Origin of the sequence: Streptomyces sp. NPDC057010, from assembly GCF_042673805.1 — a bacterium.
GTDB lineage: Bacteria > Actinomycetota > Actinomycetes > Streptomycetales > Streptomycetaceae > Streptomyces.
This window is the reverse complement of the sequence record NZ_JBHUSC010000007.1, coordinates 73,485-130,135: the sequence shown is the minus strand read 5'-3', so window position 1 is coordinate 130,135 and position 56,651 is coordinate 73,485. Positions and strand designations below refer to the sequence as shown.

Sequence of the window (56,651 nt, the reverse complement as noted above, 5' to 3'; positions counted from 1 at the left end):
CCGGGCGATCTCCGGCAGCAGCTGCGCGGCGCGGGCGTGCACCTCGTCGGCCGTGAGGTGGGTGTGGTCGCCGTCGAGGACCTCCGTCACGACCCGCCGCTGGGCCGTCATCCGCCAGCCCCGCCCTCGCAGTCGCTCCAGCAGGTCACTCATATCGGCTCACCTGTTCGGGCTCGTCGGGATATCAGAAGTTTTTGTCTGCTTGATATGCGGGAGTGCTCTGCGTGTTCTCACAACGGTGCGGCCCGTAGTGCGCGACCATACGGACGCCGACACACGCTCGATCACCGGCGTCGTTCGTGAGGATAGCTTCTCGTCGGGCGCGGGTCGCAGTGCTCGACTCAGAAATGCAGACAGCGTCAAGAGCAGACAGCCAGCAGGTGGAAACACCGCGACAGGAAGAAGGACGGACGTGTCCGGCAGCGACAGCGAGAACCCGGTAATCCCCGCCCCGACCCCCGCCCCGACTCGCCCGAGGACGAATCAGGACTGGTGGCCGAATCAGCTGGACCTTCAGGTTCTCCACCAGCATTCACCCCGGTCCAATCCGATGGGCGAGGACTTCAACTACGCCGAAGAGTTCTCGACCTTGGACGTCGAAGCGCTGAAGCGGGACGTCTTCGAGGTGATGACGGACTCGCAGGAATGGTGGCCTGCCGACTACGGCCACTACGGGCCGCTCTTCATCCGGATGAGCTGGCACGCCGCGGGGACCTACCGCATCGCCGACGGCCGGGGCGGTGGCGGCTCCGGCGCCCAGCGCTTCGCGCCGCTCAACAGCTGGCCGGACAACGCGAGCCTGGACAAGGCGCGCCGTTTGCTCTGGCCGGTCAAGCAGAAGTACGGCCGGAAAATCTCATGGGCCGATCTTCTGGTATTCGCCGGCAACTGCGCCATGGAATCGATGGGATTCAAGACGTTCGGGTTCGGCTTCGGACGTGAGGACATCTGGGAACCCGAGGAAATCTTCTGGGGCCCCGAGGACACCTGGCTCGGAGACGAGCGCTACAGCGGCGACAGGGAACTCGCGGGTCCTTTCGGTGCCGTGCAGATGGGGCTGATCTACGTCAATCCGGAAGGGCCCAACGGCACCCCGGATCCGATGGCTGCCGCCAGGGACATTCGCGAGACGTTCGCGCGCATGGCGATGAACGACGAGGAGACGGTCGCGCTCATCGTCGGCGGCCACACGTTCGGCAAGTGCCACGGCGCGGTCGATCCCGAATACATCGGTCCGGAGCCCGAGGCCTGCCCCATCGAGCAGCAGGCCCTCGGCTGGAAGAACGCGTACGGCAGCGGCAAGGGCGTCGACACGCTCACCAGCGGGCTCGAGGGGGCGTGGACCAACGAGCCGACGAAGTGGGACAACGGGTACCTGGACAACCTGTTCGCGTACGACTGGGAGCTGACGACGAGTCCCGCCGGGGCGAACCAGTGGACCCCGAAGGATCCCGCGGCCCAGGGCACCGTCCCCGACGCCCACGATCCGTCCAAGCGGCACGCGCCGATGATGCTGACGACGGACCTCTCGCTGAAGCTCGATCCGATCTACGGGCCGATCTCGAAGAGCTTCCACGAGAACCCGGCCAAGCTCGCGGAGGCGTTCGCCAAGGCGTGGTACAAGCTCCTGCACCGCGACATGGGGCCCGTCGCGCGCTACCTCGGCCCGTGGATCCCCGAGCCGCAGCTGTGGCAGGACCCCGTCCCCCCGGCCGATCACCAGCTGATCACCGACCAGGACATCGCCGCCCTCAAGGAGAAGATCCTCGACTCGGGGCTGTCCGTCTCCCAACTGGTCACCACCGCCTGGGCGTCGGCGGCAAGCTTCCGCGGCACCGACAAGCGCGGCGGGGCCAACGGGGCACGCATCCGGCTCGCGCCGCAGAAGGACTGGGAGATCAACGACCTGCCCGAGGTGGCCGCGGTCGTGCAGGGACTCGACCGGATCCGGCAGGACTTCAACGGCTCGCAGGCCGGCGGGACGAAGGTCTCGCTCGCGGACCTGATCGTCCTGGGCGGGTGCGCGGCCGTCGAGCGGGCCGCGAAGAACGCGGGGCACGAGATCACGGTCCCGTTCGCACCGGGGCGTACGGACGCCTCGCAGGAGCAGACCGACGTGGAGGCGTTCGCCGTACTCGAACCGCGGGCGGACGGGTTCCGCAACTACGTCCGGCGGGGCGAGAAGCTGCCGCCGGAGACCCTCCTCCTGGACCGCGCCAACCTGCTGACGCTGACCGCACCCGAGATGACGGTCCTCGTCGGCGGGATGCGGGCCCTGAACGCCGGCTTCGCGCAGGCGGCGCACGGCGTCTTCACCCACCGGCCGGAGACGTTGACCAACGAATTCTTCGTCAACCTGCTGGACATGGGGACGGAGTGGAAGGCGTCGACCTCCGAGGAGAACGTCTTCGAGGGCCGGGACCGCGCCACCGGCAAGGTCAAGTGGACCGCGACCTCCGTCGACCTCATCTTCGGTTCGCACTCCCAGCTCCGGGCCCTCTCGGAGGTCTACGCCTCCGCGGACGCCGGAGAGAAGTTCGTACGGGACTTCGTGACGGCGTGGGACAAGGTGATGAACCTCGACAGGTTCGACCTCGCCTGAGCCCGATGGCCCGGTCGGCGGCCCACTGACTGACCACCGGCCGACCACCGGCCGACCACTTGTAGACCACCGGCTGCTCACCGGTCGCCCATGGGCCCTCCATCGACTGCCCACCAGGGAGCCATGGGGTGTCCATCGGCCGACCGGGCCATCGGCGAGGAGCCGGCCCTCAGCCGGCGAGGGCGACGAGCCTGCGGTACTCCAGCTGGCCCGTCCGCCGTGCGGTGAGGTGGACGTGGACGTCCGGGAGGTACTCCTTCAGCACGGTGTAGGCCTCCGTGTAGACCTCTTCCTGCCCGCCGGCGTCCGCCGGCATCCAGAGGACCAGCAGGTGTTCGTGCCTGCGGGCTCCTTCCCGGGTGGCGAAGAACAGCTCGTGGACGACCAGGCGCGCCTCCTCCGCGGGCAGGGCCTGCACCAGCTCCTCGTGGCTGAGATTGCCCTCCACCTCGGGCACCAGCGCCCCGGGGGGATCCTCGTAGCGGAGGATCACGGTGTTGATCTCCCGCGTCTCCTTCAGGTGGTGGAGGGCCTCAAGGGTGCCTTCCGAAAGGCCGACAGGGCTGCTCACGAAAAGACCTCACTTCGGCTCAGCCCTCCACGCCCGTGGAGGTGTGCGGGGCGCCGACGGGCTTGGATTCCGGGGATCCGCGCTGGCGCAGGTATACGGAGAGGATGGCCATGGCGGCGACGGCCAGCAGTTCGGACTGCCAGTTCTGCAGGGACCGGTTCCAGAAGTCGGCGGACGCCAGGTAGCCGCCCCAGGAAACCGGGGGCTGGAGCCGGCGCAGCTGCTGCTCGTTGTAGGCGGCCGCGCCGGCGATGGACTGGGCGAGCCAGGACAGGACGAACAGCAGGGCCATCACGGCCCCCAGGGAGCGCGAGTACAGCTTCTGCCGCCAGTCCTTCGTGCCGGCCCAGCGGGGTGAGTCGGCCCGGGCGTGGTCGCCGATGCGCTGCTCCTGGTCGCTTTCCGGTCCCGCTTTGTGGAGTTCCTTGGATTCGGGTGATCCTCGCTGGAGGAGCCAGACGGTGCCGAAGATGTAGAGGAAGAACTGCAGGAACTCCGACTGCCAGTTCTCCGTGACGTCGACGGCGAAGTCCGATGACATCAGGTACTCGCCGAGCGTCAGCTGCTGCAGCCCGTCGACGGCGAGGTCTTCGTTGAAGCCGGCGTGCCCGGCGAACGCCTGGCCGGCGAGGACGAGCAGGAAAGCGCCTCCGAAGGCGAGGGTGAGGCTGTTGTTCCGCCAGAACCCGCCGCGGCGGTCGTCCCGTTGCCCGCGGCTCACCGGTCCATCGCCCCGATCGTGATGAAGTAGGCCAGCCCGCCCAGGATCGTCACCAGGCAGGCGAAGAACAGGACGCGCACGTCAGCCGCCTTTCAGCGAGCACTGGTAGGGCTGGTCGCCCTGTGGTGTGCAGCCCGCGGCGACCACCTTCCAGCCGTCGTCGAACTGCGACAGGAACAGCGTGTCGTCCGCCAGGCGCAGCAGTGCCTGGCGCCCGTACACCTGCGTGCCGCGCACCGGGCCGGCCGCCGGCAGTTCCTCGCCGTGCAGGGCGGGACCGCAGGGCTTGTCCCGGTCCTCCTGCAGCTGCTGCCGGGTCTGGGGTGCCAGCAGCGCGCACGCCTGTGTGTAGTCCGCGTCGGCGAGGGCCTGCTCGAAGGCCTCTGCGGCCTGCCGGGCGCCGTCCAGCCGGGGCGCGGGCGCCCCGCAGCCGCACAGCACCGCCGCCATCGCCCCTGCGGCTGCCACCGCCAGGGCACGGCGTTGCGTGCCGCGGGGCCCGTAGCGGCCTTTCACTCGTCAGATGTCCTCGTCGCGCAGGTCCCCCTCGGCACGGCGCCGGTCCTCTTCCTCGCGGCGCTGCTTCAGCTCCTCGGGGGTCTTGCCGCGGGCGGGGGTGCCCGGCTCGGGGTGGACCGGGTCCTGGCCCGGCCGCACCGGGCGCTTCTGCTCCTCGCGGCCCTTGCCCGGCTCCTGGCGCTTGTCCTGCATACCGCCCATGACGGCTTCTCCCTCGTGGGTTGGGGGTACGGCCTGCTCCTGCTCACGCTGGCACAACACGTAGCAGACCGCACCATTTCCACTACCGCGCGTGGCAGGAGCCCGAGGCCGCGAGCCGGCGGCTCCCTCCCCTGACGTTTGCCCGGTGGGGACGAGGGCACGCGCCGACGGGGGGCACACCGTCCTGCGTTTTGGAGGCGCGATTGCCATGACGTCATTCGGCTACTTCCTGGCCTGCGAGGAATTCACCCCCGGCCAGCTCCTGGACCAGGCGCGCCGAGCCGCCGACGCGGGCTTCAGCCGCCTGGCGATCTCCGACCACTTCCACCCCTGGAACGACGCACAGGGCAACAGCCCACTGGTCTGGTCGATGATCGGCGCCCTGTCGCAGATCGTGGAGCTGCCGGTGACCACCCTGGTCACCTGCCCCACCATGCGCATGCACCCAGCGGTGACGGCCCAGGCCGCGGCCACGTCGAGCCGGCTGCTCGACGGCAGGTTCGCGCTGGGCGTGGGCACCGGTGAGGCGCTCAACGAACACGTCCTCGGGGATCGTTGGCCACCGTTCGCGGAGCGGGCGGAGATGCTGGAGGAGGCGGTCGAGGTGATGCGGGAGCTGTTCACCGGCCGTCAGATCAGCCACCGCGGACGGCACTACACCGTCGAGAACGCCCGCCTGTACACCGCTCCCCACGCCCGCGTGCCCATCCACGTGTCCGGCTTCGGGCCGAAGGCCGCGGAGCTGGCGGGGCGCATCGGCGACGGGTTCGTGTGCATGGGCCCCGACGAGGAGGCGATAGCGCGCTTCCGGGATGCGGGAGGCGGCTCGAAGCCGGTGATCGGGGGGCTCAAGGTGTGCTGGGGCGAGGACCGGGAGCAGGCCGTGGACACCGCGTACCGGGTGTGGCCCACGGAGCACCTGCCGGGTGAGCTCAATCAGATCCTGCCGACCCCGGCCCACTTCGAACAGGCGAGTGAGCTCGTCACCCGCCGGCAGGTGTCCGAGAACGTTCCCTGCGGCGCCGACGTGGAGGAACACGTGGCGGCGGTCCGCGCCTACGTGGACGCGGGCTTCGAAGAGGTGTACGTCGGCCAGATGGGGCCCGACAGCCAGGCGTTCTTCGCGGGATACCGGGACAAGGTGCTGCCGGCCCTCGCGGCCTGAGCGTGGGCGGGGCCGCGCGGCGCCGCTTGCCGGCGCCGTGTCAGTGGTAGCTGTGCAGGTCGGCTCCGGCCGCCGCCCCGTCAGGGGTGAAGACCTCTGCCGCACGCTCGACGCGGAGCGTCTCCAGGATCCGGATCTGCCGCTCGGCACGCCGCAGCAGATCCCGGACCCGCTCGACGTCGATGCGCGGCTCGGTGGCGGCCAGGGACTCGAGCGTGCGCCAGGCGCACGCCTTGCCCTCGACACCCAGGCGCATGGCTTCCAGCTCGAGGACGTCGCTGAGCGGTGATCGGGAGAGGAGCCGGCCGTTGAGCTTGAGCCGGCCGGCCTTCTCGGCGAGCCATCCGAGGGCCTCGCGGTGCCGCATCACGGGGACGCCGAGGTCGGCCATGATGCGCCGCAGGCTCTCGCGGTCCTGGGCCACCTCCGCGGCGAGCGACGCCAGCGGGGGCTCCAGCGTGGTGCCCCGATGGGCGCGGGCCGCCCGGCGGAGGAGTTCCACGCCGGACGCCGCGCCGGTCAGGTGGTCGTTGAGGTAGAGATCGAGGAGACGCGGACGGCTGTTCATGACGCTGCCTCCGTGAGGGTGGATGGCGGCTGGGAGGTCCCGGGGCTTCGGTTCAGGTCTTCAGCAGGCGGTTGAAGAACGAGCGGTAGTGCTGGAGGGCCAGCCGCAGGTCCTCCGTCGCCACGTGCTCACCGCTCTGCCACTGGCCCTCCAGTTCCTGCTTGTGCGATGCGAAGGTCCCGGCGAGGTTCTGCATGACCTCGGCCACCAGGGCGTCCGCCGACGTGACCGCTTCCCGGGGGTCGTCGACGAAGCGGACCTGGATCTCGCTCCAGGCGGTGCGGTAGCGCTCCGCCTCCCCGGTGGCGAGCAGTGGCTGCTCCTCGCCCCCCTCGTCCTGCTGGACCGGGGCGCGGGCCTCGGACTCCTCGCCGTTGCCGGTGGCGTCCTCGTCGCCGGGCATGGCGGCGCCGGTCGCCTCACCGGGGTAGACCGGTACGTTCGCCTCCGTTCCCTCTTCCCTCTCCCCTGCCGTCTCCCCTGCCGTCTCCCGCGCCGTCTCCCCGTCGCCCGCCCGATCCGGGTGCGCGAGGTCTTCCGTGGTCAGGGCGGGTCCCGTCCCCTCTGTGTCGTCGTCGTGGGTCCGCATGTCACCGGCTCCTCTGATCAGTGAGCAGTTCCTCGAACAGGGCGCGGTAGTGCACCATCGCCCCGCGGAGTTCTTCCGTCGTCGCCCGTCCCTCCTCGCTGCGCATCCTGACGTCGTGGGCGGCCCGGTAGTGCTCCAGCGTCCGGCCGTGTTCGACCGACAGGTCACGGACGGCTCCCCGGTACCCCTCGGTCGGGTAGCCGCGCTCCCTCATCAGCCGCGTCACCAGGTCGTCGGCCTCGTCCACGGAGCCGGCCGGGCGGTCCACGAAGTGCTCCTGGACACTGCTCCACTCCTGCGTGTACTCGCGCCTCCGCTCGGTGGGGAGTTCCTGGATGTCGAGCCGGTCGTGCCGCTGCTCGCGGTCGCGCAGTTCCCGCTCGGCGGCGAGCGCGCCGCCCTTCTCCGCGACCGTGCGCTCGTACTCCGGGCCGAATTGCCTGCGGAGGTGCCGCCGCCGCGCGAGGAGCAACAGGAGCATGGTGAGAGCGATCACCACGACCACCGCGGCCGCCACGACCGCTATGAGTGTGCTTGTCGACATGGTGGGGCCTCCGTCCTGGGGCCTTTGCGGCCTTGCCCTGTATGGGCGCGACAGCCCGCCCTCCCGGCGGACAAACCAGGAGCGGGGGCCGTCGATCGACGGGCGGGCCCGGGCGCCCGGTGCCACGCTGAGGTCGTAACCGATCCACGAAGGGGCAATCACCATGATCACCACTGACTTCGTCCCCGGCTCCCCCTGCTGGCTCGACCTCGGCGCCCCGGACGTCCCCGCCGCCGCCGCTTTCTACGGGGCCGTGTTCGGGTGGGAGTACGAGTCCATGGGCGAGGCCGAGGACATGGAAGGCGGCATGTTCCGGAAGGACGGGAAGGTCGTCGCCGGACTCGGCAAGCTCACCGAGGAGGGCGCGCGCCCGGCCTGGATGATCTACTACAGCGTCGCGGACGCGGCGGCCACCACCCGGGCCGTCGAGAAGGCCGGCGGGACGGTGCGGGTGGCGCCGAGGGATCTCGACGGGTGGGGCTGGATGGCGCAGTACAGCGACCCGCTGGGGGGCCAGTTCGCCGTCTGGCAGCCGGGGACGAACAAGGGCGTCGAGCTGGTGGACGAGCCGGGCTCGCTGTCCTGGACGGAGCTGTACACGAGCGACGCGGCAGCCGCCAAGGAGTTCTACGGGGGTGTCCTCGGCTGGCGGTTCAGCGACATGGAGCTGCCGGGCGGCGGGGGCACGTACTCCCTGATCACCCCGGCCGGACTCCCCGAAGCGCGGATGCACGGCGGTCTGATGGAGGTTCCCGGGGAGGACCTCGCCCTCGCGAACGGCCGGCCCTACTGGCACCCGGTCTTCAACGTGACCGACTGCGATGCCGCGGTCGCCAAGGTCACCGAGAACGGCGGCAGCGTGCAGATGGGGCCGGCGGACGCCGAGGGGGTCGGCCGGCTGGCCGTCTGCCTCGACCCGTCGAACGCCGACTTCGTGGTGCTGACCCCGAGCGCGCAGCCGTAGCGCCCCCTGCCGCTAAACGGCACGTTCCCGGGCGGGGTCCCGGGGATCCGGGTGATCTGCAGCATCGGCGGGGGCGGCGGCACGCAGCGCCGCCTCGACCCGGCGGTTGCCGGTCATGGTCGCCGTGACGACGGTCATGGTGAGGAGGAGGCCGGCGGCGGCGTAGAGCGGGGTGCGTACGCCCTGGGTGGTGGCCAGCCAGCCGCCGAGGAAGGCGCCGAACGGGGCGGCGCACATGGCGAGCATGCGGGAGGTGGAGGCCACCCGGCCCATGAGGTGCGCGGGGACGATCGCCTGTCGCAGGGAGGGGCCGAGCACCATCGTGGCGCCCATGCCCGCGCCGCAGACGGCGAGCGCGAGGCCGGCGACGTACGGGTTCGGGGCGGCGGCGAGGCCCAGGATGGCGAGTCCCTCGACTGCGGCCGTGCAGGTCAGCGCGGTACCGGTGCCGAGTCGCCGGCCGAGGAAGGAGGCGATGCCCGCGCCGAGCAGACCGCCGGTGGCCTCCGCCGTGAGGAGCAGGCCGAAGCCGAAGGTGTCGATGCCGAGACGGTCGTGCGCGAAGAGGGCCAGTACGGTCTCCACGGCGAGGAAGGCGATGTTCCCGACCGCCGGACGCAGCGCGAGCCCGAGCAGTAGCTGATCCCGGAACACGTACGAGGCGCCGGCCCGCGCCTGCCGCAGCAGCGACTCACGGGCCTGCGGTACGGGCCGGGGTGCGACGGGCAGCGACCGTACGAGCAGGGCGGAGAGCGCGAACGAGACCGCGTCGGCGAGCAGCGGGACCATCCGCCCGAGCGCGAGCAGCGCACTGCCCGCGGGCGGCCCGGCGAAGCCGGACGCGGCCGTCTGGGTGCCGCGCAGGCGGGAGTTGGCGCGCTCCAGGAGCGCGGGGTCGCGGCCGAGCAGGTCCGGCAGGTAGGCGGTGGCGGCCGTGTCGAAGAAGAGTCCGCCGAGGCCGAGGAGGAAGGCGACGGCCGCGAGCAGGGGAATGCTCAGCACGTCGAGTGCGGCCGCTGCCGCCGGTATCGCGAGCAGCACCGCACGCGCCGCGTCCGTGACCCACATCGTGCGCCGGCGGTCCCAGCGGTCCACCAGCGCACCGCCGAGCACCCCGAAGAGCAGCCACGGCAGGGTTCCGGCGGCCGTGACGACGGCGAGCGCCATCGGATCCCGCGTCAACGTCAACGCGATCAGCGGCAGCGCGGCATGCGTCACCCCGTCACCGAGCGAGGACACCGTCTGCGCGGTCCACAGCCGCCCGAACCCGGCCGGCAACTTCCGGACGCCTGAGCTCACTTGGCTTCCCCTTCTGTCTGCTTGCCCGATGCCGGGTGGAACAGCGCGAAGACGAGCGACGCGTCCGGCAGCGACGGATCGGACAGCTCCCGGTACTCGTCCGCCAGTGCCTCAAGCCGCGCGCCCAGCTCCGCGAACTGCTCCTCGGTGAGTCGCAGATGCGCCATGCGCACGTGCCGCTCGCCGTCCACCGGCGCTGCCTCCAGGTCCGCCACCGCATGCCGCATGAGCACGTCCGGGCCTCCCTCGCCCGGATCCGGCAGCACGATCGACCGCGCGGCCATGGCGTAGTACCGCTCGGTGACCCCCCGGACCTTCCGCGTGCGCACCACCTTCACCAGGCCGGCCCGTTCGAGCGTCCGTACGTGGTAGCTGGAACTCCCCTTCGCGAGGCCCACTCGCTCGGCGATCTGCGTGATCGTCGCGGGCTCGAAGCGGAGCACGGCCATGATCCGGTGACGCGTGAGGTTGGAAACGGCGCGTAGCTGCTCGTCGGTGGTGACGTGGAGTGCCTCGGGAAGATCATCGGTCGACATGCCTCAATGGTCAACACTTCTTGACCATTGCGCAAGGCCTTTCCCGCCGGACTTCCGTGCAGCCGTGCTTGGCGGGGTCTTCCGGTGTCCACGAGGTTGGCGATCAGCGCGGCGAGGGCACCGGCCCGGTGCCGGTACTCGCGCTGATCGCGCAGGGCCGCGTCGACGGCCCGCAGCCGGGCCAGGGCCGCCGGACCCTGGTCCTCCACGGCGTAGATCAGCGGATCGGTGACGCGGTCCAGGCATTCGGTGAGCAGCCAGCGGGGTGGCAGGTGGCGGCGGGCCGGGGTCCGGGCCGGTGTAGCGGGTGGTCAGGTACTGCGCCGGACCCGTCAGGCTCCAGCCGACGACGGCGCCGTGCTGGACCGGGAGCGCCACGTCGGGGGCGATCCCGATGCTCGCTCCCATCGGCTCGTCCAGGACGTCGAGGTCACGCAGACAGGTCAGCACGTGCCCCCGGGAACACGACACAGAACCAGGCACATCTCGTGCCGGAAGTCCTGGACCTCGCCCGCGCGGAGCCCGCCGGGACGGAGCGCAGGCAAGTGGAAACGCGGGCGGTGCTCGCGCGCATGCAGGACGTGCACGGCACCTGGAATTCAGCCCCCACCAGCCGCCGGCTGTTCTTGTCGAAACCGGAAGACGTCAGGGAAGTCCCACAAGAACTCCTGACTGCCGAAGGTATCCAGGACGAACCGCTCCCGCTCCTTCCGGTCCGCGTACTGGCACGAGGCACAGCGAGTCACCCGTGACGCGGGGGGTGATGAGCAGCGGTTCGTCCGTCACGGTTGCGCGCCAACCGCCGTCGAATGCCAGGTTCATGCTCACCCGTAGTCTTCGACGAGTTCCGCGAAGAGGCCGAGCAGGGCGTCGGCCCGATGTTCGGTCACGGCTACCGCGTTCCGGTCTCTCACCACCTCGAGCCACAACGAGGTGACCAGGTCCAGGCACGGGTAAACAGGAGACGAGTGCCCGGGGCGGGCGGAGCCGGGTCAAGAGTAGCGAAGCCGCTGGTCAGTTAGCGCACAGGACCCGTGAGGCTCCAGCCCACGACGATACCGACGATGCGCAGGCAGGTCACCACGGTGCCCCCGGAGCACGGCACAGCTCCATGGCCACGGCTCGCCGGATCGAAGCGGAACTCGACGGGCGTCTCCCACAACCAGTCCTGACTGCCGAAGGTGTCGAGCTGGAACCACTCGCGCCCCTTCACGCCCGCGTACGGCGCGATGCACACACGGAAGTCGCGGAAACACGAAGCCGGGTGCGATTGGACAGGGGTTCGTCCGACGTCACGGTCCAGCTGCCATCGACGGTGAGTACTGCGGTGACTGATGGCTCATCCATCCTGTAGACCTGGAGCCGGGTGGCCGCGCTGCGGGGAATCCCGCCCGCATAACGTCGATCACCAGTTCCCATAGATATCAACGATGTTGGCGGTCAACTCGCGCAGAGCGTCAACGCGGTGACGGTCCTCGCGCTGATCACGCAGGGCCTCGTCGGCGGACTGGAGCCGGGCCAGAGCTACCGGATCGCCGTCCTCCACCTCTTCGAGCAAGGGCTCGGTGGTCAGGTCCAGGCATTCGGTGAGCAGGCGACGGACCGTCGGGGACGGCGGGTGGGGGTCAGGGTCGGCGAACGTGATCGTCAGGTACCGGACCGGGTCGGTGAGGCTCCATCCGACGATAGTGCCGTGCTGGACAAGAAGCGCCAGGTCGGGGGCGATGCCGATGCGGGCATCCAGCGGCTCGTCGAGGACGTCAAGGTCACGCAGGCAGGTGAGCACGGTGTCCCCGGGAGCGCGGCACAGGACGGTGGTGATCTCGTGCCGGAAGTCCCGGACTTCGTCAGCCCGGAGTCCGCCCGGACGTACCGCGGGCGTCACGGGGACTCGGGCGGCGTCCTCGGCGGAAGCAGTCTCTCCTGGCAGCTGCAACTCGGCCCCGACCAGATTTCGCTGGGCCGGATCGAATCGGAAGACGTCAGGGGTGTCCCACAGCCAGTCCTGGCTGCCGAACGTGTCCAGGAGCCACTGCTCACGCTCCTTCACGTCCGCGTACTGCACGACGCGCACGGAGTCGCCTGTGAAGCGGGGGGTGAGGGGCAGCGGATCGTCCGTCACCACTGCCTGCCACTCACCATCGAATGAAAGCCTCATGTCCACCTTTGCCTCATCTGATCTGCACTCCTGGCGCCATATTCCCCTGTTTGCCGGGAATCCTGCCCTCCACGATGTCCTCGTGGGTCACCGGTTTGCCGGGGTCTGACGGACTGCCGCCGAGCGCCCTCGCACCAGAGTCGCCCTTGATACCCGACTCTCCGTACGCCGTGACGGCCTGCCCCTGCTTGGCACCGGGACCGTAGACCACGGCAATGTCATTGTCCTTCCGGAAGATGAAATTCTTTGACTGGCCCGTCGACTGGTAAACGGCGTCCCGGGTCCTTCAGGATCTCCACGACTCGTTCGTCGCTGAAGCCGTGCCCGGTGTCCCCGTGGTAGGTGGCATGCTTGTTGATCTCGCCGTTCTTCGCCTTCTGGATGACGTCGTCCACGATCTTGTCCGCCTTCTGCCTGGCCTTCTCCTCCTTCGTGTACTTGGGCATGAGGCCCAGCGGGTCGCTCCCGCTGTGCGGGTTGGACACGTACGCGACAGGGTTCGAGGCGGGGGCCAGGCCGAGGGGGTCCGGGGAGGTGTAGCTTTCCGGGTCGTAGTGGCGGAAGAGGTTGTAGTGGAGGCCGGTTTCGGGGTCGTAGTACTGGCCCGGAAAGCGGAGCGGGGTGTAGGTGGTGCTGTCGCGGGCCCAGGCGGTCGTGCCCCACAGGGTGGCCCGGGAGCGCCAGGCGATGTCGCCGGATTCGTCGATCAGCTCGGTGGGAGTGCCTATGAGGTCCGTGGCGATGGCGAAGAACCGGCGGTCGATCTCATCCTGGCGTTCGTCGGCCGTGAGGATGCGCTCGGTCTGGGCCAGGGGGACGTCGCCGCGGTAGTCCCAGGTGAGGGCGACCGTGTGGGGCTGGTCCGGCTGATGGCTGGTCTGTTCGCACAGGGTCAGACCGTCCCAGGTGAACCGGATCTCCTCGACCACGCTCTCGCTGCCGGCCGCCAGCCGCTGCTTGGCGACGCGGCGGCCCAGCGGGTCGTAGCGGTACCTCCAGCGGGTTCCGTCGGGCGTGGTCACATGGGTGAGGCGATTCTCTGTGTCTTACGTATAGCGCCAGGTGTCCGGCTTGCGGGAGAGGCGGGTCTTCTGGCGCAGGGTGACGCGGCCGAGAGCGTCGTACTCGAAGCGGACGCCTCCGGCGCGGGTGAGGCTGGTGCCGGTGTACGCGCGCGGCCCGGTGGCCTCGCCGCCGGGGTGGCCGGAGGGCCAGGACGCCGAGGTCTGGTTGCCCGCTTCGTCGTAGGCGTACTGCTCCGTCCAGCCCTCGGCGTGGACGGCGGTCACCCGGCCCGCCCGGTCAAGGTCGAAGGTGCGGGTGCCAGACAGCCGGTCCACGACGGACGTCAGATGACCGTCGGCGCGGTAGCTGTAGGCGCGGCTGTTGACGGCGCGCCCTGCGGCGGTGATGTTCTGCTCGGAGAGCCGTCCGGCCTCGTCCCAGGCCGAGGTCAGAGCGACCGCGTCGCCGAAGACGCGGGCCAGCTCGCGGCCGGCGGCGTCGTGGGTGAAGTCGACGCGCTGCCCGCCGGTGGTGAGGCGCCGGGCCTGCCCGTCGGCGCCGTAGGCGTAAGACGTGACGTGCCCGGTGGGTGTGGTGCGGCGCGTGCGGCGGCCCACGGCGTCGTAGGCGTAGGTGATGGGGCGGCCGTCGACCAGCTCGGTCTTGGTGCGTCCGCGACGGTCGTACTGGTAGCGCAGCTCCCCGTCCGGTCCGGCCGCCTCCAGTAGGCGTCCGGCCCTGTCGTAGGCGTAGGTCGTCACCCGCCCGTCGACGTCCTTGCGGACCGCCTGGCCGAGCTGGTCGCGTTCGAACGCGATGGTCCCGCCGAGCGCGTCGACGCGGGCGGCCAGTCGGCCCGCGGCGTCCAGCCGGTAGGTGAGGGTGCGGCCGTCGAAGTCCGTCTCGGACACGATGTTGTCGGCCGCGTCGTACGTGTACGTCCAGGCCAGTCCATGCGGATTGGTGACGCTGGTGAGGCGCAGCGCAGAGTCGTGCTCGAATTCGTAGCGTGCGCCATCAGGTCCGGTGCGGGAGACCGGCAGGTCGCAGTGGGTGTACTCGAAGCGGGTGACCCCACCGGCCGCATCGGTACGGGAGAGCAGGTTGCCCTCGCCGTCGTACGTCCACGACTCCATGGCTCCGTCGGGGTCGGTACGGCGGGCGAGCTGCCCGTCGGCGTCCCATTCCAGGCGGGTGACGCCGCCCGCCGGATCGGTGATGCGGACCGGCCTGCCGAGGGCGTCCCGCTCCGTGCGGGTCACGGCGCCGGACGGATCGGTCACCGCCACGGGCAGCCCCGCCGCGTCGCACACCACGTGGGTCGTGGCCCCGGCGGCGTCGGTGAGCGAGGTGAGGCGGGCCGCGTGGTCGTATGTGTAACGGGTGGTGGCGCCAGCCGGGTCGGTGACCGCCGTACGGTTGCCGCGCTCGTCGTACTCGTGGAGCATGCGTGCGCCGTCGGGCGCGAAGACCTCCACGGGCAGCCCGAACGGGCCGCGTACGGTGTGCAGTTCGCTGCCGTCGGGGCGGACGGCGCGTACGACGCGACCCTCCTCGTCGTACGAGAAGACGGTCATAAGGCCCAGGGGGTCGGTACGCGAGAGCAGGTTGCCGCGCGGGTCGTAGGTGAAGCGGGTGGTGTGGCCGAGCGGGTCGGTGATCGCCAGAAGCCTGCAGCCAGGTCCGAACAGGTGGTGGGTCGCGTGCCCGTCGGGGGTGGTCAGAGTGGTGGTGTGGTGGCCCGTCCGCGGGTCCGGCTCGGTGTACGACAGGGTGATCTGGATGTGGCCCGCCTCGCCGCCCTCCGCCACGACGCGGTCACGGTCGTCGTAGACGTAGTCGTAGCGGCTTCCGTTGGAGTCGATCCAGGCGATGACACGGCGGCGGTCATCGTAGACGAAGCGGGTGGTGGCGCCCGACGGCTTGGTGACCGCCGTGAGGTTGCCGTCCTCGTAGCCGTAGCCCATCAGGGGCAGGTCCTGGCCGCCCTCGCCCGCGCCGGCCAGGGACAGCCCGGCGACCAGGCCGTCCACGACGGTGACGTTCACCCGCTGGCCCGCCGAGTGCACCAGGGCCAGCGGCAGGCCGTCCTCGTCGCGGTCGATGGTGATGGCGTGGCCGTTGCGTTCGGTGATGGCGGACAGCCAGGCTTCGCCGTCACATCCCGGTTCGCTGCCGGAGGGGCCGGTGAAGTGGAAGATCAGGCCGCTATCGGGCTCGGTGACCGTGTAGTCGCCGTCGGCGCCGCGGGCCAGCAAGGTGCGGGCTCTGCCCTTGTCCGGCCGGGTGGGCACGCCGGGGGCCGGGTGCGGGTACGCGATCAACAGGCCTTCGGCGGTCACGTGGATGACGCCGGCTTCGTCTATCTCCAGACGCTCGTCGACCGTGGACGTCCAGGCCGGCCCAAGGAAGCGCCCGACAGGGCAGCCGGATTCGGTGCGGCGGGTGAAGACCAGCGGCAGGATGCCGGGGAGCTCGAAGTCGGTCTGGGGCAGGAACATGCGGCCCGTCGCGAGGTCCACCGGGTCGCCGGCCTTGTTGCGCTCGCCGTCAGGGGTGTTGTGGGTACCGTGTGGGGCGTCGTCCACCCGCTGGCGTGTTCGTGCGGCACCGGCGGCATCATCCACGTGCTTGGCAGCGGAGCTGACCTTCTTGAAGGCGCCGGCGCCCTTGGAGCCGATGAGTTCGGGGATCAGCTTGCCGATGCCTTCGGAGGGGTCCTTCATGAACTCGCTGAGCATCTGCTTGCCCGCGCCCCAGGGGTCGTTGGCCATGGTAAGCAGACCCGCGGCTGTCGAGTTCAGGTTCGTCGCGTACTCGGCGGGGTGCGTCATGTTGTACAGGCCGAACGGATTCAGGGCGCTCGCAAAGTTGACGACGCCGGCCGTGCCCTTGACGACACCGCCCAGGAGGTGGGTTCCGGCGAGTTCGAAGTAGATCCGTCCGTCGTTGAGCTGCTCGGTGTAGGAGGGCTTGGGTGGGGCGGCGGCAAGGGCCTCGCGGACGGCCGTGGTGGTGGCCTCGGCGACCTCGTTGCGCTGCTTGCGGGCGTTGTCGAGCTTGTCCTGCGCGGCTGTGGCCATCGCCTTGCCCGGGTCGGGGTAGTCGTCTCCCGGGCGGGGCGGCAGGGTCTCCTTTTTCGCCTCGTACGCGTCGTTGTATTCCTTGACCAGCTTGTTGTGGGCCGTGCGGGCGTCCTCGGAGGCCTTCTTGGCCTTGTTGTAGTCGTCGAGGGCCTCCTTGGCCTTGCCCTGGGCCCATTCGACGGTCTCGGCAAAACGGCCCATGGCGTGCCGCCTTGCGGAACGCGTCGGCGGCCTTGAACCAGCGCGGCGGCTCCTTCGCGACGGAATCACGGACCGCGTCGGCGGTGTCGCCTTTGAGCCCGTCGGGCCGGGTGAGACTCTTCAGGCCGTTGCCGACGGATTCGAAGGCCTTCCTGACGTCGTTCAGGTGGGCGACCTGCTCACGGATCTTCGAAGGGCTGCCGTAGACGAGCTTCTTCGGGTCCTCGGTCTGGCCGAGTTCGAGTTCCTCCACATCCGCGCCGAGCCGGTTGGCGGCCGAGCGGCTCTTCTCCCGGATCCAGTCGCCCGCATCGTCGAGGCCGACTTCCTTCGCCAGGTCGGCCGTCTTGTTACCGGCCCACTCGATGGCGTCGCCGACCCCCTCGACGGCGTCCTCGGCAACGTCTTCGACCGAGTCGGGTATGTAGTCGCGCCAGCCCATCAGTTACCGCCCCCGTCGCCCTTCGCCTGGTCCAGCAGGTCCTTCAGCGAACCGATCTTGCCGGTGTTGGTCACCGTGTCCTTGGTGTCCGACCAGGTCTGTTTGATGTCCTGCGCGCCCTTCTCGAACAACTCGGCGCTGTAGTCCGGCTTGTACACGTCCGCGCTGAAGATGTCGCCCCAGGACTTCTGCTCGATCTCGTCCTCGGTGGCGTGCGGATTGCCGTACGCGGCGTTCGCAGCCACCTTGAACGTGCCCTGGATGTACTGGTCCTCCTCCCACATCAACCCCGCGGCGATGCCCAGGTTCCCCGCCAAGGTGGAGGCGTCCTGGATCAGGGCGCGTACGCCCCACTCCCAGCGCTCGCAGAAGTCCTCGAAGACCGTGGCCAGTCCCGTGTGCCCTGTCTCCATCCCCGTCATCGACAGGTTCTCGAAGCCCGCACCCTGCGAGGCGCCGGCCGCATCGCCGGACTCCCGCAACTCCGCTATCGCCGCCCGCAGGCCGATCTGGATCGAAGCGACCGCGGCCGGCGAGACCTCCAGGTCCCCTTCGCCCGCCATCAGACAGCCGCCCCGTCGGTGGCCCGGCCGTCGACGACGTCGACTGCACAGGCTTCGGGGACGATCCCCGCGACCGGCGGGAAGAGCATCGAGCCGTCGGCGTCGGCCACGTTCACCGCCACCCCTGCCGGCCCGTCGACCTGCGGAACGACCACATCGACCAGGCGGGCGCCGAGGACCGCCAGGTACGGCCACTCCCGGCCGCCCTGCCCACGGGCCTGGGCGAACCGGAACAACGCCTCCTCGTCGGTGAAGGCGTAGAACCAACGAATCCCGCCCGACACGGCCGACATCAGACCACCGGCAGCGTCGGTGACGGGAACGAGCAGGACAGCTCGACGGAACTCACCCACCAGTCGCCCCGGATCCCCCTGGCCTTCCCGGCAATCGGCGATCTTGATCACTAAATGACCTACCGCAGCGAGGCGTCACACACACCCGGCGCCCGCGGGCACGCGCCGGTCCAACGGTCCTCGTTTCCAATGCGGGCGGCGTCGCGGTGGGCCTGGTACGGGCGCCGCGAGACTGTCCCGATACCCCATGCGCAGAGACGGGGCTGGCCATCGACTTCGACCGCGCCTGCCCAACCTGCAAGCAAGGAGGACCGCGGCCTTCTAAGCATCCGGCCGCATCTGCGTGCTCGTCGCCTGCAAGTCACCGCGCGCCGCAGCTGAAATGACCGTAGGGGGTCAGGGTTAATCTCAGCATCGCCCGCTGCTGGACCGCCATCGGTCCGAGGAAGCAGACCGGGACCGTACCGCCCTTGCGGAGGTGATCGGCCGGATGGCTCCTAAGGGACGAGGACGATCTTGCCGAGGTTACGGCGCTGCTCGATGAGGGCGTGGGCGCGGGCGGCGTCGGCGAGGGGGATCTCCGCGTGTACGGCGGTGCGCAGGGTGCCCGCGCCGCGCAGCTGCCAGAGCTCGCGCAGCCAGCGGGCGTAGAGTTCGGGCTTGCCGACGGCGATGGCCCGCATCTGGAAGCCGATCATCGAGGCGCCGCGGACCAGGAGTTCGTACGCCTCCACCGTGCCGCCGCCGGAGCTGAAGGCCACCAGTCGGCCGCCCGTCGCCAGGGCCCGTACGGCGGGGCCGAGGAGGTCGCCGCCGACGCCGTCGAGGATCACGTCGTACGGGGCTCCCCAGTCGGCGTCCTCGTAGAGGACGACCTCGTCGGCACCCAGCCCTCGGACGAAGTCGGCCTTGTCGGCGCGGCTGACGGCGGCGACGACGCGTGCCGCCCCACCGGCCTTGGCGTACTGGAGGGCGAGCGTGCCCACTGCGCTGGCCGCCGCCGTGACCAGGACCGACTCGCCGGGCTCCATTCGCGCAGCCTCATACGCGCCGCGCGCCACCAGCCCGCTGCGGACCAGCGCGACCGCCTCCACGGCGCTCGCGCCATCCGGGATCGGGGACGTCATGGCGGCGTTCAGGACCGCGAACTCGGCGTAGGCGTGGGCGAAGCACAGCCCGGTGACGCGGTCTCCGACGCCGAAGGCGGTGACTCCCGCACCCAGGGCGACGATCTCCCCGGCGACCTCGCCGCCGAACGGCACCGGCTCGCTGCCCTCCCGCACCTTGCGCACGGTGGGCAGGGTCACCCCGACCGCCTCGACCCGGATCAACACCTCCCCGGCCCCCGCCTCCGGCCGGTCGGCCTCCTCGGCGAACAGCACTTCGGGTCCACCGTTGACCTCATGGCGAATGCGCAGCACAGGACCTCCCCGATCCGAACTCATTGGATGCCCCAACGATAGGACGGATACCGTTGGGAAGTCCAATGACTTTTGGATAGGCTGAGCACATGACCTCGGACCCCTCGGACCTCCAGCGCATCCAGTCCCTGCCGACGTGGCTCGTCGGCCGTGTTGCGGCGCGCGGCCGGGGCATGGTCGCCGACGCGATCGCCGCGGAGGGGTTGAAGCTCATGCACCACGCGGTACTGGCCGCGGCGGCCGAGTACGGGCCCGTCACCCAGGCCGACCTGGGGCGCCGGCTGGCCGTCGACCCCAAGGACATGGTCGGCATCCTCAACCACCTCCAGCAGGAGGGCCTCGTCCTGCGCACCCCCCACCCCTCCGACCGCCGCAAGAACGCCGTCACCGTCACCCCGGAGGGCAAGGCCGTCCTCGCCCGCTGCGGAGCACTGGCCGAAGCCGCCAACGCCGAACTGCTGGCGCCACTCACCCCGGATGAGCAAGCGCAGCTGATGGCACTGCTGACCCGACTCCACGAAGCGGCGGAGATCCCGGCCTGAGCCGACCCGCCCCGACGCGGTCACCGGGGCTGCACCCTTGTCATTGCGATTCGACGGACGGACGCGGTGTTCGGGCGGCTGTCCGCGCGGCAGGAGCCCGCAGGAGGTCTCGCCAGTCGGCAGGCCAATTGGCCAGGGCGAGGACGCCCATGACGAGGAGGTGGGCCGGCGCGGCCCAACTCTCCCCCGCCGGATCGTGATTGACGATGTGGGTGGTGACCGCGCCGGTGAGCACGAACATCAGCGTCGCGGCACCCAGGAAGCGCGTCCGCTTGTTCGGGATCACCAGCAGGACGGCGGCCGCACCTTCCAGGGCACCCACCACGAAGCGCATCCATGACGGGTAACCCCAATCGACGAACTTCACGGAGTACGCCGAGCTGAACACCGTGTCGCCCGGCCAGTACTTGGTCACCGCGCCCAGCGCGAACTCAAAGGCCAGGAACCAGTACAGACCGGTCATGAGTCGCTTCGACACACTTGTCCCTTCAGAAGGAATTGGGCAGGGTCAGGCCTCCGCACGGCGATTGCAGTGCCGGCGGAGTCTTTGCTTTCGGATGTCAGCCGCGCAGAGTGGCGATGGCCTTCTCGATGCGCCGCAGTCGAGTCTCGGGCTTCTTCGCACTCTCGACGGCGCGCACATGCTCGCGCTTGCGGCTATGGGCGAGGTTGTCGTACGCGGCGCGCGCGACCGGGTCCTCGTCCAGGGCCCGGGCGAAGTCCGGGGGCTCGACGACGACGCGCGGCTCGGTGTCGAGCTCCAGCTCGACCTCGACCTCCTCGCCGATCGCGACGCCCGCGGCCTGCCGGTTGGCGTTGCTGAGGCCGAGCAGGTGACGGCCTCGCATGATGGCGACGCGGCTCTTCCAGGAATGTCCGTTGACCGTGATCGTCACCGGCGGCCGCGCACCCCCGCCGAGCGCTGCCACCACATCGGGCGGAACCTCCAGGCCCCGCATGGGCTCGGGTGGCTCGACGTGGGCCCGAAACTTCATGATCCGTCTCCTCTGGTTCTGCCGGCTCACCGCGGAATCCGGCCGCCCGGTGGAAGCGGTGGTTCCCATGACCATCACGCTAGGAGCTGCGCGGCCGCCGGTGCTTCTCGATTCCTGACCGGCCCTGAGACCTGCTTCGCCACGCACGCCGGCATCCCCTCCACCTTGATCGCCGACGCCGCACCACGGGCACGGGCAGTACCCGGAGCACCGGCATGGCCGGCCGCCGCCTGGCGCCGGAAGACCCCGGGCGACATGCCGACCAGCTCGGTGAAGCGGGTGGTGAACGTCCCCAGCGACGCGCAGCCGACCGCGAAGCAGACCTCGGTGACGCTGAGGTCGCCCCGCGGCAGCAGCGCCGCCGCCCGCTCGATGCGGCGCGTCATCAGGTACGCGTACGGCGACTCACCGTAGGCAGCCCGGAACTGCCGACTCAGGTGCCCGGCGGACATGTTCACATCACGGGCGAGCGCCTCCACGTTCAGCGGCTGCGCGTGTTCCCTGTCGATCCGGTCGCGGACGCGACGCAACCGCGCGAAATCAGCCAGGCGCTGCGCCTGGACGCGCGCACGCCGCCATTCGGGCTTGCACATGAGCACCCTCCCCCTTCGTCTTCCACTTTCACTTCAGCGCACCTCCTGGATGCGGACCAGGTTGCCGGCGGGGTCGCGGAACGCGCAGTCGCGGACACCGTACGGCTGCTCGGTCGGCTCCTGGACGACCTCGGTGTCCCCGGCCTGCACCTTCTCGAACGTGGCGTCGAGGTCCGGGGTGGCCAGCAGGATCCAGCCGTAGGTGCCCTTGGCCATCATCTCGGTGATCGTGCGGCGCTCGTCCTCGGTGATCCCGGGATCGACGGCGGGCGGCGCCAGGAGGATCGACGTGCCCGGCTGACCGACCGGGCCGACCGTGATCCAGCGCATCTTGCCCTGCCCGACATCGCTGCGGACCTCGAAGCCGAGGACGTCGCGGTAGAAGGCGAGCGACGCGTCCGGGTCGTCGTGCGGAAGCGAGGTGGTGTGAATGGTGATGTCCATAGCGAGCAGGCTAGAGCGGCTCCGCGCACCGCGCTTCTCGATTCCTGATCGATGCGGACACGTACGAAGGACTGCGCGCCGCCGGTGCCAAGGGCAGCGAGCGCCGGTTCAGCCTCCGAGGCGGTGTGCGAGGTGGAACAGATCCTCCAGGTGCAGCACCCGTCCGTCGAATCCCGGGAGCGGGACATGGAGCGGCTCGGTCCAGCGGGCGGGGATCGCATCCAGCCCGTAGTAGGCCCCCGCCAGGCCTCCGGTCACCGCGGCGACCGTGTCCGTGTCACCGCCGAGGTCGATCGCCGCGCGTATCGCGTCTTCGAAGCCGGCAGTGGTGCGCAGGGCCCAGACGGCGGAGCCCAGGCACGGCCAGACGGCACCGTTGAACTCGGTCGCCTGATCGGGGTGCCAGTCGGGCGCAAGGACCGTGGCGTAGCGGCCGCGGTGGTCGGGGTGCACAAGGGGCAGGATGTGCGGGAGCGCGGCGAGGGGGTCGGTGTCTTCGAAGGTGACACGAACGAGTTCGTGGAAGATCGCGGTGCCTTCCCAGGCCGCGCGGTCGCCGTGGGTGAGGGCAGCGATGCGGCGGGCCGCGTCCATGGTGGCTTCCTGTCCGGCGGACGCGAAGTAGACCGCGGATGTCGCTGCCCGCATCAGGGAGCCGTTTCCCGCCGCTCGCCGGTTGGTCTGGAAGTGGATCGCGGCGGCGAGGTCCCAGGGCATGCCGTTGGTCAGGACGTCTTCGGTCTGCAAACCGATGTCTTTGGGCTCCGACGCCGCCCACCGCTGGAAGCGGGCGAAGACGTCCGGCAGGTCCAGTCCGCCCCGCTCCAGCAGGGACTCCGCGACCAGGACGGCCATCTGCGTGTCGTCAGTGGCCTCGCCCGGATCCCAGCCGCCCCCTCCGCCCATCTCGCCGGCGGCACCGGGCACGGGAAACCGCGCGGAGAACGCTCCCGGGGAGCCGAACTCGAACGGGCCACCCAGGGCGTCCCCCACCGCTGAGCCGACGACCGCACCGGCGACCCGCTGAATCCGCTCCATCCACGCAGGCTACCTGCGCCATCGCGGCGGCGGCACCGGCGCCGAGCGCGTCCCGCCCTACGGAGGTGACCGCGGTGATGGTGAAGGGCGTCATGGGCGAGTGACGTCACCGCCACAACAGCAGCAACAGCAACAACAGGACGGCCGGACAGGACCGGCACTCTCACAAATGACCGTATCGGGTAAGGGCTTCATTCAGCTGCGCCCGCTGGCGATCCGTCATCGGCCCGAGGACGCAGACCGGAACCATCCCGTCCTTGCGGTCGATCAGGGTCTCCCCCGGGTACGACGGAGACCAGCCGGCCGGGCGATGCCTCTTGGCGGAGCGCCGGGCGCCCTTGTCGTACTCGACATGGAGTCCGGTGTACCGATACCAGGGCCTGCCCGCAGCGACCTCTTCGATGGTGAACCTCTGCAGGTGACTCCACCGGTATTCGCGCCTGCTGTAGTCGGCGGCGCTGGTGGTCGTGATGCCCTCCTGGTCGACCTGCAAGGACCAGGAGGCCTTGCGGTGCGTTCCCTTGAATGCGGCGAGCATGAGAAGGAATGCGAGCACCCACACTCCGACGCCGCCGAAGCAGAGCAATGTGATTGCCCACCCGTTGGGGCGCTGTCCGAACTCGAATGACGCGTCCGGGAGCGCGACGAGGACACCCCCCAACGCCACGGCCAGCGCAGTCACCAGCCGACTGACCGGGACGCGTATCGGCCGGGTGTCGGTGTAGGTGGCCATGGCCTCTTTCCCTGTCCACGAAATCGTGAACGGAGCGCCCGGCCCGGTTGATCGCGGGGTGTCGGGCATCGTAGCCATGTGCACCGGTGGCGGCTGCACCACCGTGCTCCGCACCGCCAACGCGTCCTCGGTACCGGCGTCAAGGGCCGCCTGCAGCTGCTGAAGCCGTTCCTGCACCAGCCCTGCCGACTGGGGGCGCCGGCCGGGATCCCGCTGGAGTAGCTCGGCTACGAGCACGGTTACGGCCGGCGGCAGGTCGGGGCGGAGCGAATCGAGGCGTGGCGCTTCCTCGTCGAGCTTGCGCCGCATGACCGCGAGGCCGTTGTAACCGGTGAAGGGCGGCCGACCGCCCAGCAGGGCGAACAGCACGCCGCCGAGTGCGTACAGGTCGGAGCGTTCGTCCCCGCGCTCGCTGACGAACTGTTCCGGCGCGCCGTACTCCGGGGTGCCCGCCGGAGTCAGCTGAGAGGAGCGAGCCACGGTGAACGTGGTTTGGATGAATCCCGCGATCCCGAAGTCGACGACCTTGACCTGCCCGTGCCTGCTGATCATCACGTTGTGAGGCTTGATGTCGTAGTGGATGACGTGGGCCTGGTGCGCGGCGATCAGCGCCGTACAGATCCCGCCGGCGATCTCCAGGGCGCGCGCCAGGGGCATGGGACTCTCGGCATGGATGTGTTCGGTGAGCGTCGCGCCCGTCACCCTCTCCATGACCAGGAAGAGCATGTCCTCGTGGACGCCTCGGTCATAGAGGGCGACCACGTTCGGGTGGTTGATCTGGGCGGCGGCAACTGCCTCACGCTCGAACCGTTGGGGCAGCTCCGGGTGGACGACCCCGTCAAGATCGAGCAGTTTGAGTGCGACGTCACGGTGGAGATTGCGGTCCCGTGCGGCCCACACTTCGCCCATGCCGCCCCGCCCGAGCCGCTTGACCAGCTCATACCGGCCTGCGATCAGCTCCCCGCGCTCCACCGCCCACCCCCGTCGGCTCCGGCGTACCCCCGCACCACAACGCTCACCCTTGAAGGTAGCCGTGAGGGGCAGACTTCGGGATACCGCGGCTCGGGCATTGGGTCGAGGGCAGGGCTACGCAGCACAATCATCCGCAACGCGCGGTCGACAGGTAAGCCCATTAGACCTGCGGGGTAGACAGATCGAGACCCCCAAAGATTTCTGGGATGCGGTCGCGGAGCCGTGCGGGCTGCCGAGTGGTTTGGCAGGAATCTGGATGCCGGGTCGGACACGATCGACGCCCGCGGCATATCGGAAGTGATCGACAGCCATGATGTCCTGGTCGTACACGTCGATCAGCGCGGACTCTTCGAGGGCGGCCGGGCTGGAACTCCCTTGTCACAGCAGCCGCCTCCGACGGCGGCAAGGACACCGCCGCCGCCATCGGCGGCCCCCACCGGCCGCGACGAAGACGGCTGGAGCACGTTCCTCACCATCGGCTAGCAGTACCTGCTACGCCACAGCGGCCCGGCTTCATTCGAAGCCGGGCCGCTGTGGTTCGCGCTCCGAAACTCTGAGCGGGCGGATGCCGTGTGTTCTACGTTGATCGGCGTGAGCGCGTCGGGACGGGTCTACCGGTTTGTCGGGCCTCGGGATGTGATCGCCGCCGTCCAGGCAGCTGACGGGGGTGCCACCATCCGGTCAGCCGCCGACTTCGCGGACTGGGTGGCAGGCCGGGCGGCCGAGGAACTGGAGGAGCCCTTCACCTTCGTTGTCGGCACGGACGGTGTCCTGCGGCTGGCCCCACGCCGCAGCGAACACGTCGCCTGCGCGAGCGGCGGTCGAGTGCTGAGCGCCGGCGAAATCGGCTTCCGCAGCGAGGACGGCCATTGGGCGGTGAACGAGGTCAGTAACCAGTCGACCGGCTACTGCCCGGACGTTTCCTCATGGCCGGCCGTCGCACGGGCACTGGATCGAGCCGAGTTCGACCGCCCCGGCTGCTTCACACACGCAGTGGTCTTCCGTCGGTGTCTCACCTGCCAGGAGCACAACATCGTGCGAGAAGGCCACTACGTCTGCGTCTTCTGCGACGCAGACCTCCCCCGGCGTTGGAACGTCGATCCGAGCGTGGATGACTACGACGGCCTCTGAACCCGTCCACCAGGCTGCTGCCCCAGCTGGGCCAGGGGTGCGGGAGGGACCCGGTGTAGCCCACCCCCTCGCGGAGCGCGGTCTCCCGGTGCTCGACGTCGGCGACGGCAACCTTGTGGATTCGGAGGTGTGCGGCAACCCGGACGGGAGGCCAGCGCTCGTCGTTCACGGTGGTCCGGGGTCCGGGTGCGGGGTCGGGGCGTGCCGGTACTTCGACCGTCGGAGATCGTCATCGCCGCCGTCACCACCACCCGACGCTCCGAGATCGACTGGCTCCACCGGGAGGTCGGCCGGCATTTCCCCGGGCAGTGGGAACGTTGCCTTGCCTGGGCCCCTGGCCGGCATCCCGGAGGTGCTGGTCCACGGGAGGCTCGGCGTGGGCGGGCCGCTCGGCACCGCGTGGGGAGTCGTCGGCGCATGGCCTGGCGCCGAGCTGGGCGTCGTCGGTGGTGCCGGTCGCCTGGGCGGTGGTACGACACGCGCCCATGTGGTCAAGGCCCTCGACAGGTGAGGCCAGGTCCGCGCCGCCGTCGGGTATCTGTCGGCGGCTGCCGGTTCGGTGTCGGTGGCTTGTCGGCGAGGGGCGTCAACGTTTCGGAGACGGCCAGTCCCAACCCACCGGGCGGCCCCCATCTTCAGGAGTCACCATGCACATGTCCGTCACGATCATCGGCGCCGGACTCGGCGGGCTCACTCTGGCTCGCGTCCTGCACGTCCACGGAATCCCGGTCGCGGTCTACGAGGCCGAGCCCTCCCCGACGGCGCGCACCCAGGGCGGGTTGCTCGACATCCACGACCACAACGGGCAGCTCGCCCTCGAGGAGGCCGGCCTGATGGACGAGTTCCGGGCCATCGTCCTGGAGGGCCACCAGGCGATGCGGGTCCTCGACCCGGACGGGACCGTCATGCTCGACGAGGCCGACGACGGCACGGGCGGTCGCCCCGAGGTGCAGCGCGGCGCGTTACGGCAGATCCTGCTCGACTCGCTCCCGGCCGGCACCGTCCGGTGGGGGCACAAGGTCAGCACCACCCGTGCCCTCGGCCCGGGCCGCCACGAGGTGACCTTCGCCGACGGCGGCTCCGTCGTCACCAGCCTGCTGGTCGGCGCGGACGGCGCCTGGTCGCGGGTGCGGCCGCTGCTCTCCAGCGCCACACCCGAGTACGCCGGCACGTCGTTCGTCGAGACGTACCTGTTCGACGCCGACACCCGGCACCCGGCCGCCGCGAAGGCGGTCGGCGGCGGGATGCTGATCGCGCCCGCGCCGGGCAGGGAGATCTTCGCGCACCGGGAAACCGACGGCACCCTGCACGCCTACGTGGCGCTGACCAGGCCTCAGGACTGGTTCGCGGCCATTGACTTCACCGATGCCGCCGCGGCCACCGCGCGGATCGCGCGCGAGTTCGACGGCTGGGCGCCGGAACTCACCGCGCTGATCACCGACAGCGATACGGCGCCGGTCCTGCGCCCCCACTACGCCCTGCCGACCGGGCACCGGTGGGACCGGGTGGCGGGGGTCACCCTGCTCGGCGACGCCGCCCACCTCGCGCCCCCGAACGGCGAAGGCGCCAACCTGGCCATGTACGACGGCGCCGAACTCGGCAACGCCCTCGCCGCGCACCCCGACGAGGTCGAGACCGCGCTCGCCGAGTACGAGCAGGCCATGTTCCTGCGCAGCGCGGAACCCGCCACTTTCGAAGGCGGCGAGGTTCCGGGCATCGACTCCGAGCACAACACGGCCCAGGGGCTGATCGACATGATCACCGCGCAGCGCTGACCTCCTGATCAGCGCTCGTCATCGGCCTCGGCCCGTCCGGAACCGGACCGGGGCCGGGGCTGAGGCCCTGAGCCCATCCAGGCTCCGTACAGGCCGCCCATGGCGACGACGACGATCGCCAGCGACTCCGGCGGTACGCCGATGAGGAGCAGGACGACGACGGTCAGCAGCACGGCGATGAAGGCCAGCAGGTCGGTCTGCCGCTGGGGGCGGTTCATGGATCCTCCACGGGATGGTCGTGCAGACGGCCCGTCCGTCCGCACCACCAGCCTTGGCTGCCGGAACCTTGTCCTCACCCCTCGATCCCGAACGGGCTGACCAAGGGCGACGCCCTCGTGAACAATGGCCGTTGTCCACGGACAACGGGCTGCGGGGGAACATTGGGCACGCGGGATGCAGGCGGTACGGGCGCGAAGTCGCCAGGGCGGACCGGCCGCAAGTTCGGTCCGTTACGGGACCGTTCGCAGGAGTTCAACGCCCTGGCCCGCTTCCTGCGCACGAGAGTGGAGGAGGCCGGCCTCACCGTGGCCGACCTGGTGGAGCCGACCGGGTTGAAGAAGTCGGCCATCAGCGAACGGCTGGCCGGGGCCAAGCTCGACGACGCGGAGTTCGTGGATGCCGTGGTCGTGGCCTGTACCGAGGCGCGTGAACTGCTCCCCAGGCGGGCGCGGCTGCGCGCGGACGCCGCCAGGCTGCTGCAGGCGACGCAGGAGCGGAGCACGCCGGTACCCGACCTCACGCGGCAGCCGCCCGCCGTCCGCAACACGGTGATGGCCGCGATGGAGACCGCGCAGAAGGGCATGGAAGAACTGCTGGACGTGCACCGGGACCTTCGGCGCAAGAGCGACGAGCTCGAGGCCCTCACCCGGGTCCAGTACGAGTCCCAGCTGGCGCTGCGCGAGGCCACCGAGCTCACCTCGGCCCTGTCCACGTGGGTGATCGTGCTGGCCGGCGAGGTGGAACAGCTCACTGTGGAGCGGGAGCTGACGATGACGGCCCAGCCGCCGGACCTGGCCCGCCTCGTGGCCGTGGACGCCGAGCTGGCGAGCGTGACCTCGCGGCACGGGCGTACGGCGGCGACCCTCGTACGGACCGAACAGGAGCGGCAGCTCGCCACCGAGCTGCTGGCGGAGGCGCTGACCCGCAGCCGACGCGTACGGCGGGAGATGCGGCACCTGCGGGCCGCGGTGGCGCTGCCCGCAGCAGACGGCACACCCGCCGAACCGGCGGCGGAGCCGGACGGGTTCGCGTCCCGGCGCCCCATCGGGGACGACATCGACACGGCCCTCGAACGGGCCGAGGCGGTCAGCCGGCGGATCGCCGACCGCCTGAGCGGAGCGCTGACCGCGCTGGACCCGGACGCCGAGGCGCAGCCACTGTCTGCCGCCCTGCCGGTTGCGGACAACGCGGACAATGCCCTGACCGGCGCGGATACCGCGGACAACCCGGTGTGGTGGGCCATGGTGGCAGACGTGCCCACGCCCACCTTTCTGTGGGCCGAACGCACGGCCACCGAACTCCTGCAGGACCGCAATCCCCACGACCCTCGCTTCGGGCACATCACGCGGAACCGTCCGCCACGGGAGGTCCTCCTGCTGGCGGACCGCCTCCAACAGCACCGGTGGCTGGAGGGCGGGACCCGATTGCGCAACGCCCTGGCCCTGTCGCTGGAGCCGGAGGCACTCGCCCCGCTGATCCTCGCCCTGCTGGACGCGGGGCAGCCGGGCATGGGGCGCCGGCAGCAGGGGGCGCAGATGCTGCACGAGGTGCTGTGGACGCGGCCCCCGTCGGAAGTCGCCACCCTGTACCAGCTCATGCCGTACCACCGGGACGAGGCGCCCGATGTGCTGAGGACGGCGTTCCGCGTCGCGGCACAACGGCCTTACGCGGACGTCGTGGCCCTGGTGCGGGAGCTGCTCGAGACCGCACCGCGGCACCTGTACAACAGCGTGCTGTTCGAAGCGATCGTCCGGGAAAGGCCACCCGCCGAGGTCGTCGACCTCGTCATCGCGCTGAAGGGCGTGGCGGATCACGGGATCGACTTCACGGTCTTCACCGGCCTTCCCGTCCCGCCGATCGGCCACACCGAGTTGTTGGTGCGGCTGCGAGCCGCATTGGGGCTGGGGCCGTTCGTGGAGATGCTCCCGGGGCTGTACGACGATTCGACCCCCGACCTGGCCGACCAGATCGCCGAGTTGCACGGTCCGTGGCCGGACTCGCTGGCGACCGCGGCCGAGAATCTGAGAGCCGACGTCATGCCGTTGATCATCCGTCGGACGACGCTGGACATCCTGGAGCGCATCACGGAGCGACTGGTGGGACGCGGTCTCTCCGTCGCCGAGGTCTTCGGACCGTACGCGGACCTCTTCCCCGGCGCGCCGGTCTCGCCGGCCGACTGAGGGCGGGCCGGCTGCGATATTCGGTGGCCGGCGGAGTCGGTGCGCACCACGATGTTGGACCCCCTCCACCGTCTACCCCGACATGTGGGTCGACCCGGACGACGATCCGCGCGAGGCCGAGGTCGAGACGGTCGGCGAACGAAGCACGCTGCTGGACTGCCTGCGCTACTTCCGCCTCACCATCGAGATGAAGTGTGCGGGCCTGGACGCCGGCCCGGCGGAACCCCCCGGCAGGGGCGGCCGTTGGACCCTCGCCCTGGAGTTCGGCGGGGAGCTGGGGATGCGGGCGGGCTTCATGGAGGCCATATCCGCGGGAACGCGGGCCGTCTCGCATTCCGGCAACGGCGGCAAGCCCATGGACTTCTTCCACTGGTACGAGGACGGGGTGCTGCGGACCACCTTCGAGTGGGCGGCCGACCGGACGGGCAGCACTCCGGACGATCTGAACGCCGAGCTGCGGGAGCTCGGCCTCAACCCCGACGGTGACCCGGATCCCGGCACCGACACGAAGGCGGCGGTCCTCGCGCTGACCGAACGCCTCACCGGCGTACGGGTGACCGCGGACCTGCTGGCGAACTCCGAGTACGCGACGGCCGAGGTGCCGCAGGAGCCGGCCGAGGAGTGGGAGAGCATCACCATCGACATCACGGACACACACGGCGAGCACACGTACGCACACGTCCGACGCGACCAGCTCTGACAGAACCCGGAAGGGCCCCGGGCTGACTCCTGTCTGAAGCGCGTACGCCATTCATCTCTGCCGCCGGCCGACAACCGCCTCCGTATGCTCTGGCCGTGGACGAATACCAAGGCCTCCAGGCAGTGATCGAATCGGCCTGGAAAGAGTGGGATGACTCCGACGTGGACCGCCGGGACCTCTGCCTCGACGTCGTCAGCGACGTCCTGGAGACGGGCCGTCTGACGCAAGGCGACGCCGAGCGTGCCGTCGAGCGCCTCGTCATGATCGCGCTCGCCGGTGGAGGCTACGCAGTACGGGAGGCTGCGCTGCACGCAGTCTGCACGGCCTCCACGCACTATGAGCTTCCGTACCGGGTGGTGGAGCCGCTCGCTGTCAGCGCGGATGACTGCGAGCCCTTGCTCCTGGGCTACGTCCTGTCCATCCTCGGCTCGACTCACGATCAGGCGGCGCTACCCGTCGTTGAGCGGTTCCTCCAGCACCCCCACCCAGAGGTACGCGGTGAAGCGGCGGAGGCAGTGCACGAACTCCGCTGGAGCCGGGAGTCCGTCCAGGGAGAGACGGCTTAGCTCCCCCCTCCACCGCACGGCAGAATCGCCCCCCTTCTAGCCCCCCCGGGAGCCTCGGGGCTCCCGGGTTGGGTGAAGATCGCTATCGTGAGGGTTTCGGGTTCCGTTGCCTTCGCCGGTGTGAGGCGGGGGGCTGCTGGGAAGCCAATGCCCGGTGCGTGGACTGATGTTGTTGTTTTGGAGGGGGATCCTTGGACGGGTCAGGCGTTGTCGACGTTTCCACTGCTGCGACCGTGTGCGTCATCGGTGCCGGCCTGTCCGGGCTGGCGACGGCGCACGCGCTCTCGGCCAGGGGTATCGACTACGTCTGCCTGGAGAAGGCAGCGGACGTCGGAGGGATCTGGCGGCAGCCGGGGGCCGGCGAGCGGGGGCCGGCCTATCGGTCGCTGCATCTGAACAGCGCCAAGCAGCTCACCGGGTACGCCGACTTCCCGATGCCGTCCGAACTGCCCCTGTACCCCGGGCACGGTGATGTCGCCGCCTATCTGCGGTCGTTCGCCGAGTGGGCCGGGCTGCTGCCCCGTATCGAGCTGCGCACCGAGGTGCTCTCGGTGCGGCAGGACGGCGGGGGCGGCTGGACGGTCGTCAGCCGGGACGCGCGGGGAGCAACGCGCGAACGGCGCTTCGCGCAGGTCATCGTCGCCTCGGGACACAACACGGAGGCGGCGCCGCCGAATCCGCTGCCGCCCGGCTCTGAGTCCTTCACAGGAACGATCCTTCACTCGATGGACTACCAGGCCGGCAGCGACTTCGCCGGGCAGCGCGTCGTCGTCGTGGGAATGGGGGCGTCCGGTGTGGACATCGCCGCGGACCTCTCACGGCACGCCGCGCACACCGTGCTCTCCATCCGGCGGGGGCTGCACATCGTGCCCAAGCAGCTCTTCGGCACGTCCGTGGACCTGATCGCCGACGCGCCCTGGTGGAGCGAGATGTCCTTCCCCGAGCAGCGCGCCTTCGTGGAGCAGGCGCTGCTCGTGGCGCGGGGGAAGCTGTCGGACTACGGACTGCCCGAGCCCGACCACCGGATCTTCGCGTCGGCCGTGACCATCTCGGACGAGATCCTCAGCCTGATACGCCACGGCGCGGTGGTACCGAGGCCCGCGATCGAGTCCCTGGACGGCAGCCGCGTGTCCTTCTCCGACGGAACCTCGGTGGAGGCGGACGCGATCGTCTACTGCACCGGATTCCGGATGTCCTTCCCCTTCCTGCCCGCCGGATGCCCGGCGGGTCCGCGGCAGGAGGCGGTCGAGCTCTACAAGCGCGTGGTCGCGCCCGACCTGCCCGGCCTGTACTTCACCGGCCTGATCCGGCCACACGGCTCCATCACGCGCCTGGTGGAGGCCCAGGCGCGATGGGTGGCGCGGATCATCGGCGGGGACGCGACCCTGCCGGCGGCAGACGTCATGCGCAAGGAGATCCGCGGGTACCTGAGCGCCATCGAGGAGCGCTACGGGCGGACCGCGGGCTCCTCCATCCAGGTCGACGTCGGCACCTACCTGCGGGAGCTGCAGGACGCGTAGGGTCCCGCTTCCCCGTCAGGCCGCGCCCGGGACGCGCCCGGCTGCGCGCCGCCGGGCGGGTACGGCCGCCGGCGGCTTGACCTCGTACGCCTCCGAGGAGATGTACGCGGTCACCCGCGGCGGGCGGCCCTGCTGGTGGGCGAGCCCCAGGTAGGCGATGAGCCCCACGCCGTCCTGCGGGCGCCGCGAGGTGGCGGCGGACAGGGATCGGACCAGCGGGTCGGGATCCACGCCGTACCTGCGGAGGACCGCCACCGCCCGGTCGAGGGCCTCGCCGTCGTGCGGGGCGTAGTCGCGGACCGGGATGTAGAGCGTGAAGCCGCTCGGCCGGCCGGTCGCCGTCTCGGTGAAGGCGTGGCAGGACTGGACGGGACGGCGGCCGAGGCGCGGGCCCCGGCCCTCCTCCGCCTCGAGGACGGCGGCGTCGGTGTGCCCGGCCGCCATGTGGAAGAACCTCTTGATCTCGGCCTGTTCCGGTCGCCCCGGGCCTTCGCCCACCCGGGCCAGGCCGGCTGCCTCCGTGGCCGACAGGTCGTGGTGCGCGAGGTAGACCTTCACCCGGGGTTCTTCCCAGTCGCCGAGGTCCAAGGCGAAGAACAGATGGCGGTCGCCTTCGGGCAGCGCCGTGAACGCCTGGTGGTGGCCGAGGCGGCGCAGCGCCTCCCGCACCGTTTCGGCGGAACGTTCCTGCCCGGACGCCGCGGGGTTCAGGTACACCTTGACCCGGGGAACTCCGCCCGGGAGCAGTTCCAGTGCGCACCACAGCGCCAGGGGGCCTTCGGGGTTCGGCGGGAAGAAGAGGTCCTCCAGCTCGTCCAGCCGTCCGGTGCTGAAGCCCCACCGCTGCGCCATCTCCCGGACGACCCTCAGACCGGTGCGCCCGTTCTCTTCCAGGCTGTCGGCACCGCACCCCGGCTCCAGCAGCACGCGGAGGGTCGGATCCGCGTCCGGTACCAGGGCGAGCGAGTACTCCACCGGGGTGTGGTCGTCGGAAAGGAAGGAGTCGTACGGGGGCGGCAGGTCGAGCGACCGCTCGGCCACCGGGCCGAGCGCCGAGAGCACCGTCCGCGCGTAGGCCACGGAGTCGGCCCCGCTCAATCCCACGGCCTCGCACAGCCGCAGGACCTGTCTCGCCGTATGACCGCCCAGTGTTTCCGCACCGGACTCCTCCGGGGCGGCCGGCCGCGCAGCGGTCAGCCGCCCTCCTGCCACGGCCCTGGGCGCCCAAGAAGATACCCGCCCCGTGGGGCGGGTATCGAGAGGGTCGAGCTCGGTGGGCCGTTGCATGAAAGCGGCGTCGGCGGATATGTGGTCCACGACACCTCCCTTGTCTCGTAAGCGCGTCGGAACAACGCGTTCCTCACTACCCCCGAGGATGATCTTTCATGCGGTGGCGGGGGAGTTGGCCGATAATGGCCGCATCACCTGGTGAGCCAGTTGAGGAACTGGCTCCACTTCCCGGTGCGTTCACGCTTGGCGCCCGTCTCCTCCGGGCCGGCGGACGCGGGAGCCTCGGGGCGTGGCTGCGCGACCCCCCGGTGTGCCGTCCCGACCGGGGTGAACCGGGCGGGCAGCGTGGCGAGGCCGCGGTTGAAGGGGCCGGGGCGCCAGGTGAGGCTGTCCTCGGGGACGGCGAGTTCGACGTCGGGAAGCCGGTTGAGCAGGTTCTCGATGGCGGACACGGTGATCTGCCGGGCGGGCTCCTTGGACGGGCAGGCGTGCGGGCCCGCGCTCCACGCCAGGTGGGCCCGGTTGCTGCCGGACTGACGCGCGGCGGACAGCGCCGGGCCGGTGTTGGCGGCCGCGAAACTGACCAGCACGAGGTCGCCCGCCCGCAGCTTCTCCCCCGCGAACTCCATGTCGGACGCCGGATAGTGCGGCGCCAGGTTCTGCATGGGCGGGTTCTCCCACAGCGTGTCGTCGATGGCCTCGTCGATCAGGCCACCCTTGTGCGCGTACTCGTCGTGGGTGAGCAGCCGGTGCAGGGTGTTGCCGATGAGGTTGCGCAGCGGTTCGTTGCCCGCCACCAGCAGGAGGGCCAGCTGATGGACCATTTCCTCGTCCGTCAGCCGCGCCTCGTGCTGCATCAGCCATGACGTGACGTCCTCACCCGGCGTGGCCCGCTTGAGCGCCACCAGTTCACGGACCGCCCCGAACAGCACCTCCATCGCCTTCTCGGCGTTGACGCCGTCGAACATGCCGGTGATGCCGAACAGCACGCGGTCGCCGATGTCGTCCGGGCAGCCGAAGAGCTCGTTGAACACGAACAGCGGCAGCTGCTTGGCGTAGTCGCCGAGCAGGTCCACGGAGCCCCGGGAGCCGAACTGGGAGATGAGGTAGTCGGAGACCTGCTCGGTGCTCCGGCTCAGCCGGCGCACGTCGACGCGGGCCATGCTGTCCGTCACGGCCTGGCGCAGCCGCAGGTGCTCGGCGCCGTCGGTGAACATGCAGTTGGGCCGGTACGCCAGCACGGGCACGACCGGGCTGTCCGGGCTGACCCGGCCTTCGGCGAGCTCACGCCAGCGGCGGGAGTCCTTGCGGAAGGAGCCGGAGTCCTGGAGCAGTTGGAGGGCGGTCGCGTAGTCGGTGACGAGGGTGGCCTCGACCCCCGGGGCGAGCTCCACGGGTGCGGTCGGGCCGAAGTGGCGCAGGTAGGAGTAGTACGCCTGCGGATCGGCGGCGAACTCCGGCCCGTGCAGGGGCACCCGGCCGCCCGCGGTGTGGGCCGGGCACCCCGGCGGGGGCACGGGGGCCGTGGGTTGAGTGTCCATGTCTGTTCCTAGCGAGCGCGGTCCAGCAGATGCCGGACGAGTGTGATCAAAGCGTCGGCGGACGACTTCTCGTCTCGCGCGTCGCAGGTGACGACCGGGGTGTCGTCGAGCAGGTCCAACGCCTCGCGCAGGGCCCGTACCTCGCGGTCCGGTGTGCCGTCGAAGCGGTTGATGGCGATCGCGTAGTCGAGTCCGTACTGCTCGATCAGGTCGATCACGGCGAAGGAGTCGGCCAGCCGCTCGGGGTCGACCAGCACGAGCGCGCCGAGCGCGCCGCGTGCCATGTCCTCCCACATCTGGACGAAGCGCTGCTGCCCGGGCGTCCCGAACAGGTACAGCACGACGCGATCGCTGATGGTGAGGCGGCCGAAGTCCATGGCCACCGTGGTGGTGGTCTTGCCCCGTACTCCCCCGAGGTCGTCGAACGACTCGCCGGCGCGGGTCATCGTCTCCTCGGTGGACAGCGGGGGGATCTCCGAGATCGTGCCGATGAAGGTGGTCTTGCCCACCGCGAAGTGGCCGACGACGAGGATCTTCACGGCGGTCTTCGTCGCCCCGCCACGTACGTACGCCTGCTCATCCAAACTTGGTGCGGAGCGCATTCAGCACCTCCTCGAGGATCTGTGTGTCCGCCAGCGGGGCCCGCTGTACGGGAGGCCGGGTGATGAGGTAGCCGCCCTCGGTCAGGGCGGCGAGGAGGATCTTCACCACGCCCATGGGCAGCCGTGTGTGCCCCGCGATCTCCGCGACCGAGAGGTAGCCGACGGTGCACAGGTCCAGCAGGCTCTGCTCCTCGGGCGAGAGCCGCTTCGGGCGCTGCTGGTCGTCCTCGGCCGCGGTGACCAGGGTGATGAGGGACAGCTGCTCCTCGGCGGGCAGGCCGCGCCCCTTGGTGATGACGTACGGGCGGACTAAATCGCCTGCCGCGGGCTCGAAATCGTCGAGGGCCGTCATGAGCGGGCGCCGAGGTTCTCACGCGGCGGCGTCATCAGGACCTTGCCCAGCTGGCTGACGAGCTGCTGCATCCTGAAGGTGATGTCCTGCATGTCGACCTCCGGTGAGGCCGAGACGCCGAGGTAGGCGCCCTGCCCCGCGGAGATCAGGAAGACCCAGCCGCCGTCGAACTCGACGAGCGTCTGCCGCCACTGCTGGTTGCCCCCCTCGACGAAGAACCCGAGCGAGCGGCTGAGCGACTGCACGCCGCTCATCGCGGCGGCGACGGTGTCCGCGTTGTCCCTGTCGAAGTCCTTCGTCCGCGCCATCAGCAGACCGTCGGCGGAGATGAGGACGGCGTGCAGCGCCCCGGGTATCTCCAAGGCGCTGTCAAGCATCCATGACAGATCGTCGTTCACGAGACCTCATGCCCTTCACTGCTCGTATCACGTGTGTCACGTGTGCTGCTCGTCTGATCCGCCGCGTCCGAGCGCGTGGCCCGTCCGAACTGCGTGCCGCGCTGGAAGGCACCCATGATCGCCGCGGTGTCCTCGCCGGAACGCGTCGGCGCGGGCGCGGCCGGCGTGTTGCCGGGCACGATGGCCATCGGCCGCTTGCGACGGCGTCTCGGCAGGCCGTCGACGGTGGTGGCCGCGGGCGCCGCGGGTTCGGGGCCGCGCGGATCCGTCGCGGAGGTGCCGAAGACCGCGGAGGCCATGGGTGCCAGGGGGGCCACGGGGGTGGTGGAGGCCACCGGGGCGGCCGGCGCCGGGGCCTTCCTCTCCGGCATGGCCGTGAGGAGCTCGTGCGGGAGGAGGAGTACCGCGCGGACGCCGCCGTACGGCGAGTCGGAGTCCACGGAGGCCTCGAAGCCGAAGCGCTCGGAGAGTACGCCGGTCACGGCGAAACCGAACTGCGGCGGACTGCCGAGCCCCGAAACGCCGGAGACCCGCTCGCTCGACAGGAGCTTCGCGGCCTTGGCCCGTTCTTCGTCGTTCATGCCGACGCCGGCATCGTCGACGACGATGCAAATGCCCTTGGGCACGGTACGGATGTTGATCTCGACCACGGTGTCGGGGCTGGAATAGCTGGTGGCGTTGTCGAGGAGTTCGGCGAGGGCCAGGGCCACCGGTTCGACGGCCCGGCTGGTGATTCCGAAGTCGACCTGCGAAAGGATCTCCACCCGCCGGAAGTGCCGGATCCTGCCCTGCGCGCTGCGGACCACGTCGTAGACGGAGGCCACCTCGCGCTGCCGGCCCAGCCAGCCGTCACACAGCACGGCGATGGACTGGGCGCGGCGCCCGAACTGCGAATTCGTGTGGTCGATTTCCAGGAGGTCCTGGAGAATGACGGATTCGCCGTACTTGTTCTGCAGACCGGAGATGATCAACTGCTGTTCGGCGGCGAGGCCCTGGAGCGTCCGCATCGCGGACTTGAGGACCGATTTCGTCGCGTCCTGGGCCCGTTCCTTCTCCGCCTCGACGGACTTGGCGTAGCTGTTCTCCAGCTCGGCGTAGTGCCCCCGGAGTCCTTGGATCTCCCGCTGTAAAGTCCGCGCCGACTTGCGCTGGCGGACAATGACGGCGACTGCGCCGAGGACGGCGACAAGAAGGACCCAGAGCACTGGGTTCTGTATGTAGTACGTCATAAGACTCTCTTCAGGCGACCGACGACCAGCTGCCGCATTCCGTCAATGCGGGCGGACCGGCGGACCGTCCGTACCGGGAGGTCAGGCCCGGTTGTCCCCCATGGTCGGAGATGTCGTCTTATGCCCATCCGCCACTCGTAAGCGCGATGATCGTATCACCGGGCACGAACACGTGACTGATCGTCAATGTATGCATTTCCGGTGCATATTGCGCCAACTCGGCCCTCTTTCGGGGCCTGACTGAACGCCTGCTTCCGGCCACGGGACCCCCGCGTGGGCGGAGTTGCGCGGACGTGCGCGGACGACCGAACAGGACGCCCGGCACGGCGACTTCCCGGACATGTGCCAGGTGGCCACTGAACTCTCGGCCGTCAAGTGCGAGTTCGCATGACCGATCAGCATGGCAGACGCATGCGTGGAATTGCGCCGCATTCACCGCGCGCCCCCAACCGGGAATGCCGCAATGTGAGACGCCCCGGACGGAGCCGTGCCGGGCGGATCAGGGCTCGTCGGGAACGTGGATGTCCAGGACGCAGATGTCGTCCCGGTGCCCCGGCCGCTGTGCGGCCAGCCGCCGTGCGAGCGTGTCCTCCCCGCCCTCGCGAAGGAGCCGCAGCGCCGTCTCGGCGAGCCGGGCAAGTCCCCGTTCGATGTCCTCGCCCGGATCCTCCACCAGGCCGTCCGTGTAGAGCAACAGGTGGTCTCCGGGCAGCAGGTCGATCACGTCCTGCCCGTACACGGACTCGGCGTCGGCGCCGAGGAGGCTGCCCGGCGGCTGGGGCAGGAAGCGCACCGCTCCGCCCCGGATCAGCAGGGGCGGCAGGTGCCCGGCCCGTACCCAGGTCAGGCGGTGGTCCGCGGGCTCGTACCGCCCCATGACCATGGTGGCCGTGGCACCCTCCGGGTTCGAAGCCGTGTGGAGCATGAGGGAGTTGAGCCGGCCCAGGACGTCCGGGAGCGCCGAGCCGGTGATGGTCATGCCCTTGGCGGTGAACCGTAGCTGGGCCATGGTGCCGACCGCGGCCAGCCCGTGTCCGGCGACGTCCCCGACGACGAACAGCGCGCCCCCGTCCGGCAGTCCGATCGCGGAGTACCAGTCGCCCCCGACGTTCAGGCCGATGTCGGCGGGGACGTAGGCGACGTCGACGGAGAGCCCCGCGAGTTCGAGCGACTGCTCGGGGATCGGCAGCAGGGTGTCCTGGAGCCGGGCGCCGAGCGCCCGTTCGGCCTTCAGCATGCCGCGCTGGACGAGGTTGGCGCGTTCGCTCTCGAGCAGGGCGAGCTCGGCGTCCCGCAGCGCGGTGAGGTCCTGGAAGAAGCCGTGCACCTCGACGGGTGTGCCGTCCGCGTCGGTCTGCGCCTCGGCGACGATCCTCAGGTGCCGCACGCCCTGCGCGGTGGTGATGCGGAAGGGCTGGTCGACCGCCCCGCCGTCGCGCAGCAGCCGCTCGACGGCCGCGCCCATCCTCGGCAGGTCGTCCGCCACCAGGTGCCGGGGCAGCTCCTCCAGCCGCATGGGCCCCAGGGCCGGGTCGCGGTCGAAGACGGCGTAGACCTGCTCGGACCAGGTGATGGTGTCGGTGGCCAGGTTCCAGCCCGCCCAGCCGAGGTTTCCCAGCCGCTGCAGTTCGGTCAGCCTGCGCGCCTCGCGTTCGCTCGTGTCGTAGCGGATCCAGGACACCACCAGGCGCCCGCCGAGCCGGGAGGCCCGGACCGAGTACACCGACTGCTTCTGGACTCCGGCGGTGACCTCCTCGTAGGTGAAGGGCTCGCCCTGGTAGACCGTGCCCGTGCCGAGCGTGTCCAGGTAGCCGTCCCAGAGGGCGGTGCCCGCCACGGTGGGGTAGGTCTCCAGGATCCGCCGCCCCACCAGCTCCTTGCCCAGCCGGCCGGCCACGTCGACCGACTGGGGCGTCGCCGCGTCGATCCGGTAGTCCTCCACCTCGCCCGCGTCGTTGTGCAGGGGGGTGAGCAGGACGGCCGGCCCGGACAGGGCGTCGAAGACCGTCTGTATGGCATCGACGTCCTCGTGGAGCGGATCGGATCCCCGGGGGCCGCTGTCCTCCCGGAGCGGCCCGCCGCACAGCCTGACGGCCCGCCGCAGCAGGGTCCGGGTGCGGGCGTCGAAGGGGCCCGGGAGGGTGCGGAAGAACCCGACGACCGCCGTCATCGGCCGATTGCCGGGGACGGGGAGCCATGCCCGCGAAGGCCACCGCTCGGGCGGGTCCCCGATCAGCAGGTAGCGCAGGGCGTCCTGCCCCGGGTCCTCGAGCCACACCGCTTCCTGGGCCGCGACGGCCTCCAGCGCGGCGACACCGCTCAGCGGGGGGATGTGGCGCCACTGCTCGGCCAGTGCCTCTCCGGCACCGGCGCACCCGGTCAGCGCGAGGGTTCCGGCCGCCGCCACGTGGTAGATCATCACGGCGTCCACGTGCGCCGACTCGTTCAGTACCTCCCTCAGGAGTTCCGCGACGTCGTCCCCGGTCCGGGCGTCCGCCAGCCGCTCGGCCAGCCGGGCCAGGAGCACATGGTGCCCGGTGGATCCTCCGTCGCCGAGGACGTAGCGGCTCGCCCTGAAGGGAGAGAGGTCCGCGGCCGCCGGCACGGCGGGCTCGGTCGGCCCGGGCGTCGGTGGCGCCGCTGCCGCAGCCGTGGCGGCCGCGGGAGCCGAGCCGGCCCGCCCCAGGGTGATCCAGCACTCCTCCAGGGGGGTCCGCCGCCTCTGGGCGGCACGCTCCAGGAGCAGCTCGTACGCGGCGTCCGCGGACACGCCCTCCTGAGCCATCACCACGCCCTTGGCCCGCTCCAGGACAGCCGTCATCGAGGCGACGCCCTCCAGGTCCACGACCTCGGCGCGCAGCCGGGCCACGACCTTGGCCAGCGCCAGCACCTCGGGTGCCGCGCCGTCGCCGGCATCGGGGAGCAGGGGGTCGCCCTTCATACATCGAGAATGCCACTCCTCCCGGGCCTGGGAAGCCCGGATGACGTGAAAAGCCGGGTGCCTGACCGCCGGGTCCGGGGGTAGGCGCAGGGCGTGAAATACGTAACCGCAGGCAAGGAGTACAGCCGCGACAGCCGCTACGTCACCACGCGGATCACCGCCGACGGGCGCGACGGTCCTCGTGTGGAGGCGGGCCGCTACCGTCTGGTGGTCAGCCGCGCCTGTCCGTGGGCGAGCCGCGCCGTGGTCGTACGGCGCCTCCTCGGGCTGGAGCGGGCGCTGCCGATGGCCATCGCCGGGCCGGTGCACGACGAGCACAGCTGGACCTTCGACCTCGATCCGGGCGGGCGCGACCCCGTGCTCGGCATCGAGCGCCTGGAGGAGGCCTACCTCGCGCTGGACCCGGGCTACGACCGCGGCATCACGGTGCCGGCGATCGTGGACGTCCCGACCGGGAAGGTGGTCACGAACGACTTCCCGCAGATCACGCTCGACATGTCGGTGGAGTGGGCGCCCCACCACAGGGCCGGGGCGCCCGCCCTCTACCCGCCCGCGCTGCGGCCGCAGATCGACGCGGTGAACGAGGTGGTGTACCAAGACGTGAACAACGGCGTCTACCGGGCCGGGTTCGCCGGGTCGCAGGAGTCCTACGCCGCCGCGTACGAGCGGCTGTTCGCCCGGCTCGACTGGTTGTCGGAGCGCCTCGAACGTTCCCGCTACCTCGTCGGCGACACGATCACCGAAGCCGACGTGCGGCTGTTCACCACGCTCGTCCGCTTCGACGTCGTCTACCACGGCCACTTCAAGTGCAACCGGAACAAGCTCAGCGAGATGCCGGTGCTGTGGGCGTACGCGCGGGACCTGTTCCAGACACCCGGCTTCGGCGACACCGTCGACTTCGACCACATCAAGCGGCACTACTACCTGGTGCACGACGACATCAACCCCACCGGCATCGTGCCCGCCGGCCCCGACCTGTCGGGCTGGCTCGCGCCACACGGCCGGGCCGACCTGGGAGGGCGCCCGTTCGGCGACGGCACCCCGCCCGGGCCGGCCGCCCCGGGGGAGGCGGTCCCGGCCGCCCACACCCCGCTCGGCTGAGGGACGGCCCGCTGCTTGAACGGCCCGTGACGGGGCAGCCGCAGGAGGTATCCGAAAGCAGGTCCGGGGGGCGAAGGAAAAGGAGGTAGAGCGGTGCGCATCGCTTTTCTCACCGCGCCCGAAGGCGTGGAAGAAGTCGAACTCACCGAACCGTGGAAAGCCGTCCTGGGAGCGGGCTGGAATCCCCAGCTGGTCTCGACCGCGCCCGGGCAGGTACAGGCCTACCACCACCTGGAGAAGGCCGGCCGCTTCACCGTCGACCACATACTCGCCGGTGACACCTCGGAGGCCTTCGACGCGCTCGTCCTGCCCGGCGGGGTCGCCAACCCCGACGCCCTGCGGATGAACGAGCGCGCCGTCGGATTCACCCGGAGCTTCTTCACCGAGGGCAAGCCCGTCGCGGCGATCTGCCACGCCCCCTGGACGCTGGTGGAAGCCGATGTCGTGCGGGGCCGGACGCTGACCTCGTGGCCGAGCCTGGCCACCGACATCCGCAATGCCGGCGGCAATTGGGTCGACGAGCCGGTCTGGGTCTGCCGGGCGGCGCCCTCCACGCTGATCACCAGCCGGAAACCGGGCGACCTGGAGGTGTTCTGCGCCTCCGTCATCCGGGAATTCGACCAGCCCCGGCAGCGGGACGACAGCCTGGTCGGCTACCGGGTCGAGGCCTCCGACGGACACATCGGCACGGTGGACCGCCATTCACCCGAAGCGGGGAGCAGCCACCTCGTCGTCGACACCGGCCCGTGGATCTTCGGGCGTCACGTCCTGGTCCCGACGGAGGTCGTCGACCGGATCGACGCGGAGAACCGGACGGTCCATGTCTCCGCCACCAAGGACGAGGTCAAGCACTCGCCCGACTTCGAGAGCGGACGCCACGACGACGATGTCGCCAGCATCCGCCTCATCGAGCAGTACTACGCCAACCGGCACATGTGAGGCCTTCCCGGCCGGGCGTCAGGCGCCGTCGCCGGCGTCACCGGCCGGGCTCGGGCGCCCTCGCCCGCAGTCGTCACGCCTGGTCGTCACCAATAGTGCCGTCGGCCTCCGACCGCGTGCCCGACCCCGCCGAGCACCCACAGCACCACGCCCACCAGGACGAGGATCAGGCCGATCGTCCACAGGATGGATATCCCGAAGACGAAGCCCAGGATCAGCAGAATCACGCCGAGGATAATCATGAGAGCCTCCTTGTCCTGCAAAGCGCGGACGTCCTGCGTTTACCACTTTTGAGGCGTTTCACGCCTTTTTGCGGCAACTCCTGGCACTCGGGTTCGGACTCCGGAGGCGGGGCAGGCGCATCTCGGGCACTCCGGTGCAGAGCTGCGTTCGGAAAGGAGTTCGCGATGGGGCAGAAGGCCAAGGGCAGGATGGACAAGGCCAAGGGCAGGGCGAAGGAGGCCATCGGCAGGGTCACCGGCAACGAGCGGCTGGCGGCCGAAGGCAAGCTGGAGCAGGTCAAGGGCGAGGCCGAGGAGACCATCGGCAAGGCCTCGGACCGGGCACGGGCAGCCAGGGACGCGCCGCGCGGCCGCGGGATCTGACCCCTGCGCCGTAGACCCGTACACCGCAGAGCGTGGCCCCCGACGAGCGGTCGTCGGGGGCCACGCGTGCGCGGGGGCGACCGGCCCCCTGAGCCCCGGAGACCGGATCGTCGCAGGTCAGGGCACGGAGTTTGGGTCGCGGCCGCCTGTCAAGTAACGAACAGCCGGGGCTACGGCCCCGCCCCTCATCCGGGCACGGTGGAGATCGGCCTCCTGCGCAAGGGCAGGAGCCAACCGCCACCCGGATAGAGGAATCCATGTCCCGTCGCGCAGGCGTCTTCGTGACGCGTCGCCCCCGACTCGTGCTGTTCGCCGCGCTGGTGTTCCTCGTACTGTCCGCGGTGTTCGGCGCGGAGGCGACCAGCCGGCTGAAGACGCAGGGGTACGACGACCCGCACTCCGAGTCCAGCCGTGCCGCGAGCGTGGCGGCCAAGCACCTGGGCGCCTCCCCCAACCTGGTCGTCGTCGCCGAGGCCCGCAGCGGTTCCGTCGACGACCCGGCGGCCCGCGCCGCGGGCGAGGGCCTGACCAGGCTCCTCGCCGCCCAGCCGCAGGTGAGCGCCGTGTCCTCGTACTGGACCGGCAAGCCGGCGGAGCTGCGCAGCCGGGACGGTCACGCGGCCATGCTGGTCGCGCACGTGGACGGCGAGGGCGAGCAGCTCGCAGCGCGCGTCAAGCGGCTGGGCAAGGGCCTGACCACCGCGCCCGTCTCCACGAAGGACCTGAACGTGCGCGTCGGGGGGACGGCGCTCATCGACGCCGAGCTCCAGGACCTCTCCGAATCCGACCTGAAGCGGGCCGAGTCCGTCGTCCTGCCGGGCACCCTGATCCTGCTGGTCCTCGTCTTCGGCAGTGCCGTGGCCGCCGCGCTGCCCCTGCTGATCGGGATCCTGGCCATCGGCGGGACGCTGCTGGTCCTGAGCGCCCTCGGCGCCGTCACCGACGTCTCCGTGTTCGCGCTGAACCTCACGACCGCACTGGGCCTGGGGCTGGGCATCGACTACGGGCTGCTGATCGTCTCGCGGTTCCGTGAGGAGCTCGCCCACGGCTACCTGCCGCGCACCGCCGCCATCCGGACCGTGCGCACCGCGGGCCACACCGTCGTCTTCAGTGCCGCGACGGTCTCCGCCGCGCTCGCCACGCTCCTGGTGTTCCCCCCGTACTTCCTGCGCTCCTTCGCCTACGCGGGCATCGCCGTGGTGGCGATCGCCGCGGTGAGCGCCGTGACCGTGCTGCCGGCCCTGCTCACGCTGCTCGGGCACCGGGTCAACGCCTGGGCCGTGCCGTGGCGCCGCCGGGTGCAGCTGGGCTCGGGGTCCCGCTTCTGGGAGGGGCTGGCGCGGATCGTCGTACGCCGCCCGCTGATCGCGGCGCTGCCGGTGATCGGACTGCTGGTGCTGCTCGCCGCACCGTTCGCGCACGCCGGATTCGCCACCCCCGACGACCGGGCGCTGCCGATGAGCGCGTCCAGTCGGCAGACCGGTGACCTGGTGCGCGACGCGTTCGACATGAAGGGCTCCAGCGCCCTCACCGTCGTCGTCACCGGCAAGGCGCCGGCGTCGGCCCAGGAGGACTACGCCCGCCGGCTGTCCGCGCTCCCGCAGGTCGCCCAGGTCACCGGTCCCCAGGGCAGCTTCCGGCTCGGCAGCAGGGCGGCGGCTCCCGGCCCCGCCCCCGCCGCCGCCAAGCCCGTCGGCGACGGCCCGCGCCTGCTCTCCGTGGTACCGACGGCCGACCCCCAGTCGCGCGCCGCCCAGCAGCTCGTGCACGACATCCGCGCGCTTCCCGCCCCGGCGGGCACCGACGTCCTCGTCGGCGGACCGAGCGCGGTGCTCGTCGACGCCAAGGACACGGTGGGGAGCCGGATCCCGCTGGCGCTCGCCGTGATCACCCTCACCACGTCCGCGCTGCTGTTCGGTTTCACGCGCAGCCTGCTGCTGCCCCTGAAGGCCATCGCGCTGAACGCCCTGAGCCTCGTGGCCGTCCTCGGCGCCATGGTGTGGATCTTCCAGACGGGCCATTTCAGCAGCCTGCTGGACTTCACGCCCGGACCGCTCACCACGACCATGCCCGTGCTGCTGTTCTGCATCGTCTTCGGACTCTCGGTGGACTACGAGGTGTTCGTCCTCGCGCGCATCAAGGAGGCGCACGAGGCCGGGGAGGACAACGCCGACTCGATCGTCTCGGGCCTCGCCCACACGGGCGGCATCGTCACCACCGCCGGCGCCCTCCTCGCCTTCACCCTCCTGAGCTTCGGCACCTCCCGGGTCTCCCTCCTCCAGTTCTTCGGGATCGGCGCCGGCCTCGGCGTCCTCCTCGACGCCACGCTCGTACGGGGCGTCCTCGTACCGGCGCTCATGCGCCTGGCGGGCGACCTGAACTGGTGGGCACCGCGGCTGCTGCGGCCCAGGGCGCCGCGCCCGGCGCCCCGTCCTCCCCCGGGCACCACCGGGTGCCGCCCTCCGGGCCGGTGCCCCCCGGGCCGCATCCCCGCCCGTGTCAACGTCCGCAACCACGCTCACACCCCCGCACACGCACACGCGCGCCGCTGACCACCAGGGCGCACCCCTCGTCCCCACCGCCCCGGTCGCTCTCCGCCCAGGGCACTACCGCAAGGAATCACCGTCATGACCGACATCGCCATCACCGGACTCGGCTGCCGCTTCCCCGGCGCCTCGGACATCCACTCCTACTGGCAGCTCATGATGAGCGGCGAACGGCAGTTCTCCGCCGTCCCGCCCGAGCGCTGGAACCACGAGGTCTTCCACGCCCCCGGCAACGCGTCGGCCCGCAACGCCGCCTACACCGACCAGGTCGCCTTCCTGGAGGACGTGGACCGCTTCGACGCCCTGCACTACGGCCTGCCGCCCGCCCGCGCCCGGGCGATGGACCCGCAGCACCGGCTGATGCTCGACGTCTCCCGCGAGGCACTCGAGGACGCGGGCATGGGCCGCGGCGACTTCGACCGGGAGAACACCGGAGTCTTCTTCGGGATCTCGGTGTCCGACTACAAGGACCTCATGGCGGTCCCGCTCCGGGCCATCGGGCTGGCCGAGGAATCACTCGCGGCGGACGACCGCGAAGGCCTCGCGGCCGTCAAGGAGCAGGCGGAGCAGCTCGGCACCGTCCATGCCTTCACCCTGCCGGGGAGCCTGCTCAACATGGCGGCGGGCACCGTCAGCCGGCAGTTCGACCTCGGCGGCCCCAGCTACGCCGTCGACGCCGCCTGCTCCAGTTCGCTGGTCGCCCTCGACCAGGCCGTCGCCCAACTGCGGCAGGGGAGCTGCCGGATCGCCGTCGTCGGCGGCGTGTACCTCAACCTGACCCCGGACAGTCTGGTCGGCTTCTCCAAGCTCCGTGCGCTGTCCGCCTCCGGGGTGTGCCGCCCCTTCGACGAGACGGCCGACGGCTTCGTCCTCGGCGAGGGCGCCGGCGCCGTCATCATCCGGCCGCTGGCCGACGCGCTGGCCGACGGCGACCGCGTCTACGCGGTGATCAAGGGCATCGGCTCGGCCAACGACGGGGCGTCCCCCGGACCGCTGGCCCCCACCCCCGAAGGCCAGCTGCGTGCCATGCACCGCGCCTACGACGACGCGGGGCTGCCCCCGTCCTCCGTGGGCTTCCTGGAGGCCCACGGCACCGGCACCGCCGTCGGCGACCGTGCGGAGCTGGAGGCGCTGCGCCGGCTGCGCACCGAGTACCCCGACGACGACCCCTCGCTGTGCTACCTCTCCTCGGGCAAGGCCCTCATCGGGCACTCCCTGTCCGCGGCGGGCATCGCGGGACTGATCAAGACGGCCCTGGTCGTCCACCACCGCACGATCGTGCCGCAGCCGGAGACCACCCCCCACCCGGACCTGCCCGTCTCCGCCGCGGGTCTGCGCTTCGCGCACACCGCGCGGCCCTGGCCGAGCCCCGGCGCCCCGCGGCGGGCCGCCGTCAGCTCGTTCGGTTTCGGCGGCACGAACGTGCACGTGGTCCTGGAGGAGCCCCCCGCGGTGCCCCTGTGCCACCCCTCCGTACGGGGTGAGGGCACGGAAGGCGCGGTGGCCGCGGGGCCGCAGCTCCTCATGCTGTCGGCGGGCAGCCGGGCCCTGCTGGTCAAGCACATCGGCGACGTACTCGACGCCGTGGACCGGGCGTCCGGCGTGACGATCGAGGCGCTGGCCCACACTCTGGGCTCGCGAGAGACGCTCACGGCCCGGCTCGCGATCGTGGCCTGCGACACGGCGGGGTTCACCCAGCGGCTGCGCCACGCCCGCCGGCAGCTCGAGGAGGGCGCCACCGGCGACCTCGGCGACGGCGCCTTCACCGCCGACGCGCCCCTGCCGGCCGCGCAGCGCCGCATCGCCTTCCTCTACCCCGGGCAGGGCAGTCAGCGCCCGGGCATGATGCAGGACCTCTACGAGAGGTTCGCCGGGTTCCGCTCGACCGTCGGTCTCCTCGGCGCCGTGGCCCGGCGGGACACCGGCTTCGACCTCACCGATCTGCTGTACGGCGAGGCCGCGACGACCCGTGGCGACGACGCAGAGGAGCTGAGGCAGCGCCTCGCCGCCACCGACGTCTGCCAGCCGCTGCTCGGTACCGTCCAGATCGCCGCCACCCGGCTGCTCGCGGGCTGCGGCATCGCCCCGGACCTCACCCTCGGCCACAGCGTCGGGGAGTTCGCCGCGGCCGCGGCGGCCGGGGCGCTCACCGACGAGGACACCGTCCGGCTGCTGGTCCACCGGGGTGCCGTCCTGCGGCAGGCCGAAGCCGGCGTCCGGGGCGGGATGGTCGCCGTACAGGCCGACAAGGAGACCTGCCGCCGGCTCATGAACGGCATCGACGACGTGTGGCTCGCCTGCTTCAACCAGCCGCGCCAGGTCGTGGTCAGCGGTACCCCGGGGGCGCTCGCCGCCCTGCGGGAGTCCTGCGCCGGGGCCGGGGTCGTCACCGTGACGCTGGAGGTGGCCAACTCCTTCCACTCGCCGCGGCTGACCTCCGTCGAGGAGCCCATGCGGACCGACCTCGCCGACCGCACGATCAGCAGCCCCGTCCTGCCGTTCGTCTCGTCCGTGGACGCGGCGGTCTGCACCGACCCCCAGCGGCTGCGCGACCTGTGGGCCCGGCACGCCTCCACCCCGGTGCACTTCGGCGATGCCGTCCACACCGCCTACGACGAGGGAGCCCGCGTGTTCCTCCAGGTGACCGGCGGCAACTCGCTCCTCACCTCGGTCCGCCGCAACCTCGTCGGCCACGGCGACGTCCACGTCATCCCGGTCGGCGGGGCGGGGCCGGACAGCGGCCGCAGCTTCGTCCTGGCCCTCGCCCGGCTCGCGGTCATGGGCGCCCCGGTCGACCCGCGCGCCCTGGTTCCCGAGGAGGGCCGGCGTCGGCTGGACCTGCCGGTGGCCGGGCTCGACGGCCAGTCCTACTGGACGTCCGCCAAGCGCCCCGGCCGTAAGGACGCCCCCGCCACTGCCACCACCGCCCCCTCCCCCGTTCCGCCCCAGCCCGCACCCACCCAGGAGACCCCGATGAACGACCCCGTGAACGAGCCCGCGCAGGACGCGATGCAGGAACTGCTCCAGCTGGTGCAGCAGCAGGCGGCGCTGCTCAGCCGCCTCGGCGAGGCGCTGCCCGGGCAGCAGCCCGCCGCCCCCGTCGCCACACCTGCGACGGTCGCGGCCGTCCGCGAGCCCGAGGTCCCCGAGGTCCCCGAGGTTCCCGAGGTCTCCGCGACCCCTGAGATCCCCGAGACCACCGAGCTCCCCCGGGCGGCCGCCGAAGCCCCCGAGGCACCCGAAGTCCCTGAGGCACCCGAAACGCCCGCCGACCCGCCCGCCCCCCGCTCCCCGGCCGTCGAGCAGCTTCCACCGACCGGAAGCATCGAGGAGATCACCGGCGTCGTACTCGCGCACGTGGCCCGGATCAGCGCCTTCCCCGTGGACCACCTGCGCCACGACCAGCTGCTGATCGACGACCTCGGCTTGGACTCGCTGATGCTGACCGACCTGTTCGTCTCGCTCAAGCGGCAGTGGCCGCAGTGGAGGTTCGACGAGAAGGCCGCCGACCGCCCGACCGTAGCGAAGATCGCCGCGTTGATCGCGAACGTTCCGGTGGCCGACCGGCCCACCGCCGTCCCCGGTCAGCGCGCCGACGACGGGCCGCAGGCCCCGCCGTCGTCGCCCGCCCACCTGACCGTGGTCCCGCCGGCCCCCGAGCCGATCCCCGAGGAGCACACGCGGATCGAGTGCTTCCCGGAGGTCGGCGCCCACGGCGAGCGCCTCGCCCTGCTCGCCGGGGCGGGCCTGCCCAATCCGTACTTCCTCGTCCACGAGGGCGGCATCACGGACAGGACCGTCATCGACGGCCGCGAACTCCTCTCCTTCTCCAGTTACAACTACCTGGGCCTGGCGACGCACCCGCAGGTGAACGAGGCGGCCAAGGAGGCGATCACCCGCTACGGCACCTCGGTGTCCGCCAGCCGGCTCCTGTCCGGCAACCGTCCGCTCCACGTGGAGCTCGAGGCGGAACTGGCCGGCCACCTCGGTTGCGAGTCCGCGCTCGCCCTGGCCAACGGGCACGCCACCAACGTCACCGTGATCGGGCACCTCGTCGGCCCCGGGGACCTCGTCATCCACGACGCGCTCGCCCACGACAGCATCCTGCAGGGGTGCAAGCTCTCCGGAGCGACCCGTCGCCCGTTCCCCCACAACGACGCGGCCGCCCTCGACGCGATCCTCATGCAGGTCCGCCACCAGTACCGGCGGGTGCTCGTCGTCATCGAGGGCGTGTACAGCATGGACGGCGACATCGCCGACCTGCCCGCGCTCGTCGAGGTCAAGCGCCGGCACGGCGCGCTCCTGATGATCGACGAGGCACACAGCATCGGAACGATCGGCGCGACGGGGCGCGGCATCGGCGAGTACCACGGCATCGAGCGCTCGGCCGTCGACCTGTGGTCGGGCACGCTGTCCAAGGCACTGGCGAGCTGCGGCGGCTACGTCGCGGGGAGCCGCTCGGTGGTCGACTACCTGCGCTACACGGTTCCCGGCTTCGTCTACAGCGCCGGCATGACCCCGGCCGACGCGGCCGCATCGCTGGCGGCCCTGCGTCTGCTGCGGGCCGAGCCGCAGCGGGTGGCGCGTCTCGCGGAGAACGCGGCCCTGTTCGCCCGCCTCGCGCACGATGCGGGCATCGACATCGGGGACAGCCACGACACGCCGATCGTCCCGTGCATCCTCGGGGACTCGGCGAAGACCGTGGGGCTCGCGGAGTCCCTGTTCAGGCAGGGCATCAGCGTCAACCCCATCCTCTATCCGGCGGTACCGGAGGACATGACCCGGCTGCGCTTCTTCCTCACCTGTGACCACACGCCCGAGCAGATCCGGCGGACGGTGACCGCGCTGGAGCACGGTCTGCGGCAGCCCGCCACCGACACGGCCCGTGCGGCCTGAGACCCGCCGGCATGGACACCGTGTTCCCGCCGATCGCGCCGGGCCTCATCCACCGGTGGGGCGCAGCCGCCCTCATCGTGGCCCGGCGCTCCGACCTCCACCGGGCGCCGGTCCTCTCACCGGCCGAACAGCGCGTGGCCCACGCGCTGCCGGCCCGGCGGCGGGCCGAGTGGGCGGCCGGGCGGCTGCTCGCCAAGCGCCTGGTCTGCGACACCGTCTCCGCGCCGCCGCAGGACGTGGAGATCCTCCCCCGGGAGGACGGCAGCCCCTGCGTACGCGTCGGGGGCCGCCCGGTGCCCGCACTGAACGTCTCCATCAGCCACACCGCGGGCCACGTCGCCGCGGCCCTCGCACCGCAGGCGACCGGAGTGGACCTGTGCGAGACCGGTTCGGCCGACGCGGTACGCCGGGTCGCGGACCACGCGCTCTCCCCCGGCGAGCTCGCCCTGATCGGTACGGGCCGGGCCGAGGTCATGGCCGGTGCCTGGGCGCTGAAGGAGGCCGCGGTCAAGGCCGACCGGAGCAGTGTCTTCGGCGCCGCTCCGCGCCGCATCCCCATCCTCGGCCTGCGGCCGCCCGTACTCGGCGCACGGCGCCGCGCGATGGTCTGGCGGGCCGGGGAGGCGGTCCTGGCCCTGGTCCTGGCGGACGGGGCCCCGCCGCACTGCGTTGGTGCTCCTCCGTCCGCCGGATCATGCTTGTCAGTGGAGCCCCTGGCCGTGCAGGTTCCCGTGGGACAGCGGGCAAGAACTAGCGAGGGCGAGATGAGCGGCGATGGAGCGAGTTCCCACCTCTCCCGGTGAGCGGCCCGAGGAGACGGACGTCTCCCGCGAGGCGGCACCCACGGCCGCGTCAGGCAGTACGCCCTGGGACGAATCGCTGAGGGAGTGGGCGTTCGCCCAGTCCCCCTGCTACCTCGCGGTCTTCGACGCGGACCTGCGGCTGGTGCGGGCGAACGTCGGCATGGAGCACACGCTGTCCCTCGCGGAGGCCGAGATGCGCGGCCGCCGTCTGCCGGAGATCGCCCCTGATCCCGTGAGCGACGAGACCGAGCGGAAGATGCGCCTGGTGCTGGAGACCGGTGAGCCGCAGTCGGTGGACGCCTTCGTCCGCCCCGGGGGTACGGGCGCGGAGCACGGCTGGTCGACCTCGCTGGCGCCCTTGCGGGACGCGGACGGCCGCGTGCGCGCCGTGTTCCTGGTAGCGCACGACAGGACCGGGGTCGAGGGCGGTCCGCAGCAGATGCTCGAACCGAACGTGACCGCCGCGCCCGCCGCGCCCGTCGCTCCCGTCGCTCCCGCCGTGCCCGACGGCGCCGCCCCGGACAGCGCCCGCGCCACGCGAGAGCACACCACCACCATGACGCTGCAGCGCAGCCTGCTCCCGCACACGCTGCCCCAGCAACCGGCGCTGGAGATCGCCTCCCGCTACCTGCCGGCGGGCACCGAGGCCGGGCTGGGCGGCGACTGGTTCGACGTGATCCCGCTGTCGGGCGCACGGGTGGCCCTGGTCGTCGGCGACGTCGTCGGCCACGGCATCCGGGCCGCCGCGACGATGGGCCGGCTGCGCACCGCGGTACGCACCCTGGCCGACGTGGACCTGCCGCCCGACGAGCTGCTCACCCACCTCGACGACCTGATCATCCACCTGTCCGCCGACGACGCCGACCGGGACGGCTCCGGGGAATCCGCCGGGGGCATCGGCACCACCTGCCTGTACGTGGTCTACGACCCGGTGACCCGCCACTGCACGGTCGCCCGGGCTGGCCACCCCCCGCCCGCCGTGGTCTCCCCGGAAGGCTCCGTGTACCTCCTCGACGTCCCCGCCGGCCCGCCGCTGGGCCTGGGGGGCCTGCCCTTCGAGACCGCCGAGGTCGAGCTGCCCGAGGGCAGCATCCTCGCCCTGTACACCGATGGCCTGCTCCAGCCCCGCGAGCGCGACCTCGACGAGGCCCTGGACAGCATGTTCGCGGCCCTCGTACGTCCCGCCTCCTCACTGGAGACGGTGTGCGACCGCGTACTGACGGCCCTGCTGACCCACCGCCCCGATGACGACGTAGCGCTGCTCGTCGCCCGGACCAGGGCCCTGCACTCCGACAAGGTCGTCGTCCTGGACCTGTCCTCCGACCCCTCCGTCGTCGCCGACGCTCGCCGGCACGCCACCGACCAGCTGACGGCCTGGGGGCTCGAAGAGGCCGCCTTCGTCACCGAACTCCTGGTCAGCGAGCTGGTCACCAACGCCATCCGCTACGGCCAGCCGCCCATCCAGCTGCGGCTGATCCACGAGAGCACCACCCTGATCTGCGAGGTCTCCGACGCGAGCAACACGGCCCCGCACATGCGGCGCGCGCGGATCTTCGACGAGGGAGGGCGGGGGCTGCTGCTGGTCGCCCAGCTCGCCCAGCGCTGGGGCACGCGGCACGCTCCCGTCGGCAAGACGATCTGGGCCGAGCAGTCCCTCGTCGGATTCTGAGGAGCCAGGGACCTTCGGCCCTTCCCTGTGACGCGGCTGTGACAGTCGACGGACGGCGTCGTGAAGTGGCGCGGTCAAGGTTTTCGGTAAGGACAAATACCGACATTCCGGTAGATGTCCAACTGCTTCCGAGGATGCGAGCAGAGATGACCTGACCGATCCGTCGGAGGAAATCCCATGAGCCTCGCCCTCGGCACCTCGTACGACGAAGCCCCCCTCCCGGCGCTGGCCCCGCGCGAGCAGGAGGCACTGCGCCACATCGCGGCAGGGTGCACCTACCTGCAGACGGCGCGTCTGATGGGGCTCTCGAAGCACACGGTCGACGCCTACCTCCGCCGCATCCGGGCCAAGCTGGGCATCAACACCACCGCCGAGCTGACCCGACTGGCCATCTCCCTGGGGCTGTGACGGCGGACCGTCCCTACGGCCCGCCGAAGACCGGCAGGGCCCAGGCCGGCGGCTCCGGCGGGGGCGCGGGGTTCCGCGTGATCCCGGAGGACCCGGCGTCCGTACGGACCGACGGGTCGGCCACGACACCGGCCACCGCTCCACCGCCCGTGGCGGCGCGCAGGGCCGCCACGAATTCCAGGCAGGACCCGTAGCGGTCCTCGGGGACCTTCGCCAGAGCCTTCGTCATGACCTCGTCCGCAGCGGGCGCAAGACCCGGCATCCTCTCCGTAAGGAGGGGGGCCGGGTCGTACTGGTGCGCCCACAGCAGCGCCATGTCCTCCTCGCGCTGGAAGGGCGGCCCGCCGGTGAGGCATTCGTAGACGACGCAGGCGAGGCTGTAGATGTCGCACCTGCCGTCCACCGGACGGCCGGAGATCTGTTCCGGCGCCATGTAGTCGAGCGTGCCGACGATCTCGCCGGCGGTCGTGATCCCGCTGAGGGACAGCGACTTCTTCGTCAGTCCGAAGTCCGTGAGATAGATGTGTTCGGGGTGCTCGCTGTCCGTGCCCGCGGCGACCAGGATGTTTCCGGGCTTGACGTCCCGGTGCACCAGATCGTGCGCGTGGGCGGCGTCGAGTGCGGATGCCACCTGGGTGGCGATGCGCAGCGCGGTCGGGGCGGGGAGCGGGCCGTCGCGGTCCAGCAGGGCCCGCAGGTCCAGGCCGGAGACGTAGCGCATGGCGATGTACAGGACGCCCTCGGTCTCCCCGGCTTCGTAGATCGGCACGATGTGCGGGTGGTCGATCTTCGCCGCCACCCTCGATTCGTGGGTGAAGCGGCGCCGGAAGGTGTCGTCGCGGGCGCGCTCCGGGGCGATCAGCTTGAGGGCGACCGTACGGTCCAGGCGCAGGTCCTTGGCGCAGTAGACGACGGCCATGCCGCCGCGGCCGATCAGGCGCTCGATCCGGTAGCCCGCGATCTGCTGGCCGATCAGGCCGGAGGGCCGGCCCGTGTACTGGCTCAGGTTGGATGCCGTGCCCATGCCGACCCCGTCCTTCCGTACTTGAAAGTCTATCCAGTGATCCACACGTGTGCCCGTCCAAGGCCGGACGCGCAGGACGTCCTCCAGCGAAGCCGCGCTGGAGGACGTCGTCGGGTCGGGGGCGGGGGTCAGCCGGTGCCGCCGTTGCCGCCCCGCCCGCCCTGACCGCTGGTCTCGCAGCCGAGGCCGACGCAGATGCCGCCGTCGCCGCCCCGGCCGCCGGCGCCGCCGTCGCCCCCGGGGACCGGCGCGGCCCCGCCGTTGCCGCCGTCGCCGCCGTTCACGCTGCCGCGGCACACGCCGACGCAGACGCCGCCCTTGCCGCCGTCCTGGCCGGTGCCGCCGGGACCGCCGTCGGTGCCGGTGCCGCCGTTGCCGCTGCCGTTGCACTGCCCGACGCAGACCCCGCCCTTGGAGCCGTTGGTGCCGTTGACCGTTCCGTCGCAGCTGCCGGCGCAGACCTTGTCCCCGACGCGGACGCTGCCGTTGCCCACCTGGACGCCGCCGGCGCCCGCCTTGAGCTTGCCGATCACCTGGCCGACTCCGAACCGGTCCCCACCGTGCCCGCTGCCGCCGCCACCGAGAGCGAGGTCCTGGTGCCCGACGGCGACGACCTGGGCGGTCGGGATGGCCGGAGCGGCCGAGGCGTCCGACGCAATGGCGCCGGCACCGATCAGAGTCACCGAGAGGGCAATACCGAGACGAAACTTCCAAGAGGTGGCACGCATGAGGTTCTCCCTGGCCAAGTAGTTGGTTCAGTGGGTGATTCGGTTCCGAAAGACGCGGGTTCCCCGGCCCATGTGGGCCGGGGAACCCTTCAGCCCCCGCTTTTCCCGCCCTGGTTCCTTACTCGGAGAAGGGGAAGGCACCTCCCATCAGGGCGAACCAGTCGCCGTCCTCGTACTGCTTCTGCCAGGTGTCGAGCTGGTGGTCCGAGAGGTCGTACTTCTCGGTGATCTTGTCCCTCATCTCGTCCGAGTCGTCGGCCGCCAGGAGCAGCACGATCTGCACCTTGTCGAACACCGACAGATCCGACTTGTCCTTGTCGGGCAGGTCACTGAACCGGAGGCATCCGGAGCGGCCGGGCTTGCCGGGCTCGCCCGGCTGACCGGGCTTGCCGCCCTTGCCGCCCTCGCCGCCCTTGCCGCCCTCTCCACCCCTGCCGATCTTGAAGCAGGGCGGGTGCTCGGCGGCGACCGAGGAGCTGGTGCCGGCCGGGGAGTGGGACTCGGATGCCTGCGCGGCACACGCCGTACCGGCGAAGAGGGCCAGGGAGGTGGCCGCCAGGATGAGCGGACGCTGCCAGGAAATCGTGGACATGGGGTTCTCCGTTGCCGTGATCAAGTCGCCTTGATCAAGAGGGGGTGGGGATGAGAAAGGGGTGGGGGGGTGGGGTGGAGGCCATAAAGGCCCCCCCCCCCGGCGACCGGGGCCCGGTAGAACGGGACCATTAACGGGAGCAGTAAACCCACGCCCCATCCGACCCCCCCCACCGTACCCCCAGTGCCCCA

49 protein-coding genes and 4 pseudogenes (1 of these 53 only partly in view) are annotated in these 56,651 nt (G+C 71.0%); 20 read left to right on the top strand and 33 right to left on the bottom strand.

Annotation, left to right across the window (positions count from 1 at the left end; genetic code table 11):
- Positions 1 to 153, bottom strand: the 5' end (the start) of a protein-coding gene (locus ACFTXQ_RS10690) for a Fur family transcriptional regulator (protein ID WP_382638227.1). It extends 273 nt beyond the left edge of the window; 153 of the gene's 426 nt are visible here — the first part of the coding sequence; the start codon lies at positions 151 to 153; its stop codon lies off the left edge, out of view.
- Positions 154 to 412: 259 nt separating this feature from the next.
- Here ACFTXQ_RS10690 and katG point away from each other — a divergent pair, with 259 nt between their 5' ends.
- Complete coding sequence (katG, locus tag ACFTXQ_RS10685) at positions 413 to 2,602, top strand: catalase/peroxidase HPI (protein WP_382638225.1); 2,190 nt, start codon at positions 413 to 415, stop codon at positions 2,600 to 2,602.
- 169 nt (positions 2,603 to 2,771) lie between these two features.
- Here the strand turns inward: katG and ACFTXQ_RS10680 are convergent, their stop codons facing one another.
- The 4 genes from ACFTXQ_RS10680 to ACFTXQ_RS10665 form a co-directional block, all read right to left on the bottom strand.
- Complete coding sequence (locus tag ACFTXQ_RS10680) at positions 2,772 to 3,173, bottom strand: hypothetical protein (protein ID WP_382638222.1); 402 nt, start codon at positions 3,171 to 3,173, stop codon at positions 2,772 to 2,774.
- A gap of 19 nt (positions 3,174 to 3,192) precedes the next feature.
- Positions 3,193 to 3,894 (bottom strand): DUF6766 family protein, encoded by a 702-nt coding sequence (locus ACFTXQ_RS10675; RefSeq protein WP_382638219.1) that lies wholly within the window; start codon positions 3,892 to 3,894, stop codon positions 3,193 to 3,195.
- An 81-nt stretch (positions 3,895 to 3,975) separates the two neighbouring features.
- The gene (locus ACFTXQ_RS10670; protein ID WP_382638216.1) at positions 3,976 to 4,362 is read right to left on the bottom strand and encodes a hypothetical protein; all 387 of its coding nucleotides are present in this window, start codon (positions 4,360 to 4,362) and stop codon (positions 3,976 to 3,978) included.
- A 51-nt stretch (positions 4,363 to 4,413) separates the two neighbouring features.
- Positions 4,414 to 4,614: a hypothetical protein gene (locus ACFTXQ_RS10665; RefSeq protein ID WP_382638214.1), complete on the bottom strand. Its 201-nt coding sequence runs from the start codon at positions 4,612 to 4,614 to the stop codon at positions 4,414 to 4,416.
- 208 nt (positions 4,615 to 4,822) lie between these two features.
- Here ACFTXQ_RS10665 and ACFTXQ_RS10660 point away from each other — a divergent pair, with 208 nt between their 5' ends.
- Positions 4,823 to 5,779: a TIGR03557 family F420-dependent LLM class oxidoreductase gene (locus ACFTXQ_RS10660; protein ID WP_382638211.1), complete on the top strand. Its 957-nt coding sequence runs from the start codon at positions 4,823 to 4,825 to the stop codon at positions 5,777 to 5,779.
- A gap of 40 nt (positions 5,780 to 5,819) precedes the next feature.
- On the opposite strand, the gene ACFTXQ_RS10655 is transcribed toward ACFTXQ_RS10660, so the two are convergent.
- The 3 genes from ACFTXQ_RS10655 to ACFTXQ_RS10645 are packed head-to-tail and all read right to left on the bottom strand — an operon-like array spanning position 5,820 to position 7,480.
- Positions 5,820 to 6,347, bottom strand: coding sequence for a hypothetical protein (locus ACFTXQ_RS10655; protein ID WP_382638208.1), 528 nt, complete (start codon positions 6,345 to 6,347; stop codon positions 5,820 to 5,822).
- A gap of 52 nt (positions 6,348 to 6,399) precedes the next feature.
- Positions 6,400 to 6,936: a hypothetical protein gene (locus ACFTXQ_RS10650; RefSeq protein WP_382638205.1), complete on the bottom strand. Its 537-nt coding sequence runs from the start codon at positions 6,934 to 6,936 to the stop codon at positions 6,400 to 6,402.
- Position 6,937: 1 nt separating this feature from the next.
- Positions 6,938 to 7,480 carry a hypothetical protein gene (locus tag ACFTXQ_RS10645; protein ID WP_382638202.1) on the bottom strand — a complete coding sequence of 181 codons (543 nt, stop codon included), beginning with the start codon at positions 7,478 to 7,480 and terminating at the stop codon, positions 6,938 to 6,940.
- Between the two features lie 163 nt (positions 7,481 to 7,643).
- Between ACFTXQ_RS10645 and ACFTXQ_RS10640 the strand changes: the two genes are divergently transcribed.
- The gene (locus tag ACFTXQ_RS10640; protein WP_382638200.1) at positions 7,644 to 8,444 is read left to right on the top strand and encodes a VOC family protein; all 801 of its coding nucleotides are present in this window, start codon (positions 7,644 to 7,646) and stop codon (positions 8,442 to 8,444) included.
- A 12-nt stretch (positions 8,445 to 8,456) separates the two neighbouring features.
- Here ACFTXQ_RS10640 and ACFTXQ_RS10635 read toward each other — a convergent pair whose 3' ends face one another.
- From ACFTXQ_RS10635 to ACFTXQ_RS10605, 7 genes and pseudogenes are all read right to left on the bottom strand, one after another.
- Positions 8,457 to 9,743: an MFS transporter gene (locus ACFTXQ_RS10635; RefSeq protein ID WP_382638197.1), complete on the bottom strand. Its 1,287-nt coding sequence runs from the start codon at positions 9,741 to 9,743 to the stop codon at positions 8,457 to 8,459.
- Positions 9,740 to 10,279 carry an ArsR/SmtB family transcription factor gene (locus ACFTXQ_RS10630; protein WP_382638194.1) on the bottom strand — a complete coding sequence of 180 codons (540 nt, stop codon included), beginning with the start codon at positions 10,277 to 10,279 and terminating at the stop codon, positions 9,740 to 9,742. Before ACFTXQ_RS10630 ends, ACFTXQ_RS10635 begins: the two co-directional genes overlap by 4 nt.
- A 1,405-nt stretch (positions 10,280 to 11,684) precedes the next feature.
- Entirely contained in the window at positions 11,685 to 12,437 is a 753-nt protein-coding gene (locus ACFTXQ_RS10625) for a hypothetical protein (RefSeq protein WP_382638415.1), read from the bottom strand.
- Between the two features lie 440 nt (positions 12,438 to 12,877).
- Positions 12,878 to 17,171, bottom strand: a pseudogene (locus ACFTXQ_RS10620) (putative T7SS-secreted protein); the annotation flags it as partial.
- Positions 17,171 to 17,734, bottom strand: coding sequence for a hypothetical protein (locus ACFTXQ_RS10615; RefSeq protein WP_382638191.1), 564 nt, complete (start codon positions 17,732 to 17,734; stop codon positions 17,171 to 17,173). The gene ACFTXQ_RS10615 and the pseudogene ACFTXQ_RS10620, both read right to left, overlap by 1 nt.
- Entirely contained in the window at positions 17,734 to 18,138 is a 405-nt protein-coding gene (locus ACFTXQ_RS10610; protein ID WP_382638188.1) for an SseB family protein, read from the bottom strand. Before ACFTXQ_RS10610 ends, ACFTXQ_RS10615 begins: the two co-directional genes overlap by 1 nt.
- Positions 18,139 to 18,524: 386 nt before the next feature.
- Positions 18,525 to 19,448 (bottom strand): zinc-binding alcohol dehydrogenase family protein, encoded by a 924-nt coding sequence (locus tag ACFTXQ_RS10605; RefSeq protein WP_382638186.1) that lies wholly within the window; start codon positions 19,446 to 19,448, stop codon positions 18,525 to 18,527.
- An 89-nt stretch (positions 19,449 to 19,537) separates the two neighbouring features.
- On the opposite strand from ACFTXQ_RS10605, the gene ACFTXQ_RS10600 reads away from it, so the two are divergent.
- Positions 19,538 to 19,990 (top strand): MarR family winged helix-turn-helix transcriptional regulator, encoded by a 453-nt coding sequence (locus tag ACFTXQ_RS10600; RefSeq protein ID WP_382638183.1) that lies wholly within the window; start codon positions 19,538 to 19,540, stop codon positions 19,988 to 19,990.
- A 40-nt stretch (positions 19,991 to 20,030) separates the two neighbouring features.
- On the opposite strand, the gene ACFTXQ_RS10595 is transcribed toward ACFTXQ_RS10600, so the two are convergent.
- From ACFTXQ_RS10595 to ACFTXQ_RS10570, 6 genes are all read right to left on the bottom strand, one after another.
- Positions 20,031 to 20,453, bottom strand: a complete 423-nt coding sequence (locus ACFTXQ_RS10595) for a DoxX family protein (protein WP_382638180.1) — start codon at positions 20,451 to 20,453, stop codon at positions 20,031 to 20,033.
- 97 nt (positions 20,454 to 20,550) lie between these two features.
- Positions 20,551 to 20,985 carry a YdeI/OmpD-associated family protein gene (locus ACFTXQ_RS10590; protein ID WP_382638177.1) on the bottom strand — a complete coding sequence of 145 codons (435 nt, stop codon included), beginning with the start codon at positions 20,983 to 20,985 and terminating at the stop codon, positions 20,551 to 20,553.
- A 74-nt stretch (positions 20,986 to 21,059) separates the two neighbouring features.
- Positions 21,060 to 21,578, bottom strand: coding sequence for a helix-turn-helix transcriptional regulator (locus ACFTXQ_RS10585; RefSeq protein WP_382638174.1), 519 nt, complete (start codon positions 21,576 to 21,578; stop codon positions 21,060 to 21,062).
- A gap of 33 nt (positions 21,579 to 21,611) precedes the next feature.
- Complete coding sequence (locus ACFTXQ_RS10580; RefSeq protein ID WP_382638172.1) at positions 21,612 to 22,022, bottom strand: VOC family protein; 411 nt, start codon at positions 22,020 to 22,022, stop codon at positions 21,612 to 21,614.
- A 108-nt stretch (positions 22,023 to 22,130) separates the two neighbouring features.
- Entirely contained in the window at positions 22,131 to 23,060 is a 930-nt protein-coding gene (locus ACFTXQ_RS10575; RefSeq protein ID WP_382638169.1) for an ADP-ribosylglycohydrolase family protein, read from the bottom strand.
- Positions 23,061 to 23,223: 163 nt separating this feature from the next.
- Positions 23,224 to 24,765, bottom strand: a complete 1,542-nt coding sequence (locus tag ACFTXQ_RS10570; protein ID WP_382638166.1) for a serine/threonine-protein kinase — start codon at positions 24,763 to 24,765, stop codon at positions 23,224 to 23,226.
- 166 nt (positions 24,766 to 24,931) lie between these two features.
- Between ACFTXQ_RS10570 and ACFTXQ_RS10565 the strand changes: the two are divergent.
- The 4 genes and pseudogenes from ACFTXQ_RS10565 (at position 24,932) to ACFTXQ_RS10550 (ending at position 27,671) form a co-directional block, all read left to right on the top strand.
- Positions 24,932 to 25,248: pseudogene (locus ACFTXQ_RS10565) on the top strand (barstar family protein).
- 108 nt (positions 25,249 to 25,356) lie between these two features.
- A complete protein-coding gene (locus ACFTXQ_RS10560) occupies positions 25,357 to 25,896 on the top strand; it encodes a hypothetical protein (RefSeq protein WP_382638163.1) in 540 nt (179 codons plus the stop codon).
- 37 nt (positions 25,897 to 25,933) lie between these two features.
- Positions 25,934 to 26,407 (top strand): annotated as a pseudogene (locus ACFTXQ_RS10555) (hypothetical protein).
- 136 nt (positions 26,408 to 26,543) lie between these two features.
- Positions 26,544 to 27,671: an FAD-dependent oxidoreductase gene (locus ACFTXQ_RS10550; RefSeq protein ID WP_382638161.1), complete on the top strand. Its 1,128-nt coding sequence runs from the start codon at positions 26,544 to 26,546 to the stop codon at positions 27,669 to 27,671.
- 8 nt (positions 27,672 to 27,679) lie between these two features.
- On the opposite strand, the gene ACFTXQ_RS10545 is transcribed toward ACFTXQ_RS10550, so the two are convergent.
- A complete protein-coding gene (locus ACFTXQ_RS10545; protein ID WP_382638158.1) occupies positions 27,680 to 27,889 on the bottom strand; it encodes a hypothetical protein in 210 nt (69 codons plus the stop codon).
- 162 nt (positions 27,890 to 28,051) lie between these two features.
- Here ACFTXQ_RS10545 and ACFTXQ_RS10540 point away from each other — a divergent pair, with 162 nt between their 5' ends.
- The 4 genes from ACFTXQ_RS10540 (at position 28,052) to ACFTXQ_RS10525 (ending at position 32,856) form a co-directional block, all read left to right on the top strand.
- Positions 28,052 to 30,070 (top strand): hypothetical protein, encoded by a 2,019-nt coding sequence (locus ACFTXQ_RS10540; RefSeq protein ID WP_382638156.1) that lies wholly within the window; start codon positions 28,052 to 28,054, stop codon positions 30,068 to 30,070.
- Positions 30,071 to 30,152: 82 nt separating this feature from the next.
- Complete coding sequence (locus ACFTXQ_RS10535; protein WP_382638153.1) at positions 30,153 to 30,770, top strand: DUF6461 domain-containing protein; 618 nt, start codon at positions 30,153 to 30,155, stop codon at positions 30,768 to 30,770.
- A gap of 95 nt (positions 30,771 to 30,865) precedes the next feature.
- Positions 30,866 to 31,336: a HEAT repeat domain-containing protein gene (locus ACFTXQ_RS10530; protein WP_382638150.1), complete on the top strand. Its 471-nt coding sequence runs from the start codon at positions 30,866 to 30,868 to the stop codon at positions 31,334 to 31,336.
- 233 nt (positions 31,337 to 31,569) lie between these two features.
- On the top strand, positions 31,570 to 32,856 hold the full coding sequence (locus ACFTXQ_RS10525) for a flavin-containing monooxygenase (RefSeq protein ID WP_382638147.1): 1,287 nt from the start codon (positions 31,570 to 31,572) through the stop codon (positions 32,854 to 32,856).
- A 15-nt stretch (positions 32,857 to 32,871) separates the two neighbouring features.
- On the opposite strand, the gene ACFTXQ_RS10520 is transcribed toward ACFTXQ_RS10525, so the two are convergent.
- From ACFTXQ_RS10520 to ACFTXQ_RS10490, 7 genes are all read right to left on the bottom strand, one after another.
- The gene (locus tag ACFTXQ_RS10520) at positions 32,872 to 33,960 is read right to left on the bottom strand and encodes a tryptophan dimethylallyltransferase family protein (RefSeq protein WP_382638144.1); all 1,089 of its coding nucleotides are present in this window, start codon (positions 33,958 to 33,960) and stop codon (positions 32,872 to 32,874) included.
- A 317-nt stretch (positions 33,961 to 34,277) separates the two neighbouring features.
- Positions 34,278 to 35,627 carry a cytochrome P450 gene (locus ACFTXQ_RS10515; protein WP_382638141.1) on the bottom strand — a complete coding sequence of 450 codons (1,350 nt, stop codon included), beginning with the start codon at positions 35,625 to 35,627 and terminating at the stop codon, positions 34,278 to 34,280.
- Positions 35,628 to 35,635: 8 nt separating this feature from the next.
- A complete protein-coding gene (locus ACFTXQ_RS10510) occupies positions 35,636 to 36,229 on the bottom strand; it encodes an ATP/GTP-binding protein (RefSeq protein ID WP_382638138.1) in 594 nt (197 codons plus the stop codon).
- Complete coding sequence (locus ACFTXQ_RS10505; RefSeq protein ID WP_382638135.1) at positions 36,204 to 36,581, bottom strand: DUF742 domain-containing protein; 378 nt, start codon at positions 36,579 to 36,581, stop codon at positions 36,204 to 36,206. The genes ACFTXQ_RS10510 and ACFTXQ_RS10505 overlap by 26 nt, the downstream gene beginning before the upstream one ends.
- Positions 36,578 to 36,979, bottom strand: coding sequence for a roadblock/LC7 domain-containing protein (locus ACFTXQ_RS10500; RefSeq protein ID WP_382638133.1), 402 nt, complete (start codon positions 36,977 to 36,979; stop codon positions 36,578 to 36,580). Before ACFTXQ_RS10500 ends, ACFTXQ_RS10505 begins: the two co-directional genes overlap by 4 nt.
- Positions 36,976 to 38,208 carry an ATP-binding protein gene (locus tag ACFTXQ_RS10495; protein WP_382638130.1) on the bottom strand — a complete coding sequence of 411 codons (1,233 nt, stop codon included), beginning with the start codon at positions 38,206 to 38,208 and terminating at the stop codon, positions 36,976 to 36,978. The genes ACFTXQ_RS10500 and ACFTXQ_RS10495 overlap by 4 nt, the downstream gene beginning before the upstream one ends.
- 499 nt (positions 38,209 to 38,707) lie before the next feature.
- A complete protein-coding gene (locus ACFTXQ_RS10490) occupies positions 38,708 to 41,149 on the bottom strand; it encodes a SpoIIE family protein phosphatase (RefSeq protein WP_382638127.1) in 2,442 nt (813 codons plus the stop codon).
- A gap of 93 nt (positions 41,150 to 41,242) precedes the next feature.
- Here ACFTXQ_RS10490 and ACFTXQ_RS10485 point away from each other — a divergent pair, with 93 nt between their 5' ends.
- Positions 41,243 to 42,250, top strand: coding sequence for a glutathione S-transferase family protein (locus tag ACFTXQ_RS10485; RefSeq protein WP_382638125.1), 1,008 nt, complete (start codon positions 41,243 to 41,245; stop codon positions 42,248 to 42,250).
- Positions 42,251 to 42,343: 93 nt separating this feature from the next.
- Positions 42,344 to 42,868 (top strand): annotated as a pseudogene (locus ACFTXQ_RS10480) (type 1 glutamine amidotransferase domain-containing protein); the annotation flags it as partial.
- Between the two features lie 407 nt (positions 42,869 to 43,275).
- Here ACFTXQ_RS10480 and ACFTXQ_RS10475 read toward each other — a convergent pair.
- Positions 43,276 to 43,431: a DUF6131 family protein gene (locus tag ACFTXQ_RS10475; RefSeq protein ID WP_382638123.1), complete on the bottom strand. Its 156-nt coding sequence runs from the start codon at positions 43,429 to 43,431 to the stop codon at positions 43,276 to 43,278.
- Between the two features lie 165 nt (positions 43,432 to 43,596).
- Here ACFTXQ_RS10475 and ACFTXQ_RS10470 point away from each other — a divergent pair, with 165 nt between their 5' ends.
- From ACFTXQ_RS10470 to ACFTXQ_RS10445, 6 genes are all read left to right on the top strand, one after another.
- Entirely contained in the window at positions 43,597 to 43,794 is a 198-nt protein-coding gene (locus ACFTXQ_RS10470) for a CsbD family protein (protein ID WP_382638120.1), read from the top strand.
- Positions 43,795 to 44,051: 257 nt separating this feature from the next.
- Positions 44,052 to 46,346: an MMPL family transporter gene (locus ACFTXQ_RS10465; protein WP_382638117.1), complete on the top strand. Its 2,295-nt coding sequence runs from the start codon at positions 44,052 to 44,054 to the stop codon at positions 46,344 to 46,346.
- 75 nt (positions 46,347 to 46,421) lie between these two features.
- Positions 46,422 to 51,236 carry a type I polyketide synthase gene (locus tag ACFTXQ_RS10460; protein ID WP_382638114.1) on the top strand — a complete coding sequence of 1,605 codons (4,815 nt, stop codon included), beginning with the start codon at positions 46,422 to 46,424 and terminating at the stop codon, positions 51,234 to 51,236.
- Positions 51,237 to 51,247: 11 nt separating this feature from the next.
- Positions 51,248 to 52,039, top strand: a complete 792-nt coding sequence (locus ACFTXQ_RS10455; RefSeq protein ID WP_382638111.1) for a 4'-phosphopantetheinyl transferase family protein — start codon at positions 51,248 to 51,250, stop codon at positions 52,037 to 52,039.
- Entirely contained in the window at positions 52,011 to 53,708 is a 1,698-nt protein-coding gene (locus tag ACFTXQ_RS10450) for a SpoIIE family protein phosphatase (protein WP_382638108.1), read from the top strand. Before ACFTXQ_RS10455 ends, ACFTXQ_RS10450 begins: the two co-directional genes overlap by 29 nt.
- A 177-nt stretch (positions 53,709 to 53,885) precedes the next feature.
- Complete coding sequence (locus ACFTXQ_RS10445; protein ID WP_382638106.1) at positions 53,886 to 54,116, top strand: response regulator transcription factor; 231 nt, start codon at positions 53,886 to 53,888, stop codon at positions 54,114 to 54,116.
- A 13-nt stretch (positions 54,117 to 54,129) separates the two neighbouring features.
- Here the strand turns inward: ACFTXQ_RS10445 and ACFTXQ_RS10440 are convergent, their stop codons facing one another.
- From ACFTXQ_RS10440 to ACFTXQ_RS10430, 3 genes are all read right to left on the bottom strand, one after another.
- Positions 54,130 to 55,140: a serine/threonine-protein kinase gene (locus ACFTXQ_RS10440; protein WP_382638104.1), complete on the bottom strand. Its 1,011-nt coding sequence runs from the start codon at positions 55,138 to 55,140 to the stop codon at positions 54,130 to 54,132.
- A gap of 128 nt (positions 55,141 to 55,268) precedes the next feature.
- Entirely contained in the window at positions 55,269 to 55,823 is a 555-nt protein-coding gene (locus ACFTXQ_RS10435; RefSeq protein ID WP_382638101.1) for a hypothetical protein, read from the bottom strand.
- 163 nt (positions 55,824 to 55,986) lie between these two features.
- Complete coding sequence (locus ACFTXQ_RS10430; protein ID WP_382638100.1) at positions 55,987 to 56,460, bottom strand: hypothetical protein; 474 nt, start codon at positions 56,458 to 56,460, stop codon at positions 55,987 to 55,989.
- Positions 56,461 to 56,651: the final 191 nt, after the last annotated feature.

Coding starts and splice junctions, on each gene's coding strand:
- ACFTXQ_RS10595 (WP_382638180.1), bottom strand. CDS start 20,453: ATGACCGGTCTGTACTGGTTCCTGGCCTTTGAGTTCGCGCTGGGCGCG.
- ACFTXQ_RS10495 (WP_382638130.1), bottom strand. CDS start 38,208: ATGACGTACTACATACAGAACCCAGTGCTCTGGGTCCTTCTTGTCGCC.
- ACFTXQ_RS10465 (WP_382638117.1), top strand. CDS start 44,052: ATGTCCCGTCGCGCAGGCGTCTTCGTGACGCGTCGCCCCCGACTCGTG.
- ACFTXQ_RS10575 (WP_382638169.1), bottom strand. CDS start 23,060: ATGGAGCGGATTCAGCGGGTCGCCGGTGCGGTCGTCGGCTCAGCGGTG.
- ACFTXQ_RS10490 (WP_382638127.1), bottom strand. CDS start 41,149: ATGAAGGGCGACCCCCTGCTCCCCGATGCCGGCGACGGCGCGGCACCC.
- ACFTXQ_RS10470 (WP_382638120.1), top strand. CDS start 43,597: ATGGGGCAGAAGGCCAAGGGCAGGATGGACAAGGCCAAGGGCAGGGCG.
- ACFTXQ_RS10590 (WP_382638177.1), bottom strand. CDS start 20,985: ATGAAGTTTCGGGCCCACGTCGAGCCACCCGAGCCCATGCGGGGCCTG.
- ACFTXQ_RS10510 (WP_382638138.1), bottom strand. CDS start 36,229: ATGCGCTCCGCACCAAGTTTGGATGAGCAGGCGTACGTACGTGGCGGG.
- ACFTXQ_RS10585 (WP_382638174.1), bottom strand. CDS start 21,578: ATGTGCAAGCCCGAATGGCGGCGTGCGCGCGTCCAGGCGCAGCGCCTG.
- ACFTXQ_RS10475 (WP_382638123.1), bottom strand. CDS start 43,431: ATGATTATCCTCGGCGTGATTCTGCTGATCCTGGGCTTCGTCTTCGGG.
- ACFTXQ_RS10455 (WP_382638111.1), top strand. CDS start 51,248: ATGGACACCGTGTTCCCGCCGATCGCGCCGGGCCTCATCCACCGGTGG.
- ACFTXQ_RS10430 (WP_382638100.1), bottom strand. CDS start 56,460: ATGTCCACGATTTCCTGGCAGCGTCCGCTCATCCTGGCGGCCACCTCC.
- ACFTXQ_RS10660 (WP_382638211.1), top strand. CDS start 4,823: ATGACGTCATTCGGCTACTTCCTGGCCTGCGAGGAATTCACCCCCGGC.
- ACFTXQ_RS10645 (WP_382638202.1), bottom strand. CDS start 7,480: ATGTCGACAAGCACACTCATAGCGGTCGTGGCGGCCGCGGTGGTCGTG.
- ACFTXQ_RS10450 (WP_382638108.1), top strand. CDS start 52,011: ATGGAGCGAGTTCCCACCTCTCCCGGTGAGCGGCCCGAGGAGACGGAC.
- ACFTXQ_RS10440 (WP_382638104.1), bottom strand. CDS start 55,140: ATGGGCACGGCATCCAACCTGAGCCAGTACACGGGCCGGCCCTCCGGC.
- ACFTXQ_RS10615 (WP_382638191.1), bottom strand. CDS start 17,734: ATGGCGGGCGAAGGGGACCTGGAGGTCTCGCCGGCCGCGGTCGCTTCG.
- ACFTXQ_RS10535 (WP_382638153.1), top strand. CDS start 30,153: ATGTGGGTCGACCCGGACGACGATCCGCGCGAGGCCGAGGTCGAGACG.
- ACFTXQ_RS10505 (WP_382638135.1), bottom strand. CDS start 36,581: ATGACGGCCCTCGACGATTTCGAGCCCGCGGCAGGCGATTTAGTCCGC.
- ACFTXQ_RS10630 (WP_382638194.1), bottom strand. CDS start 10,279: ATGTCGACCGATGATCTTCCCGAGGCACTCCACGTCACCACCGACGAG.
- ACFTXQ_RS10640 (WP_382638200.1), top strand. CDS start 7,644: ATGATCACCACTGACTTCGTCCCCGGCTCCCCCTGCTGGCTCGACCTC.
- ACFTXQ_RS10580 (WP_382638172.1), bottom strand. CDS start 22,022: ATGGACATCACCATTCACACCACCTCGCTTCCGCACGACGACCCGGAC.
- ACFTXQ_RS10625 (WP_382638415.1), bottom strand. CDS start 12,437: ATGAGGCTTTCATTCGATGGTGAGTGGCAGGCAGTGGTGACGGACGAT.
- ACFTXQ_RS10445 (WP_382638106.1), top strand. CDS start 53,886: ATGAGCCTCGCCCTCGGCACCTCGTACGACGAAGCCCCCCTCCCGGCG.
- ACFTXQ_RS10655 (WP_382638208.1), bottom strand. CDS start 6,347: ATGAACAGCCGTCCGCGTCTCCTCGATCTCTACCTCAACGACCACCTG.
- ACFTXQ_RS10550 (WP_382638161.1), top strand. CDS start 26,544: ATGCACATGTCCGTCACGATCATCGGCGCCGGACTCGGCGGGCTCACT.
- ACFTXQ_RS10545 (WP_382638158.1), bottom strand. CDS start 27,889: ATGAACCGCCCCCAGCGGCAGACCGACCTGCTGGCCTTCATCGCCGTG.
- ACFTXQ_RS10665 (WP_382638214.1), bottom strand. CDS start 4,614: ATGGGCGGTATGCAGGACAAGCGCCAGGAGCCGGGCAAGGGCCGCGAG.
- ACFTXQ_RS10600 (WP_382638183.1), top strand. CDS start 19,538: ATGACCTCGGACCCCTCGGACCTCCAGCGCATCCAGTCCCTGCCGACG.
- ACFTXQ_RS10515 (WP_382638141.1), bottom strand. CDS start 35,627: ATGGACACTCAACCCACGGCCCCCGTGCCCCCGCCGGGGTGCCCGGCC.
- ACFTXQ_RS10650 (WP_382638205.1), bottom strand. CDS start 6,936: ATGCGGACCCACGACGACGACACAGAGGGGACGGGACCCGCCCTGACC.
- ACFTXQ_RS10460 (WP_382638114.1), top strand. CDS start 46,422: ATGACCGACATCGCCATCACCGGACTCGGCTGCCGCTTCCCCGGCGCC.